Annotated in this window: 65 protein-coding genes and 1 pseudogene (1 of these 66 running past the window's edge); 4 read left to right on the forward strand and 62 right to left on the reverse strand. The window is 66.0% G+C overall.

The window, feature by feature from the left end:
• Nucleotides 1–85: 85 nt before the first annotated feature.
• The 4 genes from IV501_RS11935 to groES form a co-directional block, all read right to left on the reverse strand.
• Nucleotides 86–1,366 carry an ABC transporter substrate-binding protein gene (locus IV501_RS11935; protein ID WP_200556561.1) on the reverse strand — a complete coding sequence of 427 codons (1,281 nt, stop codon included), beginning with the start codon at nt 1,364–1,366 and terminating at the stop codon, nt 86–88.
• 153 nt (nt 1,367–1,519) lie between these two features.
• Entirely contained in the window at nt 1,520–2,803 is a 1,284-nt protein-coding gene (locus tag IV501_RS11940; protein WP_200556562.1) for an ABC transporter substrate-binding protein, read from the reverse strand.
• Between the two features lie 42 nt (nt 2,804–2,845).
• Nucleotides 2,846–3,778: an EamA family transporter RarD gene (rarD, locus tag IV501_RS11945; protein WP_200556563.1), complete on the reverse strand. Its 933-nt coding sequence runs from the start codon at nt 3,776–3,778 to the stop codon at nt 2,846–2,848.
• Nucleotides 3,779–4,026: 248 nt separating this feature from the next.
• On the reverse strand, nt 4,027–4,320 hold the full coding sequence (groES, locus tag IV501_RS11950) for a co-chaperone GroES (RefSeq protein ID WP_200556948.1): 294 nt from the start codon (nt 4,318–4,320) through the stop codon (nt 4,027–4,029).
• A gap of 170 nt (nt 4,321–4,490) precedes the next feature.
• On the opposite strand from groES, the gene IV501_RS11955 reads away from it, so the two are divergent.
• Entirely contained in the window at nt 4,491–5,678 is a 1,188-nt protein-coding gene (locus IV501_RS11955; RefSeq protein WP_200556564.1) for a THUMP-like domain-containing protein, read from the forward strand.
• Between the two features lie 3 nt (nt 5,679–5,681).
• Here IV501_RS11955 and IV501_RS11960 read toward each other — a convergent pair whose 3' ends face one another.
• The 9 genes from IV501_RS11960 to glmS all read right to left on the reverse strand — a co-directional run bounded on the left by IV501_RS11960 (nt 5,682) and on the right by glmS (nt 12,727).
• On the reverse strand, nt 5,682–6,113 hold the full coding sequence (locus tag IV501_RS11960) for a DUF4190 domain-containing protein (protein ID WP_200556565.1): 432 nt from the start codon (nt 6,111–6,113) through the stop codon (nt 5,682–5,684).
• A 108-nt stretch (nt 6,114–6,221) separates the two neighbouring features.
• Entirely contained in the window at nt 6,222–6,536 is a 315-nt protein-coding gene (locus tag IV501_RS11965) for a DUF4190 domain-containing protein (protein ID WP_200556566.1), read from the reverse strand.
• A 108-nt stretch (nt 6,537–6,644) separates the two neighbouring features.
• Entirely contained in the window at nt 6,645–7,748 is a 1,104-nt protein-coding gene (gene tsaD / locus IV501_RS11970) for a tRNA (adenosine(37)-N6)-threonylcarbamoyltransferase complex transferase subunit TsaD (RefSeq protein WP_200556567.1), read from the reverse strand.
• Entirely contained in the window at nt 7,745–8,257 is a 513-nt protein-coding gene (gene rimI, locus IV501_RS11975) for a ribosomal protein S18-alanine N-acetyltransferase (RefSeq protein WP_200556568.1), read from the reverse strand. The genes tsaD and rimI overlap by 4 nt, the downstream gene beginning before the upstream one ends.
• Nucleotides 8,257–8,889, reverse strand: a complete 633-nt coding sequence (gene tsaB, locus IV501_RS11980; protein WP_200556569.1) for a tRNA (adenosine(37)-N6)-threonylcarbamoyltransferase complex dimerization subunit type 1 TsaB — start codon at nt 8,887–8,889, stop codon at nt 8,257–8,259. The genes rimI and tsaB overlap by 1 nt, the downstream gene beginning before the upstream one ends.
• Nucleotides 8,889–9,380, reverse strand: coding sequence for a tRNA (adenosine(37)-N6)-threonylcarbamoyltransferase complex ATPase subunit type 1 TsaE (gene tsaE, locus IV501_RS11985; RefSeq protein ID WP_307812269.1), 492 nt, complete (start codon nt 9,378–9,380; stop codon nt 8,889–8,891). The genes tsaB and tsaE overlap by 1 nt, the downstream gene beginning before the upstream one ends.
• On the reverse strand, nt 9,377–10,483 hold the full coding sequence (alr, locus tag IV501_RS11990) for an alanine racemase (RefSeq protein ID WP_200556570.1): 1,107 nt from the start codon (nt 10,481–10,483) through the stop codon (nt 9,377–9,379). Before alr ends, tsaE begins: the two co-directional genes overlap by 4 nt.
• Complete coding sequence (locus IV501_RS11995; RefSeq protein ID WP_200556571.1) at nt 10,480–10,851, reverse strand: holo-ACP synthase; 372 nt, start codon at nt 10,849–10,851, stop codon at nt 10,480–10,482. Before IV501_RS11995 ends, alr begins: the two co-directional genes overlap by 4 nt.
• A 19-nt stretch (nt 10,852–10,870) precedes the next feature.
• Entirely contained in the window at nt 10,871–12,727 is a 1,857-nt protein-coding gene (gene glmS, locus IV501_RS12000) for a glutamine--fructose-6-phosphate transaminase (isomerizing) (RefSeq protein WP_200556572.1), read from the reverse strand.
• A 78-nt stretch (nt 12,728–12,805) separates the two neighbouring features.
• Between glmS and coaA the strand changes: the two genes are divergently transcribed.
• Nucleotides 12,806–13,768, forward strand: coding sequence for a type I pantothenate kinase (gene coaA / locus IV501_RS12005; RefSeq protein WP_200556573.1), 963 nt, complete (start codon nt 12,806–12,808; stop codon nt 13,766–13,768).
• A 248-nt stretch (nt 13,769–14,016) separates the two neighbouring features.
• Here coaA and glmM read toward each other — a convergent pair whose 3' ends face one another.
• The 4 genes from glmM to truA all read right to left on the reverse strand — a co-directional run bounded on the left by glmM (nt 14,017) and on the right by truA (nt 17,425).
• Complete coding sequence (gene glmM / locus IV501_RS12010) at nt 14,017–15,378, reverse strand: phosphoglucosamine mutase (RefSeq protein WP_200556574.1); 1,362 nt, start codon at nt 15,376–15,378, stop codon at nt 14,017–14,019.
• A 17-nt stretch (nt 15,379–15,395) separates the two neighbouring features.
• Nucleotides 15,396–15,884, reverse strand: coding sequence for a 30S ribosomal protein S9 (gene rpsI / locus IV501_RS12015; protein WP_200556575.1), 489 nt, complete (start codon nt 15,882–15,884; stop codon nt 15,396–15,398).
• A 32-nt stretch (nt 15,885–15,916) separates the two neighbouring features.
• Nucleotides 15,917–16,363, reverse strand: a complete 447-nt coding sequence (gene rplM / locus IV501_RS12020; RefSeq protein WP_200556576.1) for a 50S ribosomal protein L13 — start codon at nt 16,361–16,363, stop codon at nt 15,917–15,919.
• 168 nt (nt 16,364–16,531) lie between these two features.
• Nucleotides 16,532–17,425: a tRNA pseudouridine(38-40) synthase TruA gene (gene truA, locus IV501_RS12025; protein ID WP_200556577.1), complete on the reverse strand. Its 894-nt coding sequence runs from the start codon at nt 17,423–17,425 to the stop codon at nt 16,532–16,534.
• Between the two features lie 91 nt (nt 17,426–17,516).
• On the opposite strand from truA, the gene IV501_RS12030 reads away from it, so the two are divergent.
• Nucleotides 17,517–19,409 carry an acyltransferase family protein gene (locus tag IV501_RS12030; protein WP_200556578.1) on the forward strand — a complete coding sequence of 631 codons (1,893 nt, stop codon included), beginning with the start codon at nt 17,517–17,519 and terminating at the stop codon, nt 19,407–19,409.
• Nucleotides 19,410–19,446: 37 nt separating this feature from the next.
• Entirely contained in the window at nt 19,447–20,487 is a 1,041-nt protein-coding gene (locus IV501_RS12035; protein WP_234698516.1) for an ATP-dependent DNA ligase, read from the forward strand.
• 95 nt (nt 20,488–20,582) lie between these two features.
• Here the strand turns inward: IV501_RS12035 and ligD are convergent, their stop codons facing one another.
• From ligD to IV501_RS12260, 45 genes and pseudogenes are all read right to left on the reverse strand, one after another.
• The gene (ligD, locus tag IV501_RS12040; protein WP_200556579.1) at nt 20,583–21,602 is read right to left on the reverse strand and encodes a non-homologous end-joining DNA ligase; all 1,020 of its coding nucleotides are present in this window, start codon (nt 21,600–21,602) and stop codon (nt 20,583–20,585) included.
• A 91-nt stretch (nt 21,603–21,693) separates the two neighbouring features.
• Entirely contained in the window at nt 21,694–22,275 is a 582-nt protein-coding gene (gene rplQ / locus IV501_RS12045) for a 50S ribosomal protein L17 (RefSeq protein WP_200556580.1), read from the reverse strand.
• 42 nt (nt 22,276–22,317) lie between these two features.
• On the reverse strand, nt 22,318–23,313 hold the full coding sequence (locus IV501_RS12050) for a DNA-directed RNA polymerase subunit alpha (protein WP_200556581.1): 996 nt from the start codon (nt 23,311–23,313) through the stop codon (nt 22,318–22,320).
• A 203-nt stretch (nt 23,314–23,516) separates the two neighbouring features.
• Complete coding sequence (rpsK, locus tag IV501_RS12055; protein WP_200556582.1) at nt 23,517–23,915, reverse strand: 30S ribosomal protein S11; 399 nt, start codon at nt 23,913–23,915, stop codon at nt 23,517–23,519.
• Nucleotides 23,916–23,982: 67 nt separating this feature from the next.
• Nucleotides 23,983–24,363 (reverse strand): 30S ribosomal protein S13, encoded by a 381-nt coding sequence (gene rpsM / locus IV501_RS12060; RefSeq protein WP_200556583.1) that lies wholly within the window; start codon nt 24,361–24,363, stop codon nt 23,983–23,985.
• 182 nt (nt 24,364–24,545) lie between these two features.
• Complete coding sequence (gene rpmJ / locus IV501_RS12065; RefSeq protein WP_200556584.1) at nt 24,546–24,662, reverse strand: 50S ribosomal protein L36; 117 nt, start codon at nt 24,660–24,662, stop codon at nt 24,546–24,548.
• 72 nt (nt 24,663–24,734) lie between these two features.
• Nucleotides 24,735–24,956, reverse strand: a complete 222-nt coding sequence (gene infA, locus IV501_RS12070) for a translation initiation factor IF-1 (protein ID WP_022883252.1) — start codon at nt 24,954–24,956, stop codon at nt 24,735–24,737.
• Nucleotides 24,957–25,197: 241 nt separating this feature from the next.
• Complete coding sequence (gene map / locus IV501_RS12075) at nt 25,198–26,028, reverse strand: type I methionyl aminopeptidase (protein ID WP_200556585.1); 831 nt, start codon at nt 26,026–26,028, stop codon at nt 25,198–25,200.
• An 11-nt stretch (nt 26,029–26,039) separates the two neighbouring features.
• Nucleotides 26,040–26,627, reverse strand: coding sequence for an adenylate kinase (locus tag IV501_RS12080; RefSeq protein ID WP_200556586.1), 588 nt, complete (start codon nt 26,625–26,627; stop codon nt 26,040–26,042).
• Entirely contained in the window at nt 26,624–27,946 is a 1,323-nt protein-coding gene (gene secY, locus IV501_RS12085; RefSeq protein WP_200556587.1) for a preprotein translocase subunit SecY, read from the reverse strand. Before secY ends, IV501_RS12080 begins: the two co-directional genes overlap by 4 nt.
• Nucleotides 27,947–28,060: 114 nt before the next feature.
• Nucleotides 28,061–28,723, reverse strand: a complete 663-nt coding sequence (gene rplO, locus IV501_RS16190; RefSeq protein ID WP_234698517.1) for a 50S ribosomal protein L15 — start codon at nt 28,721–28,723, stop codon at nt 28,061–28,063.
• On the reverse strand, nt 28,723–28,908 hold the full coding sequence (gene rpmD / locus IV501_RS12095) for a 50S ribosomal protein L30 (RefSeq protein ID WP_200556588.1): 186 nt from the start codon (nt 28,906–28,908) through the stop codon (nt 28,723–28,725). The genes rplO and rpmD overlap by 1 nt, the downstream gene beginning before the upstream one ends.
• Complete coding sequence (gene rpsE / locus IV501_RS12100) at nt 28,908–29,606, reverse strand: 30S ribosomal protein S5 (RefSeq protein ID WP_372430753.1); 699 nt, start codon at nt 29,604–29,606, stop codon at nt 28,908–28,910. The genes rpmD and rpsE overlap by 1 nt, the downstream gene beginning before the upstream one ends.
• The gene (gene rplR / locus IV501_RS12105; RefSeq protein WP_200556589.1) at nt 29,603–29,974 is read right to left on the reverse strand and encodes a 50S ribosomal protein L18; all 372 of its coding nucleotides are present in this window, start codon (nt 29,972–29,974) and stop codon (nt 29,603–29,605) included. The genes rpsE and rplR overlap by 4 nt, the downstream gene beginning before the upstream one ends.
• A 2-nt stretch (nt 29,975–29,976) precedes the next feature.
• Nucleotides 29,977–30,513: a 50S ribosomal protein L6 gene (gene rplF / locus IV501_RS12110; RefSeq protein ID WP_200556590.1), complete on the reverse strand. Its 537-nt coding sequence runs from the start codon at nt 30,511–30,513 to the stop codon at nt 29,977–29,979.
• A 7-nt stretch (nt 30,514–30,520) separates the two neighbouring features.
• Nucleotides 30,521–30,919, reverse strand: a complete 399-nt coding sequence (rpsH, locus tag IV501_RS12115; protein WP_200556591.1) for a 30S ribosomal protein S8 — start codon at nt 30,917–30,919, stop codon at nt 30,521–30,523.
• A gap of 93 nt (nt 30,920–31,012) precedes the next feature.
• Nucleotides 31,013–31,609, reverse strand: coding sequence for a 50S ribosomal protein L5 (gene rplE, locus IV501_RS12120; protein WP_200556592.1), 597 nt, complete (start codon nt 31,607–31,609; stop codon nt 31,013–31,015).
• 89 nt (nt 31,610–31,698) lie between these two features.
• Nucleotides 31,699–32,034: pseudogene (gene rplX / locus IV501_RS12125) on the reverse strand (50S ribosomal protein L24); the annotation flags it as partial.
• A gap of 2 nt (nt 32,035–32,036) precedes the next feature.
• Complete coding sequence (gene rplN / locus IV501_RS12130) at nt 32,037–32,405, reverse strand: 50S ribosomal protein L14 (protein WP_200556594.1); 369 nt, start codon at nt 32,403–32,405, stop codon at nt 32,037–32,039.
• Nucleotides 32,406–32,711: a 30S ribosomal protein S17 gene (rpsQ, locus tag IV501_RS12135; RefSeq protein ID WP_200556595.1), complete on the reverse strand. Its 306-nt coding sequence runs from the start codon at nt 32,709–32,711 to the stop codon at nt 32,406–32,408. It lies immediately after the preceding gene.
• A 2-nt stretch (nt 32,712–32,713) separates the two neighbouring features.
• The gene (gene rpmC, locus IV501_RS16195) at nt 32,714–33,034 is read right to left on the reverse strand and encodes a 50S ribosomal protein L29 (RefSeq protein WP_200556596.1); all 321 of its coding nucleotides are present in this window, start codon (nt 33,032–33,034) and stop codon (nt 32,714–32,716) included.
• On the reverse strand, nt 33,034–33,453 hold the full coding sequence (rplP, locus tag IV501_RS12145; RefSeq protein ID WP_200556597.1) for a 50S ribosomal protein L16: 420 nt from the start codon (nt 33,451–33,453) through the stop codon (nt 33,034–33,036). The genes rpmC and rplP overlap by 1 nt, the downstream gene beginning before the upstream one ends.
• 2 nt (nt 33,454–33,455) lie before the next feature.
• Nucleotides 33,456–34,262, reverse strand: a complete 807-nt coding sequence (rpsC, locus tag IV501_RS12150; protein ID WP_200556598.1) for a 30S ribosomal protein S3 — start codon at nt 34,260–34,262, stop codon at nt 33,456–33,458.
• Nucleotides 34,262–34,657 (reverse strand): 50S ribosomal protein L22, encoded by a 396-nt coding sequence (gene rplV, locus IV501_RS12155; RefSeq protein ID WP_200556599.1) that lies wholly within the window; start codon nt 34,655–34,657, stop codon nt 34,262–34,264. The genes rpsC and rplV overlap by 1 nt, the downstream gene beginning before the upstream one ends.
• Nucleotides 34,658–34,683: 26 nt before the next feature.
• Entirely contained in the window at nt 34,684–34,965 is a 282-nt protein-coding gene (rpsS, locus tag IV501_RS12160) for a 30S ribosomal protein S19 (RefSeq protein ID WP_200556600.1), read from the reverse strand.
• A gap of 12 nt (nt 34,966–34,977) precedes the next feature.
• Nucleotides 34,978–35,817, reverse strand: coding sequence for a 50S ribosomal protein L2 (rplB, locus tag IV501_RS12165; RefSeq protein WP_200556601.1), 840 nt, complete (start codon nt 35,815–35,817; stop codon nt 34,978–34,980).
• 19 nt (nt 35,818–35,836) lie between these two features.
• On the reverse strand, nt 35,837–36,136 hold the full coding sequence (rplW, locus tag IV501_RS12170) for a 50S ribosomal protein L23 (protein ID WP_200556602.1): 300 nt from the start codon (nt 36,134–36,136) through the stop codon (nt 35,837–35,839).
• Nucleotides 36,133–36,861 carry a 50S ribosomal protein L4 gene (gene rplD / locus IV501_RS12175; protein ID WP_200556603.1) on the reverse strand — a complete coding sequence of 243 codons (729 nt, stop codon included), beginning with the start codon at nt 36,859–36,861 and terminating at the stop codon, nt 36,133–36,135. Before rplD ends, rplW begins: the two co-directional genes overlap by 4 nt.
• Before the next feature lie 4 nt (nt 36,862–36,865).
• Nucleotides 36,866–37,516 (reverse strand): 50S ribosomal protein L3, encoded by a 651-nt coding sequence (gene rplC / locus IV501_RS12180; protein WP_200556604.1) that lies wholly within the window; start codon nt 37,514–37,516, stop codon nt 36,866–36,868.
• 8 nt (nt 37,517–37,524) lie between these two features.
• Entirely contained in the window at nt 37,525–37,833 is a 309-nt protein-coding gene (gene rpsJ / locus IV501_RS12185) for a 30S ribosomal protein S10 (RefSeq protein WP_147783478.1), read from the reverse strand.
• A gap of 374 nt (nt 37,834–38,207) precedes the next feature.
• Complete coding sequence (locus tag IV501_RS12190) at nt 38,208–38,921, reverse strand: YoaK family protein (protein ID WP_200556605.1); 714 nt, start codon at nt 38,919–38,921, stop codon at nt 38,208–38,210.
• 9 nt (nt 38,922–38,930) lie between these two features.
• Complete coding sequence (locus IV501_RS12195; RefSeq protein WP_200556606.1) at nt 38,931–39,899, reverse strand: DNA topoisomerase IB; 969 nt, start codon at nt 39,897–39,899, stop codon at nt 38,931–38,933.
• A gap of 173 nt (nt 39,900–40,072) precedes the next feature.
• A complete protein-coding gene (locus IV501_RS12200) occupies nt 40,073–40,573 on the reverse strand; it encodes a hypothetical protein (protein ID WP_200556607.1) in 501 nt (166 codons plus the stop codon).
• Between the two features lie 839 nt (nt 40,574–41,412).
• Nucleotides 41,413–42,606 (reverse strand): elongation factor Tu, encoded by a 1,194-nt coding sequence (gene tuf / locus IV501_RS12205; protein WP_200556608.1) that lies wholly within the window; start codon nt 42,604–42,606, stop codon nt 41,413–41,415.
• 142 nt (nt 42,607–42,748) lie between these two features.
• A complete protein-coding gene (gene fusA / locus IV501_RS12210; protein WP_200556609.1) occupies nt 42,749–44,866 on the reverse strand; it encodes an elongation factor G in 2,118 nt (705 codons plus the stop codon).
• An 83-nt stretch (nt 44,867–44,949) separates the two neighbouring features.
• Nucleotides 44,950–45,420, reverse strand: a complete 471-nt coding sequence (gene rpsG / locus IV501_RS12215) for a 30S ribosomal protein S7 (RefSeq protein ID WP_200556610.1) — start codon at nt 45,418–45,420, stop codon at nt 44,950–44,952.
• Nucleotides 45,420–45,794: a 30S ribosomal protein S12 gene (gene rpsL / locus IV501_RS12220; RefSeq protein WP_200556611.1), complete on the reverse strand. Its 375-nt coding sequence runs from the start codon at nt 45,792–45,794 to the stop codon at nt 45,420–45,422. The genes rpsG and rpsL overlap by 1 nt, the downstream gene beginning before the upstream one ends.
• A gap of 407 nt (nt 45,795–46,201) precedes the next feature.
• Complete coding sequence (locus tag IV501_RS12225; protein ID WP_200556612.1) at nt 46,202–46,498, reverse strand: WXG100 family type VII secretion target; 297 nt, start codon at nt 46,496–46,498, stop codon at nt 46,202–46,204.
• Between the two features lie 117 nt (nt 46,499–46,615).
• Nucleotides 46,616–47,458, reverse strand: a complete 843-nt coding sequence (locus tag IV501_RS12230) for a hypothetical protein (RefSeq protein WP_200556613.1) — start codon at nt 47,456–47,458, stop codon at nt 46,616–46,618.
• Nucleotides 47,448–48,059 (reverse strand): hypothetical protein, encoded by a 612-nt coding sequence (locus tag IV501_RS12235; RefSeq protein ID WP_200556614.1) that lies wholly within the window; start codon nt 48,057–48,059, stop codon nt 47,448–47,450. Before IV501_RS12235 ends, IV501_RS12230 begins: the two co-directional genes overlap by 11 nt.
• The gene (locus tag IV501_RS12240) at nt 48,056–48,697 is read right to left on the reverse strand and encodes a hypothetical protein (protein ID WP_200556615.1); all 642 of its coding nucleotides are present in this window, start codon (nt 48,695–48,697) and stop codon (nt 48,056–48,058) included. The genes IV501_RS12235 and IV501_RS12240 overlap by 4 nt, the downstream gene beginning before the upstream one ends.
• On the reverse strand, nt 48,694–50,037 hold the full coding sequence (locus IV501_RS12245) for a putative T7SS-secreted protein (protein WP_200556616.1): 1,344 nt from the start codon (nt 50,035–50,037) through the stop codon (nt 48,694–48,696). Before IV501_RS12245 ends, IV501_RS12240 begins: the two co-directional genes overlap by 4 nt.
• Entirely contained in the window at nt 50,034–50,387 is a 354-nt protein-coding gene (locus tag IV501_RS12250) for a hypothetical protein (protein ID WP_200556617.1), read from the reverse strand. The genes IV501_RS12245 and IV501_RS12250 overlap by 4 nt, the downstream gene beginning before the upstream one ends.
• Before the next feature lie 129 nt (nt 50,388–50,516).
• Nucleotides 50,517–55,007: a type VII secretion EssC family protein gene (locus IV501_RS12255; protein ID WP_234698518.1), complete on the reverse strand. Its 4,491-nt coding sequence runs from the start codon at nt 55,005–55,007 to the stop codon at nt 50,517–50,519.
• Nucleotides 55,008–55,093: 86 nt separating this feature from the next.
• Nucleotides 55,094–55,250, reverse strand: the 3' portion of a protein-coding gene (locus tag IV501_RS12260) for a DUF6121 family protein (protein ID WP_200556619.1). 362 nt of this gene lie beyond the right edge of the window; the window shows 157 of its 519 coding nt (coding positions 363–519); its start codon lies off the right edge, out of view; the stop codon is at nt 55,094–55,096.

The following is a 55,250-nucleotide window of genomic DNA, read 5'->3' on the forward strand; positions in this document are numbered from 1 at the left end:
GTTTGGTCATCTCACCATGGTGACTGTCGGGCACGCAGAACGGCCCCGGTCCGAAGACCGGGGCCGTTCGTGTGGAGCGGCTGCCTTACTTGCTCAGGTCGCCGAACTCCTTGGTCTCGTACTCGGTCTTGTTGCCGGCCGCGTACTTGTAGATAGAGATGTACGCCTGCGACGGGTCACCGTTCTTGTCGAACGTGATCGGGCCGGAGATGCCGTCGTAGTTGGCCTTCTTGCCAGCGTTGATCAGATCCGCGCACTCGGAGAAGGTCGTGCACTTCGTGCCGTCCTTCGAGACCGAGATGAGGTTCTTCTGCAGGTCGGGACCGGTAGTTCCCTTGGCCTGCAGCGCGGAGAGTGCAAGAAGCACGGTCGCGTCGTAGGACTCGGGAGCGTAGCTGAAGACGGTGAGGGCCTTGTTGCCCTCCTTCTTCACCAGCGCCTGAAGCTTCGACTGGAAGGAGTCGGACGCGTTCACACCAGGGTTGGTGAACTGCGCACCGGCGATGTCGACGTCGGTGTAGTCCTCGGTGATAACGCCATAATTGCCGTCCGTGCCGTAGAACTTCTTGAAGTCGAAGTTGTTCTTCTTCAGCTCCGGAACGATCGCCTTGATCTGGTCGAACGAGATGACGATGAGCGCGTCGGGGTTCGGCGCGAGCACCTGCGTGACCTCGGACGAGAAGCTGGTCGCCGCGGGGTCATACGACACATTCGCCGCGACGGTCGCGCCGCCGTCTTCGAGCGCCTTCTTGACGTTATCGTCGAGGCCCTGGCCGTAAGAGTCGTTCTGGTACAGGATCGACACGTTGGTCGCGCCATCCTTCAGCACCTTTTGACCGAGCACGCGGCCCTGCAACACGTCAGACGGCGCAGTACGGAAGTAGTAACCGTCATCCGCGTAGGTCGAGAACGTCGGCGAGGTGTTGGCCGGCGAGATCTGAACGACCTGCGCCTTGGTCACCTGGTCGATGAAGGAGAGCGAGACGCTGGAGGATGCCGCACCGACGATGGCCGAGACCTTGTCGGCCAGCAACGCGGTCGCCGAGGTGGTCGCGATGTTGGTCGAAGTGTCACCGGAGTCCTTGTCCTCCACCGTGACCTTGATGCCCTTCTTGGCCGCGTTGATCTCCTGCGCTGCCAGGTGCACGCCGGCGAACTCGGGCGGGCCGAGGACCGCGAGAGAGCCGGTCTGCGGAAGGATGGTTCCGATCTTGAGGGACAGGTCCTTGCTGTTGGACGAGTCGCCGGATCCGGACGCGCAGCCGCTCAGGACGAGCGCGGTGGCGCCGAGGACGGCCAGGCCAGCCAGCGCGCCCTTGACGGACTTCGAGCGCGAGGCCGAGGTGGCCGTAGCGAATGCTCTCATTGTGCTCCTTGATTGTGGAATGTGTTCACAACACAGCGGTACCCACGGGCCACGCCATGGTCACAAGCTACGGCCCGTACGGTGCGGGCACAATACGACCGTGTTACAGCCCTGTAACACGCGCTAATCGTTACTTTCCGTTACCCGAGCAACTCATTCCGTAGCTGTGCCGACCCGGGAGAAACGATTTTCGCCGTCGTAGCGGTACAGGCCGTAGTGAGCGGGATGCGGGTCGCCCGACCGGTCGAACGCGATCGCGCCCGTGAGTCCGTCGTAGTCGACGTCGCCATGGTTGCGCAGCACGGTGAGGCACTCCGCATAGCTCGTGCACTTGATGCCGCGGGAAGAGACACCGGGCAACGCCGTCGCGACCGCGACGCCGGAGTCGTTCCCGGCGCTCTCCGCAGCCAGCGCCGCGAGCACGGTCGCGTCGTAAGCCTCCGCCGCGTAGAGGGTGTTCTCCACGGTGGGGTCCACCGCCCTGAGCGCTGCGAGGAAACCCGCTCCGGCATCGACTCCCTCGAGCACACCGTTCACGTTCAGCAGCGTGCCGTTCGGCAGCGCCTGCGAATAGTCCGCCAGGTTCGCGCTGGTGAGCCAGAGCTTCTCGTGCCCGAGCCCCGCCGCGGTGAGAGCGGCGATGACTGACCTGTTCTGGTCCATCGCACCGAACGTACTCACCAGCACCACGGCATCCGGAGCGGTCTTCGCCACGGCCGCCGCGATGGGGGCGAAGTCGGTGGTCGTCGCCGTGTACGCCTCGGACGACACCAGCCCGCCGCCGTGCGCGAGCAGGCCTGTCGCCAGGGACGAACGGATGTCGCGGCTCGTCGCGTCGTCGGCGTACACGATCGCGACCCTCGCCGCCGCACCCCCGCTCGCTGCGGCCCTGGTTGCTGCCGTAGCGGCGAACACCGAGGCGAGCACCGCTCCCTGGTCTGCCGCACTCGGAACGGTACGGAAGAAATATCCGCCCTGCAGCGCAGAGAGCCGCACGGAGGTCGCGGCCGGGCTGATCAGGGGAATTCGTGCGGCGAGCGCCGTCGGGTACAGCCGCTCGGCGAGAGCCGACGACGAGGGTCCGACGATCACGTCCACTCCCTTGGCCTGCAGCGCCGCGAGCGAGGTCTCGGCGGTGGTGCTGCTCACGTCGCCCGAGTCGGCGGGCACGATCTCCGCCGGCCTGCCGAGCACTCCACCCGCGGCGTTGATGGCAGCGACGGCGGCCTTCACGCCGTCGGCCTGGGCGGGACCCAGGTAGGAGGCGGTGCCGGTGAGGGGGAACAGGGTGCCGACGCGGAGAACGCCGTCCCCCGCCGGCACGGAGGCTGGGGAGGTCGGCATGGGCGCGGTGTGGGAAGACGCTGGTGACGCTGTGGTGCAGGCGGCGAGCAGCAGCACGAGCGGCACGGCAAGCAGGGCGAAGCGGACGGGCATCGAGATCCTTGGTGGGTGAGGTGATCCGACCCTAGCCGCGGTTCAGACCACGGTCGCCGCGGCACGGCGCGCCGAGCGGCCCGCCCGCACGAGGTCGAAGGTCAGAAGCGCCAGTGCGAACCAGACCAGCGCGAAGCCGACCCAGCGCACCGCGGTGATCGGCTCGTGCAGCAGGACGGCACCGAGCGCGAACTGCAGCAGCGGAGTGAGGTATTGAACGAAGCCGATCGTGACGAGCGGCAGGCGCCGTGACGCGGCGGCGAACAGCAGCAGCGGAATGGCGGTGGCGACACCCACCCCGATGAGCAGCAGAACGTTGGCCGTGCCCGCCATGCCGAAGGTGAGCCCCGCGGTGGCTCCCACGATCACGAGCTGCACGATGGCGACCGGGGTGAGCCAGGCGGTCTCGAGGATGAGGCCGCTGAGGGCGTCGACCCGCGGACCCACGCGCTTCTTGATCAGGCCGTAGAACCCGAACGAGAAGGCGAGGCTGAGCGCGATCCACGGGAATGCACCGTAGTTGATGGCGATGACCAGCACCGCGACGGCGCTGATGCCGACCGCAGTCCACTGCAGCGACCGCAGACGCTCGCGCAGAAAGATGACTCCCAGCAAGACGGTGACGATCGGGTTGATGAAGTATCCGAGCGAGGTCTCGATCACGTGGCCGGTCACCGTGCCGAAGACGAAGACCTGCCAGTTGATGTAGATGAACACCGCGGCGAGCGCCATGGTGCCGAGCAGACGCGGCTGACGGACGATGGCGATCATTGCGGGCCAGGAGCGGGTGATCGTTACCAGCAGAGCACAGAACAGCAGACTGAACAGGATGCGCCAACCGACGATCTCGAAGGCGCCGGTCGGGGCGAGCAGCAGAAAGTAGACGGGGAGAAAACCCCAGAGCAGGTACGCGCCAATCGCGAAGATGATGCCGGAGCGTACGGGCCGAGGTGGGGCGGGGGGCGCAGACGTCACCCGTCGAATCTAGTGGTGCCGGAGAACGAGGCGGGCGCGGTGGGCAGGTGCTGGCGCTGTGCGTGCGCTGCTCGCATCCGGTGGGCCATCAACAGGATGCGCGGGCCGACACGCCCGAATCCATCCTGTTGAGCGACGAAATGGCGAACACATCCTGTTGACCGACGAGGGGGTGGGGGCCCACCGCCACCGCTTAACGACACAGGCCCACCGGAGAACCGGTGGGCCTGTGTGCGTGATGCGGGGTGTTAGCCGACGATCGCGAGCACGTCGCGAGCCGACAGCACGAGGAAGTCGTCGCCGCCGTACTTGACCTCGGTTCCGCCGTACTTCGAGTAGATGATCTTGTCGCCAACGGCGATGTCGAGCGGAACGCGGTTGCCGTTGTCGTCGATACGACCGGGTCCTACCGCGACGACCTCGCCCTCCTGGGGCTTCTCCTTCGCGGTGTCGGGGATGACCAGACCGGAAGCGGTGGTCTGCTCGGCCTCGACCTGCCGGATGACAATGCGATCTTCGAGCGGCTTGATGCTAACCGACACGGTTGACCTCTTCTTTCTGAACTTCACGGTGTTCATGTACACAGTCTTGGGTTGGCACACTCACTACGAGAGTGCCAGAACCACTGTACGACGTGCGCTAGCACTCGTGCAAGGCGAGTGCCAATTGCGCCGAGTGTCACTCGCTCCGCAGCGCTTGCTACGGTTGCCCGATGGATTCCTCCGAGCTCGTCGAGCTGCTCTCGTCCGAGGGCCTTAACCTGCTCGATTCGCTCGCGCCATGGAAGTCGACGGATGACGTGCTCGCCGCCGTCAGCACACTCCGCAAGGCGGGCCACTCCCCCGCGCTCGTCGCCGCGGCATTGAGCCAGTCGAAGCTCCGCGCCAAGGCCGTCGGCAAGTTCGGCCCCTTCGCCTCGCGCATGCTGTTCACCGAGGCGGGTCTCGAGCAGGCGACGCGGCTGCAGGTCGCCGCGCTGCATGCTGGTCGATTCCAGTCGGCCGGGCTCACGAGCATCGCCGACCTCGGCAGCGGCATCGGCGGGGACGCGATGGCGATCGCCGCGCTCGACCTCGCGGTCACCGCGGTCGAACTCGACGAGGTGACGGCCGCCATCGCCGCATACAACCTGGCCCCGTTCGACAATGCGACGGTGCTGAACGCCGACGTGACCGCCGTCGACACGAGCGACTTCGACGGGCTGTATCTCGACCCCGCCCGACGCACTGCCGGGCACAGCAACACCTCGCGCATCACCGACCCCGCCGATTATTCGCCGACACTCGACTTCGCGTTCGCGCTGGCCGGCTCGAAGCCCACCGGCATCAAGCTCGGCCCCGGCATCGACCGCGACCTCATCCCGGTCGAGGCAGAGGCGCAGTGGGTCTCGGTGGATCGGGATGTTGTGGAGCTCGGGCTATGGTTCGGGGCGGTCGCGCGCCCCGGCATCCGTCGCTCAGCTCTCGTCATCGGCGCGCACGGTACCGCCGAACTCAGCGCGGACGCCGACAGCGAGGATGCCGAGACGGGCACCATCGGCGAGTATCTGTACGAGCCGGACGGCGCCGTCATCCGTGCCCGCCTGATCGGCGACCTGGCACGCCGGGTGGACGCGCGGATGCTCAGCACCGGGATCGCCTACCTCACGTCCGACACGCTGGTTACCACCCCGTTCGCCAGCGCCTTCCGGGTGTCGGACGTGCTGCCCTACGACGAGCGGACGCTGCGCAAGGAACTCGCCCGGCGCGGCATCGGCTCGCTCGAGATCAAGAAGCGAGGGGTGGATGTCGACCCCGCCGCCCTGCGCCGCAAGCTGCAGCTGAAGGGCAAGGCCTCGGCCACGCTGTTCGTCACCCGCGTAGCAGGCAGGCACACCGCGCTCCTCGCCGAGCGGGTGTGACCCCTAGAAGTCGCCGTACCGGTCGGAGCTGATTCCCGCCGCGATCGCCGCGACGAAGAAGATCACGAAGAAGGCGATGACGATGAGCGCAAACAAAATGCCGACATAGCCGGTGATGATCCCGGTGAGCCACAGGCCCTTGGCATAGGGCTGACGCTTGACCGCGAGGTGACCGGTGACCACCGCGGCGATGCTCGCGAGGAGTCCGAGCCCCAGGAAGGACAGCACGAGACCGCCGATGCCGGTGATCATCGACGCCAGAGAAAGCCCCTGTGGCGGGCCCGGTGTGTATACGGGTGCAGCGGCATAGGGCGCCGGCTGCGGGGTGGTGCCGTAGGCGGGAGGGGCGATGGGCGGTACCGGTGCTGACTGCTCCGGGGTCGGGACCGGGATCGGGGGGATCTCGTTCTCAGGCGTGTCGTTCTCGGCTGCCACTGTTTCCTCCGCGCTGGGCTGTATTTCCGCTCAACGCTACCCGAGGGCAAACAGACGATGGGCCCGCGTTCGATACGAACGTGGGCCCATCGAATGCCGCGAGAGCTTTTAGTAGTTGCCGCTATCGAACGACCCCGACGATGCACCCGCGATAATTCCCACGATGATGATGATCACCCAGATGATGCCGAAGAAGATGCCGACGTAGCCGAGGATCAGCCCGGCGATGGCAAACCCACGGCCAGCCTCGCCAGTGCGCTTGATCTGCGCGAGCGCGATGTGGCTCACCACCACAGCGCCGAGAGAGACGACGAACCCGAGGACGAACCCGACGATCGCCAGAGTGTTCGTCTTCGCGACCGGCGCGGGCGTGCCGGGTGAGTAGGCAGGCGGCGTAGCGGGAGGGGGAGGCGTGGTGCTCATGGGTCGGTTCTCCTTCTGGGTATGAGCCGAAGAGAGCTCGGCGGTCCCCATGGTGTACCACCCAGGTAATCGTGTCAATGGATGCCGACGCGAGTCGTCATCAGCACTTTAAGCCTGGATGTCGGTCACCGACAGTGTGGAGTCCGCCCCGAAGGCGAGGCCGGAGGGCTCGTGCCCGGCCATGATCAGCTGCGCTCCGAGCGCCGCGATCATCGCACCGTTGTCGGTGCACAGCGACAGCGGCGGGATTCTCAGCTCGATTCCCGCGGCTGCGCAGCGCTCCTCGGCGAGCTGGCGGATGCGCGCATTTGCCACGACTCCGCCGCCCAGCAGCAGGCGCGGCACATCGTGATCACGACAGGCCGCGATCGCCTTGGTGAGCAGCACGTCGGCGACAGCCTCGCGGAAACTGGCTGCGACATCCGCGATGGGGATCGGCACGCCGGCATCCGTGCACTGCTCGGTGTAGCGAGCAACGGCGGTCTTGAGTCCGGAGAAGGAGAAGTCGTAGCGGTGCTTCGCGGCATCCTTCTGCTGGGTGAGACCGCGCGGGAAGCGGATGGCTTTGGGGTCGCCGCCGACAGCAGCGCGGTCAATCTCCGGGCCGCCGGGGTATGGCAGGCCGAGCAGGCGAGCAACTTTGTCGAAGGCTTCGCCGGCGGCGTCGTCGATGGTCTCGCCGAGCAGCTCGACATCGGAGACCAGGTCGCGCACCAGCAGCAATGAGGTGTGACCGCCGGAGACCAGTAGCGCGATGGTCGGGTACTCGAGCGGCCCGTCGGTGGGAGAGGCCGCCAGTGGCCCGTCCAGCACGTCGGCGCCGACGTGGCCGACGAGATGGTTGACCGCGTAGAGCGGGGTGTCGAGGGCGACCGACAGCGCCTTCGCCGCACCAACTCCGACCATCAGCGCGCCGGCGAGTCCTGGGCCGCTGGTGACAGCGATGGCGTCGAGATCCTGCAGGGTGACCCCCGCCTCCGCGAGCGCCGCGGTGATGGCCGGGGTCATCGCCTCGAGGTGAGCGCGCGCGGCGATCTCGGGTACCACGCCGCCGAAGCGAGCGTGCTCCTCCATCGACGACGCGATCACGTTGGCGAGCAGGGTGCTTCCGCGCACGATGCCGACACCGGTCTCGTCGCAACTCGTCTCGATGCCGAGCACGAGAGGTTCGCTGATGCTTATTTCCGCGCCGTTCACTTCCGCGCCGTTCATTGTTGCGCCGCCGTTCGTTCGTGGCCTACCGCCGGGCTCAGCCGCGGCTTCTCGATCGCGAGACGCATCACGTTCGCGTCGACCCCATCCGGTTGGTAGTAGGCGACGCGCACGGCGATCTCCTCGAAGCCCAGGGTCTCGTACAGGTGTTGCGCATTCGGATTGTCCGCACGCACCTCGAGAAACAGCTCGCGGGCGCCGCGCTTGGTTGCCTCGGTGATGAGCGCCTGCATGAGCGCACGTCCCAGCCCGCCCCGGCGAGCGGATGCCGCGACAGCGATGGTCTGGATGTCACCCTCCTGCGCCCCCTCCGGCGCGAACAGGCCGGCGTATCCCTCGATAACCGCCGGGTCGTCCACCCGTTCGGCGACCAGGTAGTAGCAGTGCCGGCTGCGCAGGTCACCGAGCATCGCGGTCGGCGTCCAGGCATCGCTGGTGAAGGTGCTGGTCTCGAGGTGCATGATCGGATCGAGGTCGGCCTCGGTGGCGCGGCGGAGCTTCCAGGTCATCAGCTCACCCGCTTGGGCGCGCCCGGCACGACGGCATCCGGCGCGCGGAGGTAGAGCGGCTCGCGTCCGGCGAACGGGCGGCCGTGAAAATACAGCCCTTCGGCGAGAAGACCGAGGGATGCCGCAGAGACCTCCTCCGCGTCCAGCCGCTGAAAGCTCGCGAAGTCGAGAACCGACTCGGGCACGTCGATCGGACGGGACAGCGCCGGCCCCTGCACCCGCGCCGGGAGCCCGAACTCGTCGACGCCGGAGTATGCGGTCCAGTACACCTCGCGCCGGCGGGCATCCGTCACCACCAGCAGCGGACCATCGTTGCCCGCGGCGTAATGGCCGAACGCGATTGCGTCGTGGCTGACGACGCGCACCACCGGCTTGGCTGCGCCGAGCGCGAAGGCCTGGGCGGCAGCGATGCCGACCCGCAGGCCGGTGAAAGGCCCTGGACCCATTCCGGCAACGACACCGGACAGGGCGGTTACCGGCACCCCGGACTGGTCGAGACACAGCTGGATGAGTTCGCCAACCACCTCGGCGTGGCGTCGCGTGTCGGCCTCGCCCACCTCGGCGATGACCCCACGGTCCCGGTCGACGACGGAAACGCTCGTGCCGGCTGAGGTATCGATGGCGAGAAGCATCAGGACAGTTTAAAGCCGGGAAGCGCGAACTCGGCCCAGCGTTCCCCGTGCGGAGTGATCTCCACGGTGCGCGGCTCCACGCCCTCGTCCGTGCTGGCCTCGGCGTTCCGCGAGCCACGGGGCCGCGTGATCTGCAGTCCTAGCCAGTCCTCGGTGATGCCGTCGAGCATCCCGGCCGCCCACTCCACCACCACGATGGAGCCGGCGAAGTCGATGTCGAGATCGTCGAGCTCGGCCGGGCTGCCGAGCCGGTAGGCGTCGACGTGAACGAGCGGGGGCCCGTCCGGGCGGGGATGGGTGCGCGCCAGCACGAAGGTCGGGCTGGTCACGGCACCGCGCACCTGGAGTTCTTCGCCGAGGCCCCGGGTGAAGGTAGTCTTACCCGCACCGAGCTCGCCGTCGAGCGCGACCAGGTCGCCGGCGCGCAGCTGCCGCGCGATGGCGGCGCCGAGCTCATTCATCTCTTCAGGGCTGGACACGGTGACGATCACGGCAGGTAGGTCCGCTCGATGCGTCCGTCGAGGCGGGTGACGATCTCGTAGTTGATGGTGTCCGCGGCCGTGGCCCAGTCGCTCGCGCTCGGTACTCCCGCGGCAGGATCCCCGATCAGCACGGCCCGATCCCCCACGCGCACGTCGGCGTCACCGACGTCGACGACGACCTGATCCATGGCGATCCGCCCGGCGACGGGATAGGTCACTCCCCCGATCGAGACCGGGCCGCGGCCGGATGCCTGGCGCGGGATGCCGTCGGCGTATCCGAGTGGCACGAGCGCCAGGGTGGTGGCGTGCGGAGTGACGTAGTCGTGACCGTAGGAGATGCCGCTGCCGGCCGGCATCCGTTTGACGCTCGCGACCCGCGCACTGAGTTCGAGGGCAGGTCGAAGATCCAGTTCGGCGGAGGGGACGTCGTCGAACGGCGACAGCCCGTAGACGCCGATGCCCCAGCGCACCAGGTCGTAGCGCGCCTCGGGCAGGCTCAGGCCGCCGGCGGTGGCGGCAAGGTGCAGCAGCTCTGGGTCGAGGCCGGCGGCACGGGCGACCTCGACGGCGGTGTCGAAGGCGTCCACCTGGGCGAGGTCGGCGGCGCGACCCGCATTGGCCAGGTGGCTCCAGATGCCGCGGACGTGGAGCCGACCCGCGCGCTGGTGCTCGACCGCCAGCGCGACCATGGCAGGCCAGTCATCCGGTCCCGCGCCGTTGCGACCGAGGCCCGTGTCGACCTTGAGCTGCACGACGGCCGGGCCGCCAATCGCCGCAACGCGCTCGAGCTGCTCGGCATAGCTCACCCCGATGTCGATGCCCGCGTCGATCGCCGACCGGAAATCGGCCTGCGGGTCGTGCAACCAGCTGAGGATCGGAACGCGGATGTTCGCTGCACGCAGCTCCAGCGCCTCCTCGATCGACACGACGCCGAGCCAGTCGATGCCATGCTCCACGGCGGTGCGGGCCACCGGCACGGCACCGTGGCCATAGCCGCGCGACTTGACGACCGCCATCGATAGTCGGCTCGGCGCGGTGCTGCGCAGCACGTCGAGATTGTGGGCGATGGCACCGAGATCGATGCGGGCCTCGCGGAACGGGCGCTCGGTCATCCGTTTCCCTCCGCGACGACGTAGGCCATGGCCACCCCGGCATCGTGACTCATCGACAGATGGATGCGGGTGATGCCTTTTGCCGCCACGATGTCGGCGAGCGCGCCGTACACCTCGAACGACGGGTTGCGCAGGCCGTCGGAGACCACCGCCATGTCGTGCCAGCGCACTCCGGTGGAGTCGCCGAGCGCCTTGATCAGTGCCTCCTTGGCCGCGAACCTCGCCGCCATCGAGCGCAATGGGCGTCGGTCGTCACCGTCGAGCTGCTCGGAGTCGGCGAAGAGCCGCTTCAGCAGCGCCGGGGTGCGATCGGCCGCGCGCTCGAACCTCGCGAGGTCGACCACGTCGATACCGATCCCGACGATCATCTGAAGCTAGCCGATGGGCTCATTCAACCGTGACCGACTTGGCCAGGTTGCGCGGCTGGTCGACGTCGAGGCCCTTGGCCGCGGCGAGCTCCATGGCGAAGATCTGCAGCGGGGCGACCGCGAGCACCGGCTCGAACAGCGTCGAGGCGAGCGGGATGCGGATGACCGTGTCGGCGAAGGGCAGCACCGAGACGTCGCCCTCCTCGGCGATCGCGAGGATACGGGCGCCGCGCGCGCGGATCTCCTGGATGTTGGAGATCACCTTGGGGTGCAGCGAGTTCTCTCCGCGCGGGCTCGGCACCACGACGAAGACGGGCTGGCCGGGCTCGATCAGGGCGATCGGGCCGTGCTTCAGCTCGCCGGCGGCGAAGCCCTCCGCGTGGATGTACGCCAGCTCCTTGAGCTTGAGCGCGCCCTCCAGGGCGATCGGGTAGCCGGCGTGACGGCCGAGGAAGATGACGGAGCGGGTGTCGACCATCCAGCCGGCGAGCTGGCTGATCGAATCCTTCTGCTCGATGACGGTCTCGAGCTGGGCGGGGAGAGCGGCGAGCTCGGCCGTGAGCCCGGCGACGGCCGCGGCATCCAGCTCACCGCGCACGCTGGCGAGGTGCAGACCGAACAGGTAGATGGCGGCGATCTGGGCCACGAAGGCCTTCGTCGAGGCGACGGCGACCTCGGGGCCGGCGTGCGTGTAGAGCACGGCATCCGACTCGCGCGGGATGGTCGAGCCCTGGGTGTTGCAGATCGAGAGGGTGCGGGCGCCGAGCTCCTTGGCGTACTTGACCGCCATGAGCGTGTCCATGGTCTCGCCGGACTGGCTGATCGAGACGACCAGGGTGCGGTTGTCGATCACCGGGTCGCGATAGCGGAACTCGTGCGAGAGCTCCACCGTCACGGGGATGTGCGCCCACTTCTCGATCGCATACTGGCCGAGCATCGCGGCGTACGCGGCGGTACCGCAGCCGAGGAACACCACGCGGGTGATGTCGGTGAGGATGTCCGGGCCGAGCGCATCGAGCTCGGGCAGCTTCACGGCGCCGTCGCTGATGCGACCGATCAGGGTGTTGGCGATCGCGGCGGGCTGCTCGCTGATCTCCTTCGCCATGAAGCTCGACCAGCCGCCCTTCTCGGCAGCGGAGGCATCCCAGGCGACCTCGAACTCGCGGGTCTCGACCGGCACGCCGTCGAAGTCGGTCACGGTGACGGAATCCTTGCGGATGGTCACGACCTGGTCCTGGCCGATCTCCATCGCGCGGTGGGTGTACTCGACGAACGCCGCGACGTCGGAGCCGAGGAAGTTCTCGCCGTCGCCCAGGCCGATCACCAGCGGGGAGTTGCGGCGTGCGCCGACGACAACGCCGGGCTCGTCCTCGTGCAGCACGAGCAGCGTGAAGGCGCCGTGGAGGCGGCCGACGACGTTGCGGAGGGCGAGCGACAGGTCGTGGGTCTGCTGGTACTGGTACCCGACGAGCAGTGCGGCGACCTCGCTGTCGGTCTCGCTCGCGAACACCGTCTCGGGGTGCTCTGCCAGCAGTTCGGCCTTCAGCTCGGAGAAGTTTTCGATGATGCCGTTGTGGATGAGCGCGAGCTTGCCGTCGTCGCCGAGGTGCGGGTGCGCGTTCTCATCGTTCGGACCACCGTGCGTGGCCCAGCGGGTGTGGCCGATGCCGGTCGACCCGTTCTGGAGGTTCGACTCGTCGAGGTCGTCGATGAGCACCTGGAGCTTGCCGGCGCGCTTGCGGGTGTGCAGGTCGCCGTGGGGGTCGATCACGGCGAGGCCGGCGGAGTCGTATCCCCGGTATTCCAGTCGACGAAGCCCTCCCAGCAGTACCTCGACGCTCTGGTCTGCTCCGACATATCCCACGATTCCACACATGGTCGTCGATTTTACGGTACGGATGCTGTGGGAGCGGCGAGCCGCGGCATCCGTTCGCGCCGGGTACCCTGGTGCCCTATGTCTGAGCACGGTTCCGGCCACACAGCAAACGGCGGCAGCGCTACTCCTTTCGTCGAGATCGACCGCGCCGACTGGGCCGCTCTCGCACCGACCACGGAGCTGCCGCTAACCGCCACCGAGCTGGTCGAACTGCGCGGCCTCGGAGACCGCCTCGACATGCGCGAGGTGAGCGAGGTCTATCTGCCGCTGAGCAAATTGCTGAGTCTGTATGCGGTCGGCGCGCGTCGCCTGCACCGCGACACGAGCAGGTTCTTGCGGCGGGACGACATCCAGACCACCCCGTTCGTGATCGGGGTCGCCGGCTCCGTCGCCGTCGGCAAATCCACGGTGGCACGCCTGCTGCGCGAGTTGCTGTCGCGCTGGGATGACACCCCCCGCGTCGAGCTGGTGACCACCGACGGGTTTCTGCACACCAACGCCGAGCTCGAGCGCCGCGGGATCATGGATCGCAAGGGCTTTCCCGAGTCGTACGACCGCCGCGCGCTGCTGCGCTTCGTCACCAAGGTGAAGAGTGGTGCCGCCGAGGTGCGTGCTCCGTTCTATTCACATCTGAGCTACGACATCGTGCGGGATGCCGAGATCGTTGTGCGCCGCCCGGACATCCTGATCGTCGAGGGCCTCAACGTGCTGCAACCACCGAGCGACGGCCACGGGCTCGCGGTCAGTGACCTGTTCGACTTCACCATCTACGTGGATGCCCGCACCGCCGACATCGCGACCTGGTACGAGGAGCGCTTTCTCGCACTGCGCGAGGGCGCGTTCGCCAACCCGAAGTCGTATTTCCACCGCTTCGCCGGGCTTGAGCTCGACGAGGCGAAGCGACTGGCTCGCGGCTTCTGGTCGCAGATCAACGAGCCCAACCTGATCGAGAACGTGCTGCCGACGCGCTCGCGCGCCGACCTGGTGCTGCGCAAGGGCACCGACCACGCGGTCAGCAGCGTTCTGCTCCGCAAGCTCTAGCATCGCCTCGACGGCGGGCGGGAGACATCCTGCGTGTCGGGGCGCGCATCATCCGCCCCCCTCCACTTCCGAAATGCAGGCCGAAATCGCCGCCACGCCGCATCGATAAGCCGCTCGGCGGCGTGGCGGCGCGTTTCGCCTTCATTTCGGAAAGTGAGCGGGACCGGGATGGCGGCCGTGCGGGTTTCGATACGCGTGCTCGTTCCTCGCGCGCTACTCAACCAACAGATCAGACGGTGAGGCGCAGATCAGACGGTGAGGCGCTCGCGCACTACCTCGGCGAGGTCCGCCGCAATCTCGTCGGCGATCGCCTGGTGCTCGGCCTCGACCATCACGCGCACGAGCGGCTCGGTTCCCGACGGCCGCAGCAGTACGCGTCCGGTCTCACCCAGGCGCTCCTCGGCAGCGATGACGGCGGTCGCGATGACCTGATCCGTCTTCAGCGCGTGGTGATCGACCCCGCGCACGTTGATCATGATCTGCGGGTAGACGGTCATCACCGATGCCAACTCGGCCAGCGACTTGCCGGTGCGTGCCATCTCCGCCACCAGCTGGAGGCCGGTGAGGATGCCGTCGCCGGTCGTCGCGTTCTCGGTCATGATCACGTGACCGGACTGCTCGCCGCCGAGGCTCAGGCCGCGGTCGTTGAGGGTCTCGAGCACATAGCGGTCGCCGACCGCGGTCTGCAGCAGGGTGATGCCGTGTTCCGCCATCGCGATTTTGAGCCCGAGGTTGCTCATCACCGTGGCGACGAGGGTGTCATCCTTGAGCTCGCCGCGTTCTTTCATCGCCAGCGCGAGGATCGCCATGATCTGATCGCCGTCGACGATGTTGCCGGCCGCATCGACCGCGAGGCAGCGGTCAGCATCGCCGTCGTGCGCGATGCCGACGTCGGCACCGTGAGCGAGGACTGCCCGCGCGAGGTTGTCGAGGTGGGTGGACCCGACTCCGTCATTGATGTTGTAGCCGTCAGGGTCTGCACCGATCAGGGTGACCTTCGCCCCGGCGTCCGTGAACACCTCGGGAGAAATGCCCGCGGCCGCGCCGTTGGCGCAGTCGAGCACGACATGGATGCCGTCGAGCCGGTTCTTGAGCGTCGACAACAGGTGCACGACGTAGCGGTCTTCCGCGTCGGCGAAGCGGCGGATGCGTCCGACCTCGACGCCGGTGGGGGCGAGCTTGCGCTCGCCGAGCGCTGCTTCGATGCGGTCTTCGACCTCATCCGGAAGCTTGGTTCCGCCCACGGCGAAGAATTTGATGCCGTTGTCTGGCGCCGGGTTGTGCGACGCGGAGATCATCACGCCGAAGTCGGCGTCGAAATCGGCGACGAGGAAGGCGAGGGCGGGAGTCGGGATCACTCCGGCGTCGTAGATGTCGACCCCGGAGCTGGCGAGTCCGGCGGCGACGGCCGCGGAGATGAACTCCCCGGAGACGCGAGGGTCACGGGCGACGACGGCGATGGGGCGACGGCCGGAGGCGCGACGGCCATCGGCCATCCGCCCCTTGCCAAGAACGACGGCCGCGGCCTGAGCCAGCCCGAGGGCCAGCTCGACCGTCAGGCCGTCGTTCGCAAGGCCCCGAACTCCGTCGGTGCCGAAAAGGCGGGGCATGGCAGCTACAGCGCTGGTTAGCGCTTCGAGAACTGAGGCGCCTTACGGGCCTTCTTGAGTCCAGCCTTCTTACGCTCTTTGACGCGAGCGTCGCGGCTGAGGAAGCCGGCCTTCTTGAGCGAAGCGCGGTTGTTCTCTTCGTCGATGAGGTTCAGCGAGCGGGCGATGCCGAGACGCAGCGCGCCGGCCTGGCCGGAGGGGCCACCACCGGTGATGCGCGCGACGACGTCGTAGCTGCCGAGCAGGTCGAGGACCTTGAACGGGTCGTTGATCAGCTGCTGGTGCAGCTTGTTCGGGAAGTAGTCGGCGAGCTCACGGCCGTTGACCGTGAAGTTGCCGGAGCCGGGAACGATGCGTACGCGGGCAATGGCCTGCTTGCGACGGCCGACGGCTGCGCCGGGAACGTTGAGAACGGCGCGAGGAACCTTGACGGCGGCCTCGGGTGCACTCTCGGTGGTGTAGCTCTCGACAACGCTCTCGTCGAGGGAATCTGCGATCTTCGCCATGATGTGAAGTCCTTATGTATCTCTGGTCGGCGCTACTGCGCGACCTGGCCGAAAGTGTAGGTCTTGGGCTGCTGGGCAGCGTGGGGGTGCTCGGCGCCCGCGTAGACCTTCAGCTTCGTGAGCTGTGCGCGTCCGATCGAGTTCTTGGGGAGCATGCCACGGATGGCCTTCTCGACGGCGCGCGTCGGGTGCTTCTCCAGCATCTCGGAGTAGGTGGTCGCCGTCAGGCCGCCCGGGTAACCCGAGTGGCGGTAGGCCTTCTTCTGCGCGAGCTTGGAGCCGGTGAGGGCCACCTTCTCGGCGTTGATGATGATGACGAAGTCGCCCATGTCCATGTGGGGGGCGAAGGTGGCCTTGTGCTTTCCGCGCAGCAGAACAGCTGCGTGGGTGGCGAGTCGGCCGAGGACGACGTCAGTCGCGTCGATGATCAGCCATTCGCGCTGAACATCGTCGGGCTTGGGAGAAAAGGTGCGCGTCACAGTAGTGCTGCTTTCTTCAGTCGAAATGAGGCGTTCGTGAATCCCACTCCGATGGGCATTTCGATCACGATGTGAGGGGAATGCTGCCGGTGGAGGGCTCAACTTCGGGTGCAGCGCAAAGCGGCGCTGGCACCAAGGGTCTACAGTAGTCGATTCCGGGCCCGAGGGTCAAACGGATGCGCGCCTGGCACGAGTCTGCTCCGCACGCAGGGCGAGCCCGGCATCCTCGGGGTACCCGACCTGCATCAGGGTGAGGCCGCGGGCCGGCGCCACCCGGAAGTCGCTGGTGCGCTCCAGCCGGTCCCGCAGCACGACGAGTTGCGACGGGTCGAGCTTGCCCTCCCCCACCGAGATGCTCGCGCCGACGAGAGCGCGCACCATGCTGTGGCAGAAGGCATCGGCCTTGACACTCGCGAGCAAGACTCCGTCGGGCAGACGACTCCAGCGGAAGTCCTGCAGGGTGCGGATGGTCGTCGCTCCCTCGCGCGGCTTGCAGAACGTGCCGAAGTCGTGGAGACCGACGAGAGTGGATGCCGCGGCATCCATCGCGTCCACCCCGAGCGTTGCCGGGTACCAGACCGTGCGATTACGGGCGAGCGGATCGCGCAGGCCGAGATTGTCGGCGACGCGGTACTCGTACCGACGCCAGATCGCGGAGAACCGGGCGTCGAAGCCGCTCGGCGCGACGGATGCGCGGGAGACGTAGACATCCGTCTCCAGTCCGGCGATGCCGTTGAGGCGACGACGCAGCGTGCTGGCTGCATCCGTGGCGGGCGGCAGCTTGCCGCGGCGACGCTGCAACACGGCGATCTGACGGTCGGTGAGGTCGACGTGAGCCACCTGGCCGAGCGCGTGCACGCCGGCATCCGTTCTCCCGGCGACGGTGAGCGCGGGAGGCGGACCGACTCGGCCGAAGACGGTCTTCAGTGCTTCTTCGAGGTCGCCCTGCACGGTGCGGAGGTCGGGCTGACGGGTCCAGCCGCTGAACGCGGTGCCGTCGTACGCGATGTCGAGGCGAAAACGGGTGGTCGGTTCGTCGACCGCATCTTCCCCCGTGCTCATTCCATCGATTCTAGGCTGGCCGGTTTCACCCGGCCCGTTTCACCGTGCGCTTTTGACCTTGCCGCCACGACGGGGGAAGCTTGATCACTCCATGTCTTCCCCCTCCCCCCGCTCCGCGCACCTCCCCGGCCTCGACGGACTCCGGGCGATCGCCGTGCTCGCGGTGCTCGTCTATCACCTGAGCCCCGGCGCGCTCACCGGCGGATTTCTCGGCGTCGACATCTTCTTCGTGATCAGCGGATTCCTCATCACCGGGCTGGTGCTTCGAGAGCGCGAGACCACGGGTCGCCTGCGCCTCCGGGCGTTCTGGTTGCGTCGCGCCCGGCGCTTGCTCCCCGCCCTCGGCGCGCTGCTGCTGGTCTGCTCCGCGGTGGCCTGGCTGATCGGCGGGGACGTGCTGCTGCATCTCGGTCGGCAGCTGCTCGGGGCGGTGACCTTCAGCAGCAACTGGGTGGCGGTGGCGAACGACCAGAGCTACTTCGACGAGACCGCGCCCGAGCTGTTCCGCAATCTCTGGTCGCTCGCGGTGGAGGAACAGTTCTACCTGGTCTGGCCGCTGCTCGTGCTGCCGCTCGCCCTCATCCGTTCCCGCCGGGTGCGCGTGGCGATCGTGGCGATCATCGCCGCCGGTTCCGCCGTAGCCATGGCCGTACTGTTCCCTCCGGCTGGGGACGCGACGCGCGTCTATTACGGCACCGACACGCACAGCTTCGGGCTGGCGATCGGCGCGGTCCTCGCCATCCTCACCTCCCGCTGGACCGTCTCTCGACTGGTCGCCGCCCGCTGGTTCCGGGTGCTCGCCCCCATCCTCGGGGCGCTGTCGCTCGCCGCGCTGGTCGTCGTCGCGTCGGTTTTCACGACGGATGCCCCGCTCGTCTACCGCGGCGGATTGGTCGCCGTCGCGCTGCTGACCGCCATCGTCATCTGGGGGTCGATCACGCCAGGGTCACCGCTCGGACGGGCACTCGACCTGGCCCCGCTGCGCTGGGTCGGCACCCGCTCTTACGGAATCTACCTGTGGCACTGGCCCGTCTTCGTGTTGCTGGTCGCCGCCTTCCCGTCGTGGGAACGCACCGGCGGCAGCGGCTGGCTGCTCGGCGGAGTGGCTGCCGCGATCACCGTCACGGCGGCGGCCCTCTCGTACCGATTCCTCGAGCAGCCGATACGTCGTGACGGGTTCCGCGCGGTCGCCGGGCGCTGGTTCGGCGGTTGGCGTGGCATCCGAGGTGTCGGCACCGCGGCCACCGTGCTGGTCGTCGGCGCGCTCGTTGCAACGACGACCGTCGCCGTGCTGGCAGAACCGGATCAGGGGGACGCGCAGGCGCTCATCGAGCGCGGCAAGGCGGCGATCGCCTCGGCCACCGCCGCCCCAACGCCGACGCCAACGCCCTCTGCCGCGCCGGGAACCCCCACCCCCGGGCCGACGGAGTTGCCCCCACCTCCCGCTGGCGCGGACATTACGGCGATCGGCGACTCCGTCATGCTGGCCTCCGCGCCCGAATTGCAGGCCGCCTTTCCCGGAATCGCGATCGACGCGGTCGTCTCGCGTCAGGCATCCGCCGCTCCCGCGATCGTGCAGGGCATGGTGGATGCCGGAATCCTTCGCAGCACCCTGATCCTCGGCCTCGGCACCAACGGCCCGGTCGACGAGTCGGTGCTCGAGCGCATCCACCACATCGTCGGTGGCGGGCATCGCATCGTCGTGGTCGACGTGCAGGCTCCGCGCGGCTGGGTGCCCGGGGTTAACACCGAGCTCGGCCACTTCGCCGACGAGCATCGCAACGTGGAGCTCGCCCACTGGCAGGAGGCGATCGCGGGCCAGCTGAATCTGCTGGCGCGGGACCAGATCCATCCCGGCTCCCGCGGTGGCCAGGTCTACGTGGACTGCGTGAAGGCCGCACTGCAGCGGCTCGACGACCTGCCTCCGCTGCAGGGCGCGCAAGAGTTCTGGCTTCCCCAGGTGCCCCCGCTGCTGAGGCGCTGACCTATCGCCGATCGCGCGGGCGGAGCATGATCGGGGCATGGACATCGATCCGATCGAGCCGATGCTCGCCAAAGCACTGACCATCGTGCCCGAGCCAGACAGCGTCGCCGGCGGCCTCGGCTACGAGCCGAAGTGGGACGGCTTTCGCGCCATCGTGTACTGGGATGGCGAAAGTGTGGAGATCGGCAGTCGCGGGGCGAAGAGCCTGACCCGCTACTTTCCCGAACTCGTGGCCGAGTGTGCGCGGCAGTTGCCACAGCCCTGCGTGCTCGACGGGGAGATCGTCGTGCGAAGCGCAATCGGAGGCGGCGAACACCTCGACTGGGAGGCGCTGTCGCAGCGCATCCATCCGGCCGCGAGCCGCGTCGCGTCGCTGTCTGTCGAGACGCCAGCCTCTTTCGTCGCGTTCGACCTCCTCGGCCTTGGCTCGGAGTCCCTCCTCGATGCGCCGTTCGCCGACCGTCGCGCCGCACTCGAGACGCTGTTCGCCGACCTGAGCGCGCCGCTGCACCTCACCCGTCAGACGCGGGATGTCGCGCTCGCCCGCCGCTGGCTGGTCGAGTTCGAGGGAGCGGGACTCGACGGCGTCGTGAGCAAGCCGCTCGCCGCGGGCTATGCCCCGGGTAAGCGGCTGATGCTCAAGACCAAACACGTGCGAACAGCGGATGTCGTGCTCACCGGCTACCGCGTGCACAAGAGCGGGAGCGGGGTCGGGTCGCTACTGCTCAGCCTCTACGACGCGCGAGGAGAACTACGCGGAGTGGGCGGAGCGTCGGCCTTCACCGACGTGCGACGGCGCGAACTCATCGACGAGCTCGCGCCACTGGTGGCCGACGACCCGCACGGCGAGGGCGAGCGCAGCCGCTTCTCGGGCAGTCGCGACATGTCCTTCGTTCGCCTCCGCCCAGAACGGGTGCTCGAGGTGAAGTACGACCAGATGGAGGGCGAACGCTTTCGGCATACCGTGCAGTTTCTGCGCTGGCGTCCGGATCGGGATGCTCGGTCCTGTACGTTCGAGCAACTCGAGGTTCCGGCGGGCTACGACCTCGCCGAGGTGCTCTCAACGCCGGTCGAGTAGGGCCCGACTAACGAGGACGCGTATCGAGACCCACCACGCGAAGGTTTCGATGCGCGAGCGCCCCAGAGGGCGCACTCAATCAACGGAGCGGGCGGTTACTGCTTCTTCGCTCGGCTCGGCTGCACCCGCGGGGGCTCACCCGGCATCTTCGGATAGTCGGGCGGGAAGGGCAGCTCGCCTAGGCCGTTCGACACGTCACGCTCCCACCACTCGAGCAGGGTGGTCATGCTGCCGCGGTGCTCTGCCATACCGTGCCAGGGGTCGCCGACGGTGGCGAGGCGCTGAGGAACAGTGAGGATCGTGAAGTCGGTCGGGGCGACATCCGCAAGCTCGCCCCAGCTCACCGGCGTTGAGACGGTCGCGGTCGCAAGCGCGCGCGGGCTATACGCCCCCGCCATGGTGCGATCGCGCGCCGCCTGGTTGAAATCGACGAAGATTCGCTCGCCGCGTTGCTCCTTCCACCAGGCGGTGGTAACCCGCTCCGGCATCCGTCGTTCCAACTCGCGCGCGGCGGCGATCACCCCGTGGCGCACGTCGAGAAACTCGTGCTCGGCGGCAATCGGGGCGAAAACATGGATGCCGCGGTTGCCCGAGGTCTTCACGAACGCGGTGAGCCCTGCTTCGGTCAGCACCTCGCGCAGGGCGAAAGCGGCGGTGACGGCATCGTCGAAGTCGGTGCCCGGCTGCGGGTCGAGGTCGATCCGCACCTGGTCGGGGTTGTCGGTGTTGCTTGTAAGCGACGGCCAGGGGTGGAACACGACGGTGTTCATCTGCGCCATCCAGACCGCGGCCGCCGGCTCGTCGATCACGAGCTGCGGATGCGTGCGACCGCTCGGAAAGGTCACGTCGACGGTGCGGATGAAATCCGGCACACCCCGCGGCGGATTCTTGGAAAAGAACTGCTCACCGTCGATGGTGTCGGAGAACCGTTGAAGAGACACGGGACGATCGCCTATCGCCTCGACGAAAGCGGAGCCGACCGCGACGAGGTACTTCACGAGGTCGAGTTTGGTGATGCCGACCTCGGGCCAGATCACCCGGGACGGACTAGAGACGCGCATCTCGCGCAGGCCGTCGGGACCGGGGACTTCGAGCGTCGTCGCTTCACTGGCCATGCGACGAAATGTACGCCGAATACGAACCGGCCGGTGAAACACGAATGGCCCCGTCTGTCGACGGGGCCATTCGAGAGTTACAGCGGAACGACTACTTGACGTCCTCGGGAGCGTCCTGCGCGGGTCCACCCTCGGCGACGACCTCGGCGGTCTCCTCCGAAACGGCGTCCTTCTGCTCCTGGGTCTCCTCAGAGACAGCCTCGTCGGCGGTCTCCTCGGCCGGGGTCTCGTCCACAACGTCCTCGGCGGGAGTCTCGTCGACCGGGGCAGCCTTCGGCGCCTTGGTCGAGGTCTTCGCCTTGGGCTTCGCGTTCACGGGCTCGAGCACGAGCTCGATCTGCACCATGGACGCGTTGTCGCCCTTGCGGAAGCCGAGCTTGGTGATGCGGGTGTAGCCGCCGTCACGGTGCTCGACGAGCGGCGCGATCTCGGTGAAGAGCTCGTGGATGACGCTCTTGTCGCCGATGATCGCGAGCGCACGACGACGGTTGTGCAGGTCGCCCTTCTTCGCGAAGGTGATGAGCCGCTCGGCGACCGGACGCAGGCGCTTGGCCTTGGTCTCGGTCGTCTTGATGCTCTTGTGGGTGAAGAGGGCGGCCGCGAGGTTCGCGAGCATGAGACGCTCGTGCGCGGGTCCTCCACCGAGGCGGGGTCCCTTGGTAGGTGTAGGCATGTCTAGTTCTCCAGTATCAAAACGTATCTAGGCCGGAAAGGACTAGACGGTGGTCTCGTCGTCTTCGTAGCCGCTGTAGAAGTGGGCGCCGTCGAATCCGGGGACCGAATCCTTCAGCGAGAGGCCCATCTCCACGAGCTTGTCGCGCACCTCGTCGACCGACTTCTGGCCGAAGTTGCGGATGTTCATGAGCTGCGTCTCCGACAATGCGACGAGTTCGCTCACAGTGTTGATTCCCTCGCGCTTGAGGCAGTTGTAGCTGCGCACAGACAGGTCGAGGTCTTCGATCGGCATGCTGAGTTCGCTCGAGAGAACGGCGTCGACCGGAGCCGGGCCGATCTCGATGCCCTCTGCCGCGGTGTTCAGCTCGCGGGCGAGGCCGAACAGCTCGGTCAGGGTGCGGCCGGCCGAGGCGATCGCGTCACGCGGGGTGATCGCGTTCTTGGTCTCGACATCCACGACCAGGCGGTCGAAGTCGGTGCGCTCACCGGCACGAGTTGCCTCGACACGGTAGGTGACCTTCAGCACGGGCGAGTAGATCGAGTCGACCGGAATCTGGCCGGCCTCGCTGAACTCGCTGCGGTTCTGGGTAGCCGAGACGTAGCCGCGGCCACGCTCGATGGTGAGCTCGAGCTCGAACTTCGCCTTGTCGTTGAGGGTCGCGATGACGAGTTCCGGGTTGTGGATCTCGACACCGGCCGGAGCCGAGATGTCAGCTGCGGTGACCTCGCCGGCGCCCTGCTTACGCAGGTAGGCGGTGATCGGCTCGTCGTGCTCGCTGGAGACGACGAGACCCTTGATGTTCAGGATGATCTCGGTGACGTCTTCCTTGACCCCCGCGATGGTGCTGAACTCGTGCAGCACACCGTCGAGACGGATGCTCGTGACAGCAGCGCCGGGGATGGAGGAGAGGAGGGTGCGGCGAAGAGAGTTGCCGAGGGTGTAACCGAAACCGGGTTCGAGCGGCTCGATGACGAACCGCGAACGGAACTCGGAGATGTTCTCTTCGGTCAGAGTGGGGCGCTGTGCGATGAGCACTGTTGTTTCCTTTCGGCGAAGTGTCCGCTATTTGACACTTGTGCGTTCGACCGGTGGCTGGCCGGTCGGTTTTTGAGTTGTATTCGTGATGAAAACTGTGCGCTCACGAGCCAGACCGATGGTCTACCCGACGACCGAGCGTGCCGAGCCCGCATCCGGATCACTCCGGGGAGGGCTCGACACACTCGATGAGGCGAAAGGTGTTAGACGCGGCGACGCTTGGGCGGGCGGCAACCGTTGTGCGCCTGCGGGGTGACATCGCTGATCGAGCCGACCTCGAGGCCAGCGGCCTGGAGCGAACGGATCGCGGTCTCGCGGCCGGAGCCCGGTCCCTTGACGAAGACGTCGACCTTCTTCATGCCGTGCTCCTGCGCCTGGCGCGCAGCGGACTCGGCGGCGAGCTGAGCGGCGAACGGGGTCGACTTGCGCGAACCCTTGAAGCCGACTCCGCCGGACGATGCCCAGCTGATAACCGCACCGGTCGGGTCGGTGATCGACACGATGGTGTTGTTGAAGGTGCTCTTGATGTGGGCCTGGCCCACAGCGATGTTCTTCTTCTCTTTGCGACGCGGCTTGCGTGCCGCAGCCTTGGGTGCTGCCATGTTTTTCTCTCCTGAGATCTAAATCGTGAGCTGGCCGAAGCGGCCGGAACTCAGCGCGATGCGCTGGTTACTTACGGCCGGCCTTCTTCTTGCCGGCGACGGTGCGCTTCGGTCCCTTGCGGGTGCGCGCGTTGGTCTTGGTGCGCTGTCCGTGAACGGGCAGACCACGACGGTGGCGGATGCCCTGGTAGCTTCCGATTTCGACCTTGCGACGGATGTCGGCTGCGACCTCACGGCGAAGGTCACCCTCCACCTTGAAGTTTCCTTCGACGTAGTCGCGGAGTGCGATGAGCTGGTCATCGGTCAGATCCTTGACGCGGATCTCACCGCTGATGTTGGTGTCGGCGAGCGTCTTGAGTGCACGCGTGCGTCCGACGCCGTAGATGTAAGTCAATGCGACCTCGACGCGCTTATCGCGCGGGATGTCGACTCCTGCTAGACGAGCCATAGTGGCTTCTCCCTGTAGTGAGTGGAGGTCTTCAGCAGCATCTGTGCAGTGGCCTCCAACCACTGGTGTCCCCGAGACTTGCCCGGTTCTGATGCTGTTGTTCTTACTGATTCAGTACTGTGCGTATTCAGTTGTATTCGCGAGAACCGGACCCGCTGTCGCGGATCCGGTTCACGAAGTTCTTAGCCCTGGCGCTGCTTGTGGCGCGGGTTGCTCTTGCAGATGACCATGACGTTGCCGTGACGACGGATCACGCGGCAGTGCTCACAGATCGGCTTGACGCTGGGGTTGACCTTCATTGTTTTCTCTCTTTTCGCTGTCTTCGTACCGGGTCGATGTGCTCAGGCCCGGCCGTTACTTTCCAGCGATCGTTACTTGTACCGATAGACGATCCGGCCGCGGGTCAGATCGTAGGGGCTCAGCTCCACGATCACGCGGTCCTCAGGGAGGATGCGGATGTAGTGCTGACGCATCTTGCCCGAAATGTGGGCAAGCACTTTGTGGCCGTTGGTCAACTCAACGCGGAACATTGCGTTGGGCAGAGCTTCGACTACTGCGCCTTCGATCTCGATGACACCGTCTTTTTTGGCCATAGCCTCTTCGTCGCTAAAAGTTTGATTGCTGGTCGTGCGGATGGATTGTGGCGTCTGGCCCCGGCGAAAAACCAACTGAAGCTGCGGTATGCACGCCTATAACGGCAGCAGACACCAAGGGTCAATCTTAGACATTAACCGGGCGTTTCGCCAACTCGACGCCGGGCCCGGTGGTACGCTCCCGGCGAACTCTCGGTCGACTGACCGGCGACCGGCCTCTCCAGGAAGGCTGGATCGTCGGCTACGGGATCGGGACGGGCACGACGCCGAGCGGTGCGAGCCCCGCGGCGCCGCCGTCTTCCGCCGTCAGCACCCAGATGCCACCGGCGTGTACCGCGATGCTGTGTTCCCAGTGCGCCGCCGCGGTGCCGTCCTCGGTGGCGACCGTCCAGCCGTCGGGATGCGTCACGGTGTCGATGGTGCCGAGGGTGACCATCGGCTCGATTGCGACGACGAGTCCGGGCTTCACCTGCGGGCCACGATCGCGCACCCGGTAGTTGAATACCGGCGGCTCCTCATGCATCGACCGGCCGATACCGTGCCCCACGTAGTCCTCGAGGATGCCGTACTCGCCCTGCGATTCGATGTAGTCCTCGATGAACCCACCGACATGGTTGAGGTGGCTGACTCGAGACAGCGCGGCGATGCCGTGCCAGAGCGACTGCTCCGTGACATCCGCCAGCTTCTGCCGCTCGGCGACCAGCTCGGGTCGCGTGGGATCGGGCACGACTACGGTGATCGCGGCGTCGCCGTTCCAGTCACCGACCTTGGCTCCGCTGTCGATCGAGACGATGTCGCCGGGCTGCAGCACGCGACCGCCCGGGATACCGTGCACAACCTCGTCATTCACCGAGGCGCAGACCGTGTGGACGTAGCCCTCTTCGAGTTGGAAGTTCGGGATGCCGCCGAGCCCTCGAATGGTCGCCTCGGCGATCGCGTCGAGCTCGAGAGTCGTCACACCGGCACGGATGGCGGCCCGCACGGCAGCGAGCGAGGCCGCGGTCGCGAGACCCGGCGCCACCATCGCGCGCAGTTCGGCCGGCGACTTGTAGATGTTCTTGCGAAAAGCCACGATGCGACGAACTAGGCGGCGGTGCGGAGGCCGCGCGCGCTGAGCGCCTCGGCGATTCGCGCAGCGACAGCTTCGACCTCGCCGAGGCCGTCGACCTCGATGAGCAGGCCCTTCTCGCGGTACACCGGGATCAGCGGGGTGGTCTCGCGGGCGAAGACATCCTGACGGTGCCGGATCGCCTCTTCGGTGTCGTCGGCACGACCCTGCTCCTGGGCGCGGTTGCGCAGGCGAGCGACCACGGCATCCGTGTCGGCATTGAGCAGAATCACTGCGTCGAGGGACTGACCCTTCGACGCGAGCAGCTCATCGAGGAACGCGATCTGCTCCAGCGTGCGCGGGTACCCATCGAGCAGGAAGCCCTCGCGCGCATCCTCCTCGAGCAGGCGGTTCTTCACCAGTTCGTTCGTCAGCGAGTCGGGCACGTAGTCCCCCGCGTCGACGATCGCCTTGACCTCGACACCGAGCGGTGTCTGGTCTTTGATGTTCTGGCGGAAGATGTCGCCGGTCGCGATGGCGGGGATTCCGTAGCTGGTCGAGATCAGAGCTGACTGGGTTCCCTTACCGGCCCCGGGCGGGCCGACGATGAGAAGCCGGGTCACCGGAGGAGACCCTCGTAGTGACGCTGCTGCAGCTGCGAGTCGATCTGCTTCACGGTCTCGAGACCGACACCGACAATGATCAGGATGCTCGCGCCGCCGAACGGGAAGTTCTGGTTTGCACCGAACAGGCCGAGGGCGATGAGCGGGATCAAGGCGATGATGCCGAGGTAGAGCGAGCCGGGCAGGGTCACGCGGGTCAGCACGTAGTCCAAGTACTCGGCCGTCGGCCGACCGGCACGGATGCCGGGAATGAAGCCGCCGTACTTCTTCATGTTGTCGGCGACTTCCTCCGGGTTGAAGGTGATCGCGACGTAGAAGTACGTGAAGCCGACGATGAGCAGGAAGTACAGCAGCATGTACAGCGGATTGTCGCCCGTGCGCAGGTTGTCGGAGATCCAGCTGACCCAGGCCGCAGGCGCCTTGCCGTTCGCGGGCTGGTTGAACTGCGCGACCAGGGCCGGCAGGTACAGCAGCGACGAGGCGAAGATGACGGGCACGACGCCGGCCATGTTGACCTTGATCGGGATGTAGGTGTTGTTGCCGCCATAGGTGCGGCGTCCGACCATCCGCTTGGCATATTGCACGGGGATTCGTCGCTGCGATTGTTCGACGAACACCACGAGACCCATGATCACGATGCCCATCAGGATCACACCGAGGAAGGTCTCGAAGCCCTTGGCCTGCTGGATCGACAAGAGCGAGCCCGGGAAGCGAGCGGCGATGGACGTGAAGATGAGGAGCGACATGCCGTTGCCAATGCCGCGCTCGGTGATGAGCTCACCCATCCACATGATGAGGCCGGTGCCGGCGGTCATCGTGATGACCATGAGCAGGATGGCGTACCAGGACGAGTCGGTGATCAGCGCGGAACAGGCGGGGGTTCCCGTGTTCGGGAACAGCGCGCCGCTGCGGGCGACCGTGATCAGGGTCGTCGACTGCAGAACGCCGAGGCCGATCGTGAGGTAGCGGGTGTACTGGGTGAGGCGGGCCTGGCCGGACTGGCCTTCCTTGTACAGAGTCTCGAAGTGCGGAATGACCACGCGGAGAAGCTGCACGATGATCGACGCCGTGATGTACGGCATGATGCCGAGCGCGAAGATCGAGAGCTGGAGAAGCGCGCCACCGCTGAACAGGTTGACGAGCTCGTAGAGCCCCGTCGTGTTCGAGTTGGCGGCAAGACAGGTCTGCACGTTGGCGAAGTTCACGAACGGCGACGGAATGAACGATCCGAGCCGGAAGATCGCGATCATTGCGAGCGTGAAGAGGATCTTCTTCCGAAGATCGGGGGTGCGGAAGATCCGCGCTACGGCTCTGAACACGAGGCCTCCTGGTTGCACATGACCCTGATTAGGTCATGTTGGCGATGCAGGTGGCCCTTTCGGGCCACCTAGACGACTCTACGGAAGTCCCGGGCGCGATGCGCCCGGGGGACTTCACTTGATAGAACCGCCTGCTGCAACGATCTTCTGCTCAGCGGAGCCAGAGACCTTGTCAACTGCAACGCTCAGCTTAACCGCAATGTCGCCGTCGCCAAGAACCTTGACCTTCTCGTTCTTGCGCACAGCACCCTTGGCGACGAGGTCACTGATCGTGACGTCTCCACCGGTGGGGTACAGCTCGGCCAGCTTCTCCAGGTTGACGACCTGGTACTCGACGCGGAACGGGTTCTTGAACCCGCGCAGCTTCGGGGTACGCATGATGCTGTTCAGGTTTCCACCCTCGAGCCCGAGGCGCACGCCGTAGCGAGCCTTCGTTCCCTTGGTACCGCGGCCGGCGGTCTTACCCTTGGAGCCCTCACCACGACCAACACGGGTGCGGTCCTTCTTGGCACCGGCAGCCGGACGGAGGTGGTGCATCTTCAGCACCTGCGGGCGAGCCTCGGCGACGGGCTCTGCAGCCTTCTTCGCCGGAGCAGCCTTCGGAGCCTTCGCTGCGACGGTGGCGTCGGACGACGCGGCGGCGGCCTTGGGGGCCTTCGTCGCGGCAGCCTTCTCAGCCTTGGGCGCAGCAGCCTTGGCCGTGGTGGCCTTGGCGGCAGGCGCCTTCGCGGTGCTGGCCTTCTTGGGCGCAGCAGCCGGAGTGGTTTCTTCAGCCATTAGTCAATCTCCTCGACCTTGACAAGGTGAGCGACCGTGCGGACGTAGCCACGGTTCTGCAGGTTGTCCTCACGGACGACGACATCACCGATGCGCTTGAGCCCGAGGCTCCGCAGGGTGTCGCGCTGGTTCTGCTTCTCACTGATTTTGGACTTGATCTGGGTCACCTTCAGGCGAGCAGCCATCAGACACCTGCCTTAGCGTCAGCCTGGGCACGCAGGAGACGCGCGGGCGCGACATCCTCGAGCGAGAGGCCACGACGTGCCGCGACGGCACTGGGCTCCTCGAGCTGCTTGAGAGCAGCAACCGTTGCGTGCACGATGTTGATCGTGTTGGACGAGCCGAGCGACTTGCTCAGAACGTCGTGGATGCCAGCGCACTCGAGAACGGCACGCACCGGGCCACCGGCGATAACACCGGTACCAGCGGAGGCGGGACGCAGGAGCACGACGCCGGCAGCGGCCTCACCCTGCACGGGGTGCGGGATGGTGACGCCGACGCGAGGAACGCGGAAGAAGTTCTTCTTCGCCTCTTCGACACCCTTGGAGATAGCGGTCGGGACCTCGCGGGCCTTGCCGTATCCGACGCCGACCAGACCGTTGCCGTCTCCGACGACCACGAGGGCGGTGAAGCTGAAGCGACGACCACCCTTGACGACCTTGGAAACGCGGTTGATGGTGACGACGCGCTCAAGGAACTGGCTCTTCTCAGAGTCACGGCTTCCACGCTGCTGGTTGGGGTTGCGCTCACGGCCGCCTCGACGCGCCTCGCGGGGCTCGTTCGCAGCGGGCTCGGTTGCGGCCGCGGTCTCGACGACCGCGACGGTCGGCTCTGCCTCGGTGGCCACAGGGGTCTCCTTGTTCGTGTTAGTTGTGTCGCTCACAGGTCCAGTCCACCCTCTCTGGCTCCATCGGCGATGGCAGCGACGCGACCCGCGTACTTGCTACCACCACGGTCGAAGACGACTGCCTCGATGCCCGCCTTCTTGGCGCGCTCCGCGACGAGTTCTCCGACCTTGCGCGCCTTGGCGGTCTTGTCACCGTCGAAGGTCCGCAGGTCCGCTTCGAGAGTCGATGCCGACGCAAGGGTGAAACCCTTGCTGTCGTCGACGACCTGCACGAAGACGTGGCGAGCCGAACGGGTGACAACGAGACGCGGACGCTGCTCGGTGCCGACGACCTTCTTGCGAAGACGTGCGTGGCGACGACCCTTGGCCGCCGACTTGCTCTTGCCTCTAGTTCCGAGACCCATGATTATTTACCACTCTTTCCGGCCTTGCGGCGGACTACCTCGCCGGCGTAGCGAACACCCTTGCCCTTGTAGGGCTCTGGCTTGCGCAGCTTGCGAATGTTTGCGGCGACTTCGCCGACGGCCTGCTTGTCGATGCCGTGCACCGTCAGCTTGGTGTTGCCCTCGACGGCGAAGCTGATGCCTGCCGGCGGGTCGACCGTGATGGAGTGCGAGTACCCGAGCGCGAACTCGAGCGAAGCGCCCTTGGCCGCGACGCGGTAACCGGTACCGACGATCTCGAGGCCCTTGGAGTAGCCCGTCGTCACACCGATGATCTGGTTGGCGATGAGCGTGCGGGTCAGGCCGTGCAGCGAACGCGACTCGCGCTCGTCGTCCGGGCGGGTGACCAGAACCTGGCCATCCTCGAGCTTGACCTCGATGGGGCTGGCGACGGTGAGCGCCAGCTCACCCTTCGGGCCCTTGACGGAGACGGCGGAACCGTCGATCTTCACCTCGACCCCAGCAGGGATCTCGATGGGGAGTCTTCCGATACGTGACATGTCTGGGTTACCACACGTAGGCGAGGACTTCCCCACCCACGCCCTTCTTCGAAGCCTGGCGGTCCGTGAGGAGGCCGGACGAGGTCGACAGGATGGCGACGCCGAGGCCACCGAGAACGTGAGGGATCTCGGTCGACTTCGCGTACACGCGGAGGCCGGGCTTCGAGACGCGCTTGATTCCAGCGATGGAACGCTCCCGGTTGGGGCCGTACTTGAGGTCGAGGGTCAGCGTCTTGCCGACGCGAGCGTCCTCGACTTTCCAGTCACCGATGTAACCCTCGGACTTGAGGATCTCGGCGATATGGGACTTGAGCTTGCTGCTCGGCATTGACACGGTGTCGTGGTACGCCGAGTTCGCGTTGCGCAGTCTGGTCAGCAGGTCTGCGACCGGATCTGTCATCGTCATGTTGGTGGTGCCTTCCTCACCCGGTTTCGGCATCCGGTACGCCGGATGCCGACCTCGGTGATCGGTGGTGCTAAATGAAGCGTGGTCAGCTGACTACGCGGGGGTGTTCTCTGCGTTCTTGAACGGGAAGCCGAGCGCCTTGAGCAGCGCGCGACCCTCGTCGTCGTTCTTCGCCGTGGTGACGACAGTGATGTCGAAACCGCGAACGCGGTCGATCTTGTCCTGATCGATCTCGTGGAACATCGACTGCTCCGTGAGACCGAAGGTGTAGTTGCCGTTGCCGTCGAACTGCTTGTCCGACAGACCGCGGAAGTCACGGATGCGCGGGAGCGCAAGCGAGAGCAGACGGTCGAGGAACTCCCAGGCACGGTCACCGCGAAGGGTGACGTGGGCGCCGATCGGCTGGCCCTCACGCAGCTTGAACTGCGCGATGGACTTGCGAGCGGCGGTGACCTGCGGCTTCTGGCCGGTGATCGCGATGAGGTCCTTGACGGCGCCATCGATGATCTTGCCGTCGCGAGCTGCCTCGCCGACACCGGTGTTGACCACGATCTTCACCAGTCCGGGCACCTGGTGCACGTTGGTGAAGCCGAAGTCCTTCGTCAGCTGCGCTGAGATCTCGTTCTGGTACTTCTGCTTGAGACGCGGCTGGATTTTGCCAGCCGGCGCTGCGGTTGCAGTGTCGGTCATTACTCGGCGTCCTTCTCGGCGTCGGCCTTGTCAGCCTTGGCCTTGGTTGTGGAGGCCTTCGCGGCCTTCTTGGGGGCTGCGGCACGACGCGACGGCTTGAAGTAGCGCGTACGCGTGGTCTTGCCTGCGGCGTCGGTCGAAACCGTGAAGCCGACACGAGCCGGCTGCTTGGTCTCGGGGTCGACGAGCTGCACGTTGGACACGTGGATCGGGGCCTCGAGGGTCTCGATGCCACCGGTCTTGGTGCCACGGTCGGTCTGACCCACGCGGACGTGCTTGGTGATGAAGTTCACACCCTCCACGACGACGCGGTTCTTCTCGACGAGGACCTCGATGACACGACCCTGCTTGCCACGGTCTCCGCCGCGAGCCTGCGAGGGGCCGCTGATCACCTGGACGATGTCGCCCTTTTTGATGTTCGCCATGACTAAATGACCTCCGGTGCCAGCGAGATGATCTTCATGAACTTCTTGTCGCGGAGTTCGCGACCGACCGGTCCGAAGATACGAGTGCCGCGAGGGTCGCCGTCGGCCTTGAGGATAACGGCGGCGTTCTCGTCGAACTTGATGTACGAGCCGTCGGGACGACGGGTCTCCTTCTTGGTGCGAACGATGACAGCCTTGACGACGTCACCCTTCTTGACGTTGCCGCCAGGGATCGCATCCTTGACCGTGGCGACGATGACGTCACCAAGGCCGGCGTACCGACGGCCGGAGCCGCCGAGCACGCGAATCGTGAGCAGCTCCTTGGCGCCGGTGTTGTCGGCGACCTTGAGCCGGGATTCCTGCTGAAGCATTTACTTGGCCTTCTCTAGGATCTCGACCAGGCGCCAGCGCTTGGAAGCACTGAGCGGACGGGTCTCGCTGATGATCACGAGGTCGCCGATGCCGGCCGTGTTGCCCTCGTCGTGAGCCTTCACCTTGGAGGTGCGGCGGATGACCTTGCCGTACAGCGGGTGCTTTACGCGGTCTTCGACCTCGACGACGATGGTCTTCTCCATCTTGTCGCTGGTGACGTAACCACGACGGGTCTTGCGGTAGCCGCGGTCGGATGCGGTGTGCGTCGCCGTCTCGGTGGGGGTAGCAGCGTCTGCCTTAGCCATGATCAGGCCTCCTTCGTGGTGTCATCGGAAGACTCGGCTGCCGGAGCATCCGCCGTCTTCTTCGTGGTCTTCTTGGCCTTCGGGGCCTCGACCGCGACAGGAGTCGCACGGATGCCCAGCTCGCGCTCACGGATCACCGTGTAGATGCGAGCGATGTCACGCTTGACAGCGCGCAGGCGACCGTGGTTCTCCAGCTGGCCGGTGGCCGTCTGGAAGCGCAGGTTGAACAGCTCTTCCTTGGCCTTCTTGAGTTCGTCGACGAGTCTCTCGTCTTCAAAAGTATCGAGCTCGACGGGTGCGAGCTCCTTGGAACCGATCGCCATTATGCGTCGCCCTCCTCGCGCTTGATGATGCGTGCCTTCAGCGGCAGCTTGTGGATGGCGCGGGTGAGCGCCTCGCGAGCGATGTCATCGCTCACGCCGGCGAGCTCAAAGAGCACGCGACCCGGCTTGACGTTGGCGACCCACCACTCGGGTGAGCCCTTACCGGAACCCATGCGGGTTTCGGCCGGCTTCTTGGTGAGCGGGCGGTCGGGGTAGATGTTGATCCACACCTTTCCACCACGCTTGATGTGACGGGTCATCGCGATACGAGCAGCCTCGATCTGGCGGTTGGTCACGTAGGCGGGAGTAATGGCCTGGATGCCGTACTCGCCGAACGAAACCGTGGTACCACCGGTCGCCTGGCCGCTACGGCCGGGGTGGTGCTGCTTGCGGTGCTTAACTCTGCGGGGAATCAACATGATTAGCCTTCAGCTCCTACTGCTGCCGGAGCAGCGTCTGCCTTGGGAGCTGCCGCGGCTGCCGGGGCAGCTCCACGACGGGGTCCGCTGTCGCGGCCGTCGCGACGGTCGTCACGACGCTCGGGACGGGTGGACTTGGCGTTAGCCTGCTCGCGAGCGAGCTCCTTGTTGGTGATGTCGCCCTTGTAGATCCAGACCTTCACACCGATGCGGCCGAAGGTGGTCTTCGCCTCGTAGAACCCGTAGTCAATGTTCGCGCGCAGGGTGTGCAGCGGCACACGGCCTTCGCGATAGAACTCCGAGCGGCTCATCTCGGCGCCGCCGAGGCGGCCGGAGACCTGGATGCGGACACCCTTGACGGTGGGGGTGCGCTGGGCACCCTGCAGGCCCTTGCGCATCGCACGGCGGAACGCGACGCGAGCGCTGAGCTGCTCCGCGATTCCCTGTGCGACGAGCTGAGCCTCAGCCTCGGGGTTCTTGACCTCGAGGATGTTGAGCTGGATCTGCTTGCCCGAGAGCTTCTCGAGGTCGGTGCGGATGCGCTCGGCCTCGGCGCCACGACGACCGATCACGATGCCCGGACGGGCGGTGTGGATGTCGACGCGAACGCGGTCACGGGTGCGCTCGATCTCGATGCGCGCAACTCCTGCGCGGTCGAGCGAGGTCTTCAGCAGGTTGCGGATCTTGACATCCTCAGCAACGTAGTCGCTGTAACGCTGCCCAGCCTTGGTGCTGTCAGAGAACCAACGCGACACGTGGTCGGTGGTGATTCCAAGACGGAAACCGTAGGGGTTTACCTTCTGGCCCATTACTTCTTCCCTGCCTTCTTCGAGGCGACGGCAACATCCGCTTCATCCGGCGTGGCCAGGACGATCGTGATGTGGCTCGTGCGCTTCAGGATCTGGAACGCGCGGCCCTGTGCACGGGGCTGGAAACGCTTGAGCGTTGCGCCCTCATCCACGTAAGCCGACGAGACGAACAGGTCCTGCTCGTCGAGGTAGCTGTTGCTGGCATCCGCCTTGACCCGAGCGTTGGCGATAGCCGACTCGACGAGCTTGTAGACGGGGGTGCTCGCACCCTGGGGGGCGAACTTCAGGATGGCGAGTGCCTCCTGTGCCTGCTTGCCGCGGATCATGTTGACGACGCGACGAGCCTTCGTGGGGGTTACGCGAATGTGCTTCACGCGAGCGATGGATTCAACCATTTCTCTTTTACCTTCCCGTCACCGCGTTAGCGGCGACGACCCTTCTTGTCGTCCTTCTCGTGTCCACGGAAGGTGCGGGTGGGGGCAAACTCTCCGAGCTTGTGCCCAACCATCGTCTCGGTGATGAACACCGGGATGTGCTTGCGACCGTCGTGCACCGCGATGGTGTGTCCCAGGAAAGACGGGATGATCATCGAACGGCGCGACCAGGTCTTGATAACGCTCTTGCTGTTGGCTTCGTTCGCCTTCGACACCTTGCGAAACAGGTGGTCGTCAACGAAGGGGCCCTTTTTGAGACTGCGTGGCATCCTCTACAACTCCTACTTGCGCTTCTTGCCGGCATTGCGGCGGCGAACGATGAGCTGGTCGCTCTCTTTGTTGATGTGGCGGGTGCGGCCTTCTTTCTGGCCCCACGGGCTGACCGGGTGGCGTCCACCGGAGGTCTTGCCCTCTCCACCACCGTGAGGGTGGTCGACCGGGTTCATGGCGACACCACGCACGGTCGGGCGAACGCCCTTCCAGCGCATACGGCCGGCCTTTCCCCAGTTGATGTTCGACTGCTCGGCGTTGCCGACCTCGCCGATCGTGGCGCGGCAGCGTGCGTCGACGTTGCGGATTTCACCCGACGGCAGACGGAGCTGCGCGTAGGGGCCGTCCTTGGCGACGAGACGAACCGAAGCACCGGCGGAGCGAGCCATCTTGGCTCCCTGGCCCGGCTTGAGCTCGATCGCGTGGATAACGGTACCGACCGGGATGTTGCGCAGCGGCAGGTTGTTGCCCGGCTTGATGTCCGCGCCGGGACCCGACTCGACGATGTCGCCCTGGTTCAGCTTGTTCGGCGCGATGATGTAGCGCTTGGTGCCGTCGAGGAAGTGCAGGAGTGCGATGCGAGCCGTGCGGTTCGGGTCGTACTCGATCTCGGCGACCTTGGCGTTGACGCCATCCTTGTCGTTGCGCTTGAAGTCGATCACGCGGTACTGGCGCTTGTGGCCACCACCGATGTGACGCGTCGTGATGCGACCTGCGTTGTTACGACCACCGGTCTTCGGCAGCGGACGGAGCAGGGACTTCTCCGGGGTCGAACGCGTGATCTCGGCGAAGTCTGCAACCGAGGAACCGCGACGACCAGGAGTCGTGGGCTTGTACTTACGAATAGCCATTGTTATCTCTCCCTGTTCCCTAGCCGACAGCCGTGAAGATGTCGATGGAACCGGACTTGAGGGTGACGATCGCGCGCTTGGTGTCCTTGCGGTGACCAATACCGAACTTGGTGCGCTGCGTCTTGCCCTTTTTGTTGAGGGTGTTGATGGACGCGACCTCGACGCTGAAGATCTTTTCGATCGCCAGCTTGATTTCGGTCTTGTTCGAGCGCGGGTCGACGAGGAAGGTGTACTTGCCCTGGTCGATCAGGCTGTAGCTCTTCTCGGAGACGACGGGCGCGAGGATGACGTCGCGCGGGTCCTTCTGGGTGACGGTCATGCTGAAGCCTTCTCCTTCTCGGCTGCTGCGCGCTCGGGGCTGACACGCTTCTTGCTCGGTGCGGCAGCGGCATCCGTGTCAACGGTTGCGGCCGACTGCGGGCCGGCGACGAACGCGTCGAACGCGCCCTTGGTGAAGACGATGTCGTCGCTCACGAGCACGTCGTAGGCGTTGAGCTGGTCCCACGGGAGGACGTGAACGGACTGGATGTTGCGGACGCTCTTCTGGCTGAGCTCGTCGTTACGCTCCAGAACCACGAGAACGTGCTTGCTGGTCGCGATCGAGTCGAGCAGAGCGACGATCGTCTTGGTCGAGGGGACCTCGCCGACCGACAGGGAGTCGACGACGTGGATGCGTCCGCCGCGAGCCCGGTCGGAGAGCGCTCCGCGCAGGGCGGCCGCGATCATCTTCTTGGGGGTGCGCTGGGCGTAGTCACGGGGGTGGGGTCCGTGGACGATGCCACCACCGGTCATCTGAGGAGCACGGATCGAGCCCTGACGAGCGCGACCGGTTCCCTTCTGCTTGAACGGCTTGCGACCGGCACCGGAGACCTCGCCACGACGCAGCGTGTTGTGCGTGCCCTGACGAGCCGCGGCGCGCTGGGCGACGACGACCTGGTGGATCAGCGGGATGTTGGTCTGCACGTCGAAGGTCTCGGCGGGAAGGTCGACGGTGCCGACGGTCTTTCCCTTGGAGTCAATGACGTTGAGCGTGTTGTCTGCCATGCGACTACGCCCCCTTCACTGCGTTGCGGACGAAGACGATGCGACCGCGGGCGCCGGGAACGGCACCCTTGACGAGAATGATGTTCTTCTCGAGGTCGACCGAGTGGACGGTGAGGTTCATCGCGGTGACGCGGTCGCCACCCATACGACCGGCCATGCGCATGCCCTTGAAGACACGGCTGGGGGTCGAGGAAGCACCGATCGAGCCGGGCTTGCGGTGGTTGCGATGCGAACCGTGGCTGGACGAGACGCCCTTGAAGTTGTGACGCTTCATGACACCGGCGAAGCCCTTGCCCTTGGAAGTGCCGACGACGTCGACCTTCTGGCCGGCCTCGAAGATGTCGACCGCGATCTCCTGGCCGAGTGCGTACTCGGCGGCATCGGCGGTGCGGACCTCGGTGAGGTGGCGGCGAGGCGTGACGCCCGCCTTGTCGAAGTGACCGGTGGCCGGCTTGTTGACCTTGCGCGGGTCGATCTGGCCGTACGCGATCTGAACCGCGCTGTAGCCGTCGACCTCGGGGGTGCGCAGCTGGGTCACGACGTTCGGCGTGATCTCAACGACGGTCACGGGGATGAGCTTGTTGTTCGCATCCCAGACCTGGGTCATGCCGAGCTTCTTGCCCAGCAGTCCCTTGCTTGTCTTAGTTGTAGCCATCAGAACCCCTACAGCTTGATCTCGATGTTGACGTCGGCAGGCAGGTCGAGACGCATGAGCGAGTCGACGGCCTTCGGCGTCGGGTCGATGATGTCGATGAGGCGCTTGTGGGTGCGCTTCTCGAAGTGCTCGCGGCTGTCCTTGTACTTGTGAGGGGAACGGATCACGACGATCACGTTCTTCTCCGTGGGCAGCGGCACGGGGCCGACGACAGTCGCGCCCGCACGGGTCACGGTGTCGACGATCTTGCGCGCCGAGCTGTCGATGACCTCGTGGTCATACGACTTAAGTCGGATGCGGATCTTCTGTCCCGCCATGTGTGACTCATCTCTCTCTAGAACATCGTGGCCGCGCGTCCGCGCGACTATTGGATGTTTGGGTTAGCTCGGCACTGACGTGCCGCGCACCACTGTTTTCGTTTCAATTACAACTGCGTTCGACCGACCCCCGCGCTCGGGCGTGTCGAGATGGCTCGGCACATACAAGCGGACACACGTGTCTCCACGTTTGCCCTGGGTTTCGATTAAGTCGTGTTCTGCTACCCGCGGCCTAGGCTGGGCCATCCCTTGCTGACGCTGGGATTACCGCTCGCCTATGCACTGCCTGGCAGTGATCCGGAAGCAAAGTCCGGTTTGTTGAACTAGAAGAGTCTGCCACACGAATCGCCACTCTGCAACCCGGGCGTGTCGCGCTACGGCGTGTCGCTCGAAGGGCTCGGAGCGTGCAGTTTACGGTGCGCTGTGACCAGGGTCACGACTCCCCCGCAGAAGATGATCGCGGCCCCGACGAGACCCATCGGACCGCTCACATGCGCCACCAGCGCGGCACCGATCGCGGCCCCGACTCCCATCGCCAGCACCGCGGCGAGACGGGGGAACCAGTTCTTTCCCGCGCCACCCGCGAGCCGGCTGTCTCGGGCCAGATTGGCAAGGGTGTTCGTGACAACGATGGTCGTGACATCCGTGTTCCCCACCGGCTTGACGGCCGAGACCTGGGCGCCCATCACGACCGCCAACAGCGCGGTGACCGTGAGCAGCGCGGGGAAGGCGAGCGTGTGGACGATAGTCCAGAAGATGGCCAGGCCGACCATGACCACCGCTCCCCCAATCAGGAGGGCGCGGCTCGACCAGGGCAGGCCTTTCTTGGCGTTGCGCCCCACGATGCGCCCGCCGAGAATCGATCCGACGACGAAACCGAGCAGAGCGACGACGTTGTTGAGCAGCGGGGTCGTACCTGCACCTACCAGGCCGAAACCGATGAACAAGACGTTGCCGGTCATGTTGCCGGTGAAGACCTTGTCGAGGGCGAGGTAGCTGACCGCATCGACGCACCCGGTCGACGCGGTGAGCAGCAGCAACCCGGCGATGAAGTGGTGATCGACGGGGAGGAGGGGACGGCGCGCCATCCCACCACGCTAGTGGAACAGGAGGGCGCGCAGCTCCGACTCCGCGGAGGCCAGTCGGGAGGGATCGATCGTCTTGCCGTGCGTGTAGTGGTCGATCACCCGGGGATCGACGTAACTGCGGCGGGCGATCGCGGGGGTGTTACTGAGAACGGATGCCGCATCCCGAACGGCCTGGGAGATCGCCCGATCGCGGGCAGACTTCGACTGCTCCGGCCCGTGTTTCGCGAGGCTCTTCGCCGCGGTGAGGGTGCCGTGCAGGGTACGGAAGTCCTTCGCGGTGAACTCGCCGCCCGTGCGCTCTTTGACGTACTCGTTGATCTCGGGCGGGCTGAGCGGGTGCCAGGTGCTCCCCTGCTTGAACGCGAGCAGGCGGGCGGAGGGGCCACGACGCTTCAGCGAGCGGATTACCGGGGCGAGGTCGACATCCGTTATCTCGGACTGCCACTCCTTGCCGCTCTTCGCCGGGAAGTCGAGGGAGATGGTGTCGCCGCGCACCGTGGCGTACGCGCAGAGCAGGCTGGAGAGGCCGTAACTACCGTGTTCGGCGGCGTACCGCTCGGAGCCGACACGCAGCGAACCGGTGTCGAGAAGGCGGAAGGCGGCGGCAAGGGCACGCTCGCGGGTCGGGCCGTCGCTGCGCAGGTCGATCGTGACGAAGCGGCGGGCGGTCGGCAGCGACTCGGCGAGGCTGAGCACGCGGTCGAACTTGATCCGGTCTTTCTGCTCGCGCCAGGTCGGGTGGTAGATGTATTGGCGCCGGCCGGCAGCGTCGACGCCGGTGGCCTGGATGTGGCCGTTCGCGTACGGGGCGATCCAGACATCCGTCCAGGCCGGCGGGATGCCGAGGTGCTCGATCCGCTCGCGCAGCTCCGGGTCGGAAATCGGATGCCCGTGCTGGTCTTGGTACGAGAAGCCCGTCCCCGCCTTGACGCGGTGCAATCCCGCTCCGGATGAGTCGCTGCGACGGAGGCGTGGCATGCGTCTATCGTACGAACCGCGGTGACGGCGCGCGCGGGGGTTGCGCGGCGCGGGTATGGCGGCTCCGCGCCGCCCCCGCGCCGCGGGCCGCCGCTCCGCGCCGCCACCGCATTGTGCCTGTTTGTGCGAGTTGTGCCTGCTCGAGCGGGCACAACCCGCACAAAAGGGCACATTCAGCGTCGCCTCACTCGAACGGGCAACCCTTGCGCCCGGAGTTTCTCCGCCAAGGCGAGGGGATTGTTGGCAACATCCCACCCCCAGCGCGTGAACTTCCGAGGCAAGTCCCGGAGCCGGTCTTCACGGTATTTCTCATCGACGACCACCTCTTCGACGGTGCGACCGCTGCGGAGACTCTCATCGAGATACTTGTTACGACCGTCTGCCTCCGCAACAACGCCGTATTCGGGCCAGGCGAAATCCGTGTACCCGATGAACCCGTCGCGGTCGTGGTGCGGGAGCTGGAGCACCGGCGGAGGACACTCGATCGCCCGCATGGTCAGTCGGCTGACGGACTCGAGCGGCGACTCAGCACCCGACTCGGCGAACTCAATTGCCTGTCGTGCCCGGACATAACCCGAAAACGGCTGCCTCTGAGTCAGTGCCTCCAGCAATTCAGCTTTGACGATCCGAGCGCTTCCTGTGGGCCGATCGAACCGTAACGCGGCGTCGGTCATGACGAGAGCACGAAGCGTCTGACGGGTAGCGCAGATATCGAGAAGGGTGCGGGCGAGCGACGTGATCAACAATTCCCCGCTGCGAACGACCTCATGCTCGTCGAGCGCGGTTGTGTGTCGTACGACGAGGTTCTTGCTTCGGGTCGTGCTGCCCGGCTGCTGTGTGACGTGCACTTGGCCTGGCCAGGGCCCGACCATAGGCAATCCGTGCAGGGCGGCTGCGCTCCAGTGGGAAAGCACGATCGGTTGCGACCGGGTGGCAGCCACGGCCTCGATCAGCGCTAGGTACCGCGCATCCACATCTGCTGTCGCCCAATTCTGAGGGTCGGCGTACGCGCCGCGGGCGATTCGCACCTCCGTAGAACGAGCGGCCCGACGCGCATGGTCGAATCGCGAATCGGGGCCGATTCCCAGATCGCGCACGAGGGTGAAATCGATAGTCGCGGTCATCCAGCTAGCGTGCCGCGTCAGCTACCGCCTAATCGCGGCCGGCCCCACCGTGGGGAAACTATCGACCTCCGGCCCGATGGGGAGGAAGGGCCGCCCTCCACTGGAGGAAGGGCCGCGCCGCAATTGCGGGGAAGGGGCACGCCGCGGTTGTGCCCGTTCGTGCGGGTTGTGTCTGCTCGAACTGGCACAATCCGCACATGAAGGCACAACGCGAGGCCAGGCGCGGGGCGCGGCGGTCGCGGGGCGCGGAGCGCGGGGCGCGGCGGGCGCGGCGGGCGCGGCGGGCGCGGCGGGCGCGGCGGGCGCGGCGGGCGCGGCGGGCGCGGCGCAGGTTAACGACGAAGGGCCGCACCCCGTGGGGTACGGCCCTTCGTGTTGCTATGCAGGTGCTACTTGAGAACCTTGGTCACCGTGCCGGCGCCGACGGTGCGGCCACCCTCACGGATTGCGAAGCTCAGTCCCTCTTCCAGCGCGATCGGCTGGATGAGTGCGACGGTCATCTCGGTGGTGTCGCCGGGCATGACCATCTCGGTGCCCTCGGGCAGCGTGATGACGCCGGTGACGTCCGTGGTGCGGAAGTAGAACTGCGGGCGGTAGTTCGCGTAGAACGGGTTGTGACGCCCACCCTCATCCTTGGACAGGATGTACGCGGTGCCCTCGAAGTCGGTGTGCGGCGTAACCGAACCCGGCTTGACGACGACCTGGCCGCGCTCGACATCCTCGCGCTTGGTGCCGCGGAGCAGCAGACCACAGTTCTCGCCGGCCCAGGCCTCGTCGAGCTGCTTGTGGAACATCTCGATACCAGTGACCGTGGTCTTCTGGGTCGGGCGGATGCCGACGATCTCGACGTCAGAGTTGATCTGCAGCGTTCCACGCTCGGCGCGGCCCGTGACGACGGTTCCACGACCGGTGATCGTGAAGACGTCCTCGATCGGCATCAGGAACGGCTTGTCCTTGTCGCGGATCGGGTCCGGCACGTTGTCGTCAACGGCCTGCATGAGCTCGACGACCGACTCGACCCACTTCTCGTCGCCCTCGAGCGCCTTGAGAGCGGAGACGCGCACGACGGGAGCGTTGTCGCCGTCGAAGTCCTGGCTGGAGAGCAGCTCGCGAACCTCGAGCTCAACGAGCTCAAGGATCTCTTCGTCGTCAACAGCGTCGGACTTGTTCAGCGCGACGAGCAGGTACGGCACGCCGACCTGCTTGGCGAGCAGAACGTGCTCACGGGTCTGAGCCATCGGGCCGTCAGTGGCGGCGACGACCAGGATCGCGCCGTCCATCTGCGCAGCACCGGTGATCATGTTCTTGATGTAGTCAGCGTGACCAGGAGCATCGACGTGAGCGTAGTGACGCTTGGGCGTCTCGTACTCGACGTGGGAGATGTTGATCGTGATACCACGCTGGCGCTCCTCGGGAGCGGAGTCGATGGAAGCGAAGTCGCGCTGCACGTTGGTCGCCGACGGGTACTTGTCAGCAAGAACCTTCGAGATCGCCGCGGTGAGCGTGGTCTTGCCGTGGTCGACGTGACCGATGGTTCCGATGTTGACGTGCGGCTTCGACCGCTCGAACTTGGCCTTGGCCACAGTGGTCCTCCTCAGGACGTTCGTTTAGTACATCCGGTCGGGGTGAACCAACCGGATGCTCTGGGTTTGGAGTGTGTAGATATGTTACTTCGTTCAGCGGGGCGTAATGACGACGTTCGCCGACAGCACGCCCCGCTGCGGGCTATTCGCCCTTGTTCTTCTGAATGATCTCGTCGGCGACCGCGCGCGGCACCTCAGAGTAGCTGTCGAAGGTCATCGAGTACACGGCACGACCGGAGGTCTTGGACCGCAGATCACCCACGTAACCGAACATCTCCGACAACGGTACCTTCGCCGTGACCACCTTGACGCCAGTCGCGTCCTCCATGGACTGAATCTGTCCACGACGCGAGTTCAGGTCGCCGATGACGTCGCCCATGTACTCCTCGGGCGTACGGACCTCGACGGCCATGAGCGGCTCGAGGAGCACGGGAGAGGCCTTGCGAGCCGCTTCCTTGAACGCCATCGAGCCGGCGATCTTGAACGCCATCTCCGAAGAGTCGACGTCGTGCGACGCGCCATCGATCAGGATCGCGCGAACACCGACCATCGGGTATCCGGCGAGCACACCGACCTGCAGTGCGTCCTGGATGCCGTGGTCGACAGACGGGATGTACTCACGCGGGATGCGACCACCGGTGACCTTGTTGACGAATTCGTAGGTCAGGTCGGCCGTAACCTCGAGAGGCTCGAGCGCGATCTGGATCTTGGCGAACTGGCCAGAACCACCGGTCTGCTTCTTGTGGGTGTAGTCGTAACGCTCGACGGTCTTGCGGATCGTCTCGCGGTACGCGACCTGCGGCTTACCGACGTTGGCCTCGACACCGAACTCGCGCTTCATGCGGTCGACCAGGATGTCCAGGTGGAGCTCGCCCATTCCGGCGATGATCGTCTGGCCGGTGTCCTGGTCCTGCTCGACGCGGAAGGTCGGGTCTTCTTCAGCGAGCTTCTGGATCGCGGTGCCCAGCTTCTCCTGGTCGGCCTTGGTCTTCGGCTCGATGGCGACCTGGATGACGGGCTCCGGGAACGTCATCGACTCGAGCACGATCTGGTTGCTCGGGTCGGAGAGCGTGTCTCCGGTAGTCGTGTCCTTCAGGCCGATGACGGCGTAGATGTGACCGGCGGTGACGGAGTCGACCGGGTTCTCCTTGTTGGAGTGCATCTGGAAGATCTTGCCGATGCGCTCCTTCTTGCCCTTGGTCGAGTTCATGACCTGGCCGCCGGACTCGAGCTGGCCCGAGTACACGCGGATGTAGGTGAGACGACCGAAGAACGGGTGAACCGCAACCTTGAACGCGAGGGCCGCAAAGGGGTCCTTCGGGTCGGGGTGGCGCTCGACGACCTTCTCCTCGTCACGGATGTCGTGGCCCTCTGTAGCGGGCACGTCAAGCGGGCTGGGGAGGTAGTCGACCACGGCATCCAGCATCGGCTGAACGCCACGGTTCTTGAACGCAGAACCACAGAGCACGGGGTAGATCTCGGAGTTGACCGTGAGCTTGCGGATCGCAGCCTTGATCTCGGCGACTGTGAAGTCGGTGTCGCCCTCCATGTAGCGCTCGAGCAGTGCGTCGTTGGTCTCGGCGACGGTCTCGATGAGGCGAGCACGGTACTCGTTCGCCTTCTCCACAAGGTCGGCCGGGATCTCTTCGATCTCGTACTTGGCACCCATCGCGACGTCACCCTTGGAGTCGCCGCGCCAGGTCAGCGCACGCATCTCGACCAGGTCGACAACACCCTCGAAGGAGCTCTCGTAACCGATCGGGAGCTGGAGGACCAGCGGCTTCGCGCCGAGGCGCTTGATGATGGTGTCAACGGTGAAGTAGAAGTCGGCGCCCAGCTTGTCCATCTTGTTGACGAAGCAGATGCGGGGAACTTCGTACTTGTCGGCCTGGCGCCAGACGGTCTCGGACTGGGGCTCAACGCCCTCCTTGCCGTCGAACACCGCGACGGCACCGTCGAGCACGCGGAGCGAACGCTCCACCTCGACCGTGAAGTCGACGTGACCGGGGGTGTCGATGATGTTGATCTGGTTCTTGTTCCAGAAGCACGTCGTGGCAGCAGACGTGATGGTGATACCGCGCTCCTGCTCCTGCGCCATCCAGTCCATCGTGGCTGCACCATCGTGCACCTCACCGATCTTGTGGGTGATGCCGGTGTAGAACAGGATGCGCTCGGTGGTGGTGGTCTTGCCAGCATCGATGTGAGCCATGATGCCGATGTTGCGGACCTTGTTCAGGTCGGTGAGCACGTCTTGTGCCACGGATGTCCTCCGAAATTATGTGGTGATCGCGAGTCGAGCCTGCGCCGCGATGGCGACAGGCTCGACCCGCGGGAAAAGAGTTGTTACCAGCGGTAGTGCGCGAAGGCCTTGTTAGCGTCGGCCATCTTGTGAGTGTCCTCGCGGCGCTTCACAGCGGCACCGAGGCCGTTGCTGGCGTCGAGGATCTCGTTGGTGAGACGCTCGGTCATGGTCTTCTCGCGACGCGCCTTGGCGTAGGTGGTGAGCCAACGCAGTGCGAGGGTGTTGGCGCGGTGAGGCTTGACCTCGACCGGCACCTGGTAGGTCGAGCCACCGACGCGGCGGCTCTTGACCTCGATGGTGGGGCGCACGTTGTCGAGGGCCTTCTTCAAGGTGACGACGGCATCCGCACCGTTCTTGTTCGCGACACCGAGCAGTGCGTCGTAGACGATCTTCTCGGCAAGGCCCTTCTTGCCATCAAGAAGGATCTTGTTGACGAGCTGGCTGACGATGGGGGCTCCGTAGACCGGGTCCGCGACTACGGGACGCTTCGGTGCTGGTCCTTTACGAGGCATTACTTCTTGTCCTTCTTCGCGCCGTAGCGGCTACGAGCCTGCTTGCGGTTCTTAACGGCCTGGGTGTCGAGCGCGCCACGGACGATCTTGTAGCGAACACCGGGGAGGTCCTTAACACGACCACCGCGAACGAGCACCATCGAGTGCTCCTGCAGGTTGTGGCCTTCGCCGGGAATGTAGGCGGTGACCTCGGTGCCGTTGGAGAGCTTCACACGGGCGACCTTGCGAAGAGCCGAGTTCGGCTTCTTCGGGGTGGTGGTGTACACGCGGGTGCAAACGCCGCGCTGCTGCGGGTTGGACTGCAGGGCAGGCGCCTTGGTCTTGACGACCTTCGGGCTGCGACCCTTGCGGACCAGCTGCTGAATGGTGGGCACTACATACTCCTTGTATTTACTGCACGGTGACAGTGGTTCTTTTCGCAGTTCATCCGGCACTCACGCATCCGGATCTTCTGCACCACACGCGACCCCATGTCGGAGCCTGAGTGGTATGCCGTGGGGGCTGCCCCTCGCTGCAGTCGGAACTGCCCACGAGCGAAAACAAACCCAGCGTCGTATGTGGTCGGCCCGCGCTGACTTTCTTGGATGACATCCATTACGGATGTTTCCGAGCACGAGTCAAGCGCACGACAAAGCGCACACCTGCTCAATGGTACGGGGCCGTGCGTCAGCGGTCAAATGACTGCGGATGCTGTGGGCGAACAGTCAGTGAACGGATGGCACACACGACGACAGCGGCGGCTCCCTCTCGGGAACCGCCGCTGTCGAGTGGTGCGAGAGGACTAGCCGCCTATGCCCTTGGCGAGCTCGGAGTCCACGTTCTCCAGAGCCGACGCCGCCTTAGTCAGGAACTGTGACATCCCGTCGAGTCCGTTGACGGCATCCGTCGTGCCCTTGGTGAACTGCTCGTACGAGGTGTGGAAGGCGCCCGATGCGGCATCGGTGACGAAACCGCCCTGAACCAGGCCGTTCACCAGCGACTGCAGTTCGTGCAGCTTCGATGTGATGTCGTCTTTGCCGGTGGTGAGGCGGTTGGCCGCGTCGGTCATCTCGCTGTAGGTGACATTCATGTTCGCCATGACGTACAACTCCTTTTAGATTTCGGTGGGGCCGACCCCCACAGGCCAACCAACTTCTTACAACCTAACGACGGGTCAGCGCGGTGGGAATGGGGAGCGGTACCCATGGGCGCGACGTCAGATGACGGACTCGGCCACGCCGTCGTCGTAGCCGCTGCGGGGAGCACCGGCAGACAGGATCGCGCTCAGGATGACGAGCGCCCCCGCGATCGCGGCCAACCACGGTACCGCGGCGAGTGCGACCGGCGCGCTGGCGATGCCATGGACCGCGGCCAAGGGAATCACGCCGGCCGCACCGCCGCCGAGAAAGCCCAGCCACAGTCCTGCATGCCACTGAACGGAGACGATGCGCCAGAATCGCTGCTCGCCCGCGCCGACCGGCCGGGGACGATAACGGGCGAAGGCGAGGCGACGCACCACCGAGGCGAAGAAGACTCCGAATACGCCGGCCGCGATGAATCCGTAGACCATCGCGAGTAGCCACAGGTCATCGGAGGGGGAGGAACCCGGCGCCAAGACAATGGGAACGACAACTGCCCCTGCCCAGGCGACGAGGGGCACGGCGGCCCACGCGAGCACGATACCGAGCGGCAACCTCCGCACCCGGATCGTCGTCATGCCTGCCGTCGTCAGCTGCACCTCGCGGAATGACCAGCGCGCGCGACGGAACATCTCGCCGAGGAAGACGACGATCCCGGACAGCATGAAGATCACCGCCGGTGCCGCTGCGCGCGGGAAACGCGGAGTCACGGTAGGGAAGAGATCATCGATTACCCCGCCATTGAAGGCGTACCCGACCATCCACCAGAGCAGCGCGACACCCGCCGCGAGGCCGGCCGCCCCGACGATCAGGAACGGAAGACCAGGGGGCATCTTCTGTTCTTCTGCGGGACGCGTGCGAAGCAGATACTCCGCGCGCTGTCGAGCCTGTTCCCGCGCCCGGCGCTCGTTATTCGCCATCAACGACGGCATTTCGCTCGACGAACCACCGAATGGAGTCGACTATCGCATCGAACAGCGTGGCGATGATCTCGGGGTCGCACTCTATCGGCACGTCGGCGACGACGTGGAGGAGGCGCTCGCCGCTCGGCACGACGAGGTAGTACTCCAGCTTGATGACGGGGATGTCGTCGGTGCCCTGTCGCATCGTGGTGTCGACGAACGTGCGCACCGCCACCCCAGACTCGAGGTCGAGCACATCGCCGCTCGGCAGCTGCAGGGCGAGCCGTTGCGCGAGCGTCAGGTCTCCGACTGCCGCCGCGTCCAGCCACGGCCGGTAGTCGATGACCATCGATGCCGGGAACGGGATGCCGGGAAGGATCTCCAGCGACAGCGCGAGCTGTACCGCATCGGCCTCCCTAGCGTCCTTCGCCACTGCGCGCAGTCGTTCCCTCGCATCTCGGCGGAGCCTGGCCAACCGGTCATCGCGACCGACCTGCTTCTTGAGCAGCTCGCTAATCGCGTGCTCGGTCGCGCGTTCATCGTCGAGAGGGATGTTCGCCCACGTACCCGGGAGCACGATCGACATCTGCGCCGGATAGACGGCAACCGCTCGCGTCATATCACCGACTCCTCTGTCGTCACCCGCAGGGTCTCAACGATGGCCTGCGTATCACCGATCATGTCCTCGAAGGTGGCGAGATCCGCCACCGTGAAGATGAATCGCACCATGTCACTCGAGTCCGGCGGGAAGACAGCGAATATCGTCCGCTGCTGAAGCCGTCCCTCTGCGTCGCCGAAGTCCCTGATGTCGAACCGGTGGAATGCACCGACGATCGTGCCAGCGTCGCTCTCGGAGCGCCAGGTCTCCGCGATGTGCGTGCGTGTTCCCGGGGCAGGGTGGGCGAGCCCGTCCGTGACCATCTGCTCGTAGCTGTCGACGGAATCGTCGTCGTCCATCGGGAACTGCTGGACTTCGACGATCGCACCGATCGTCAGCTCGAGTTCTGAACGGATCGACACGAGCGCGCGGAGCCAGGGGTTCTGGCGGGCGAGCAGCCGACGCCGCAGTTCGGTGAGTTCGTCGACGATATCGCCGACTGCTCCGGCCGCGGCATCCTGTTCGACGACCTCGGCGACCACCGAGCGTGCCCAATGGGCGCTGTTGAGTTCGCGGTCGGCTTCGAGCGGGATGACGGAGAAGTCGGTCGGGACATCGAAATCGAAATCGACGATCTCAAGTGATCTCGCGATGCTCATAGGCCGAGCGTACTTCTGATGGCCTTCTCCTGGTTGTTCACACCGATCTGGATCACGCTCTCGGGCTTGAGGGTGATGTGATCATCGCCGCCGAAGAACAGATCGTCGCCGGCGTTGTAGAGCTTCTCGCCGGTACTCGCGACCTTGCGGACATCCATCGCGACCATCGCGACCTTCGCGCCCGACAACGGCGCGGTCGAGAGCACCTTCGCGCCGTTTTCGATCGACTGCAGGCTCAGCGGGTTCTTGATGAACTTCGCGAAGTTCGTGGCGGCGCCGTCGGTGAATTTACCGAACAGATTGCCGGTCGTACCGAGCTTCAGATCGAAGGGGTTCTTGATGTCGTTCATCATCGTCTTGAACCCCGGGCCGTCTGAGAACAGGCTCTTCAGCTTTCCACTGCGGAGTGCTGCCTTGGATTCGCCGAAGATCAGCTTGAATCCCTTGCGGTTCAGGAAATCAGACCCCTTGGTCATCACCTTGGTCGCAGCCTGGAATTTCACCAGCTTGCCCAGGTAGGCCGCGATCTTGCCACCGAACGCCGCGAGGACGACACCGACCGCGGCGAAGATGACATCGGTGAGGCTCCCCTCGCCGTTGGCGAACTTTACGATCGCCTCGACCAGGGCGATCACGGCACCCAGGATGGCGAGCGCCACCAGCACCGCTCCGAGGATGGGCACCCAGGCGAGGAAGATCGACAGGAACCCGGCGATATCGCAGATCACCTTGATGACGTCGAGGACCTTCGATCCCCAGTCATCCCACCAGCCGTCTTCGAGCCCGTTGTTCTTCTTTCCCTCCACGACCTCGACGATGGCGGCCACCGCGACGTCAGCCGCGTCGTTCTTGATCTGGAGCGCGGCATGCCACTCCTGCTGCGCGGCCCGGAGGTCCGCCTGTGCGGTGGTGGCAGCATCCGCGGCCTTGTCTGCCGCCTTCTGCGCGTCAGACTTTTCGGTGTCGGATGCGGTGGCGACGCCGTCCTCGGCATTCGTCGCCGCGTGATGGGCCTGCGATGCCTCGGTCTGCTTCTGGTTGATGTGCGTGATCGCCGTGTCAGCGGCATCCTTCGCAGTGCGCAGCTTGTGCGCATAGGTGATCAGCGCCGACGCGGTGTTCTTGTATCGGTCGCGGGCCTTGTCGATGTCATCGGCGACATCACCGGACTTGTCCTTGAGCGCCTCGGTGGCCTTGCTCTTCATGTCATCGACCTGGTGGATCTTCTTCAGAGTCGTGACCGAGCGGGTGATCGCGTCCGCGATCGAGGCGTAGTGGTTCGCCTTGGCGAGCAGCAGCTCTGGGTCGCCTTTCAGCGGAAGGTACTCGGTGTCGCTCATATGACGTTCCCATGGTTGGCTGCGGTCTTCGCAGGAACGGGCGGATAGTCGGCCGGCCCGGAATTCGCCGCGTCCTCGAGCGCCTTGGCGAGCCCCTGATCGGTCTGCGAGAACCCGTCGTACACGGCGCCCACCTGCTGCTGAAGCGCCGCGACGTTCTCGGTCATTTTGGCCCGCTTGTCGTTCCACTTGTGTGCGAAATCCTCGACGTGCGAGTGGAGCTCGTCGTGTCCGGTGGCGTCGGCAACGTCGTTGCTGAAGTCGTCGGCGTTCGTGAATTCCCTAACTACCGCATCCAGGTCGCTCTTCAACTGTTCGAGAAGCGCGAGGTCGAGTATCACGTCGGTCACGATCGTCCCCTTTATTACCGATTCATTCCTGCGGTCCAGATTCCCCGACCGCTACACACAACCTATAGACGGGGTAGCGGGGGCGGAATGGGCACTACTCCCCATGCGGTCCCCCTCAGCATCCGGATGTCAGCCCTGCGGCAGCGGCAGCTGCACGCGAGCGAATTTGCCCTTCGCGATGTACATACCACGGCCGGGCGGAAACTCCGCGCGATTCAGACGCGGCAACGCCGTCTTGAGCAGGATGTCGCCCTCCACCGATTCGGGCTGCAACAGGAAACCGCGGCGGGCGTTCTTGAACTCTCCCATGAGCGGCCACGACGAACCCCATGCCGACATCTCGGCCTCCGCGATCACCAGGTGGCTGCTGCGCTTCGCCGCCCGCGCCAGCTCGACGATCGCGCTGTCGGCCGGGGTCTGCAAGAAGTCGCCGATCGACTCGATGATCACGACGATCCGTCCCTCGGTGTCGTCGTCGGCGACCGCGGCGGCGAGGTCTTTCGCCAGCGCCGCCACGGCATCCGTCGACGTCGCGCTGTCGACCCAGGGCATGGCGGTGGCCAGCGGTGAGCGGGAGTTTCCGAGGTAGTAGAGCCGGGCATCCGGGTCGAAGCGGGCGACCGACTGCGCGAGGCTGAGCAGAGCGCTCGACCGGCCGCTTGCGGGCGGGCCGGCGAGCAGCATTGTGCCTTCCGGTTCGAAGCCCAACGGCCCGAGATCCACGTCGCCGATGCCGAGCACCGGGGCGCCGGTGACCGTGAGCGGCAGCTCGGTGATCGCGTACTCCTTGGGCAGCGACCCGATCGGGGACGCCGACTTCACGCCAGCGCGCACCATCGCCTCGGCGAGCGCACGGGTCGCCGCGGCCTGCTCGGAGACGGACGAGCTGCCGCCGAGGATGGCGATCTGGGTCTCGAACCCATCGACGATGGCACGACCGGCGGGCGACTTCGCGCCGAGGATGTCGGACGGCACGTCGAGCATGCCGTAGCCGTCGTCGGCGAGCCGCAGCACCACTTTGCGCTGGATGCTCGACGCGATCGATGCGGGCACCGCACCGGCGCGGTCGGCCGTGAGCGCGATGTGCATTCCCAGCTGGCGACCGTCGCTCAGGATGTCTTTGAACACGTCGTACCAGATCGACCGGCCGGCCGGGATCTCAAAGTCGTTGCGGAAGTTCGGGAAGCCGTCGATGAGCAACAGGATGCGCGGCTCCTGCGGCCGGTTGGCCAGCCGCCGATACTCGACGATGCTCGACGCGTCTGCCTCGGCGAAGCGCGGACCGCGGGTCTCCAGCTCGTCCTTCAACAGACGGAACAGACGGATGATGCGCTCCGAGTCGTCACCGGCGATGATCGAGCCCACGTGCGGCAGCGACTCGAGCATGCGCAGGCTGCCGGATCCGAAGTCGAGCCCGTAGACCACGACCGGCCCACCGCGCGGTGTGATCGCCGAGGCGCAGGCCAGGGTGCGGAGAACGGCACTCTTGCCGGAGCCACCCGTGCCGAAGATGGACAGGTGGCCGTCGACATCCGGTTGGAAGTATGCGGGAAGCTGCTGCTGTCGCTCGGGCACGTCGGAGACGCCGAGCAGCAGCTCGGAGTCGGTACGCTGCGGCAGGCGCCCGAGGTCGTACAGGCCAGCCAGTTCGTCGAGCCAGGGACGCCGAGGGGCGGGGATGCTCGCCGCAGCCGAGGCGGACACGATCGACGTCACGAGACGCTGCTGGTCGGTCGGGCCGAGCTCGGCCTTGTCGTCCACCTTCTCGGCCGCGCGGGCATCCTCCCAGCGGATCTCGCCGCCGAACCGCAGCTCGGCGACCTCGATGTCGGCACGCTCGGGCTCGCGGCTGGTCCAGCCACCGGCGTAGCCAGACTGGAACTGCGCCAGCCTGCCCGGGCCGGTCTTGGCGACTCCGCGACCGGGGATGGCCGGGTCGAAGTGGGCGGCGTCCTTGACGCCGACGACGTCTTGGCTGTCTGATTCATCGGCCATGCGCAGCGCGATACGCAGGTTGGTGTTGGCGCGCAGGTTGTCTTTGATCACGCCCGCGGGCCGCTGGGTCGCCATGATCAGGTGGATTCCGAGCGAACGGCCGCGCTGCGCGATGTCGACGACACCGTCGACGAATTCCGGGACCTCGCCGACCAGCGCGGCGAACTCGTCGATCACCAGCACCAGGGCGGGCGGGCTGTCCGGGTCACCACGCTTCTCGAGCTCGAGCAGGTCCTTGGCCTTCTTGCGGTTGAGCAGGTGCTCACGAAAGTGCAGCTCGGCCCGCAGCGAGGTGAGCGCGCGACGCACCAGGTGCGGGCTGAGGTCGGTGACGAGGCCCACGGTGTGCGGCAGGGAGACGCAGTCGGCGAAGGCCGATCCGCCCTTGTAGTCGACGAACAGGAAGGTCACGCGATCGGGGCTGTACTCGGCGGCCATGCCGAGTACCCAGGCCTGCAGGAACTCGCTCTTGCCGGCGCCGGTGGTTCCGCCGACCAACGCGTGCGGGCCCTGGGTGCGCAGGTCGAGGTGCATCGGGTCGACGCCGGCTGAGCCGATGATGGCGCGGAGTTTGCCGGCTCGCCGCGGCACCAGCGGGCCGCCGGAACGATCGTGCATCGACGCGTTCTGGCGCCACCGGTCGATCACCGCGTCGCTCGATTCGACAAGGTCGTGGCCGAGCAGCGTCACCATCGAGACGGATCGCGGCAGGTCGCTCGAGTCGGCGACCAGGGCGCCGGCGTCGATCACCGGTGCCATCCGGCGCGCGTAATCGAGGGCGGCCGCGGAGTCGACCTGCTCGGTCTGCACGTCGGTGATGGTCTCGCCGAGGCGAACCAGTCCTACCGTGGCGAGCGGTGCATGCGTCTGGCCGGGCGTCGATACCGCAACGGCGAGGTAAGTGCGACAGACGGCCGGCAGCGCGGGCACGTCGGGCGAGACCCAGATCGGGTAGACCCCGGCGTCGGCCGCCTGCTCCGCGAGCTGCACCAGGCGGGCTCGGTCGACCGCCACATCGTCGGAGATGAGTACGACGATCGCGGGGACAGGGGACGGCGTGCCGTCCGTGGTGCTGGCGGTGCCGACATCCGCTCCCCGTTCCAGGGCGGCGCTCTGCTGCTCCATCGCACCGCGGCGCTGAATGGTGCGACCGCGCTCGGCCAGCCGTTCGGCGACGACACCCTCGATGGCGGACAGCAGCTGCGAGCCGCTCGCGGCGCTGTCGGCGAGGTGGCTTCCCTCGATCGGGCTGTGCGGCGACGAGGTGTGGGGCATCCACTTGAGCCATTCGAGCTCGCGCGACCAGCGCGGGCCGACCAGGGCTGCGACGACCAGTTCGGCTGGGGAGTGCAGGGATGTCACCTGCACCAGCACCGAGTTCACCGAACCCACCGCGGCCTCGGGTGCCCCAGCGATGCCCAAGGCACCCGAGTCGAACAGGTTGTCGATGATTGGCACGCCCGCGATGGTCGTGTTCTGCTCGACCACCGCGTCGAGGCGTTGCTGGAACTCGGGAAGGATCTCGCCCCGCGGCTGGGTGGTGATGACGTTGCGGCTGGCCATCGTGCCGATGCCGATGCGCACGTTGAGGAATGACCAGTGCTCGGGCCGACGGGTCCAGAGCAGCGGACCGCGGCGGATGGCCTGCTCCAGCGACTCGGCGGTGGACGGGGATTCCGCCGTGCGCTGGTGCACCTCGACGGCCCTCTCCTCATCAAGCTGCGAGGTGAGCGCGGAGAGGTGGCCGTCGAACTTGGCGACCGCCTTCTTCAGACGTCGCTTCTCGCGCGTCTTGCCGGTCATGAAATTGCCGATGAGCATGATCGGCGACATCGCGACGAACAGCAGCGAGGTGATCTGGTGGGAAAGGATGAACATCGCCCCGCCCATCATCACCGGCGCGATCATGGCGAGGAGGGGGAACGGCTGGTCGGGCTTCTCGGCCGGAACTTCGGGGCCGGCGAACTGCTGGCCGGCGTAGCGCTTCTCCACCTTCGGCGAGCGGTTGAAGAAGATCGGGCCGGCCGTCGGGGCCGCGCCGACGATCACCCCGGTCGTGGCGAGCGTGATCCGCACCTCGGAGTCTCCGATGAGAAGTGTCTCCGCGTGCTCGACGCGCAGTCGCGACACGATCCCACCGTCGACGACGACGCCGTTCGCGCTGCCGAGGTCGACGACGTCGACCACGGACGAGACCTCGAACCGCACGTGGTGCTTGGACACCAGCGGATCGTTCAGCAGGATGTCGCAGTCCAGCTCACGACCGAGCACAGCCGTTCCGGCGCGGAGCGGGAACTCGCGGCCGGCATCCGGTCCGCTGATGATGGATAGGGTGGCGAGCACGGGCGAGTTCGCCGCACCCGCGGGCAGATAGTGCCTGCCGGCGTCGGCGATGCTGACCACGGCGCCGCTGCCGATCCAGGCCTCGCCGAGCGGGGCATCCGGTGGCAACAGCAGGGGCTCGGGCTGGCCGGGGAGGGTGGCGCGCAGGGTGAGGGTGCCCGGTTCGGCCGCACCCGATCCGCGCGGGTCGAGACGGCTGATGGTCGTGGCGACGTCGGAGATGCTCGCGGCGGCATCAGCGGTGACGACGATGTCATCCGCGGCTCCGGACGGCCTGGTCAAGGTCAGCTTGAGACGCACGTGCTTCCTCCCCCGCGCAGCCTGCCGGCCGCAGCATCAGTATATGGACGACCAGTTTTTGGGAGCGCCTAATCGAGGCTGCGGCGGTCGTCGTCGTCCTGTTGCTCCCACGGCCAGCGCGGCGGACGCCCATCGAGCCGGCGCGTTCGCGCGGACACCAGCAGGAGGTAGGCGACGGCGACGACCGCGGCGATGATCGGCAGCGCGATCGAGAACGGCCGCAGC

It is taken from the genome of Lacisediminihabitans changchengi (genome assembly GCF_016634425.1).
In the GTDB taxonomy this organism is placed as follows: Bacteria; Actinomycetota; Actinomycetes; order Actinomycetales; family Microbacteriaceae; genus Lacisediminihabitans; species Lacisediminihabitans changchengi.

Bases quoted from the DNA above. Each gene is read 5' to 3' on its own strand.
- IV501_RS11935 (WP_200556561.1), bottom strand. From the start codon at position 1,366: ATGAGAGCATTCGCTACGGCCACCTCGGCCTCGCGCTCGAAGTCCGTC.
- IV501_RS11940 (WP_200556562.1), bottom strand. From the start codon at position 2,803: ATGCCCGTCCGCTTCGCCCTGCTTGCCGTGCCGCTCGTGCTGCTGCTC.
- IV501_RS11955 (WP_200556564.1), top strand. From the start codon at position 4,491: ATGGATTCCTCCGAGCTCGTCGAGCTGCTCTCGTCCGAGGGCCTTAAC.
- IV501_RS11965 (WP_200556566.1), bottom strand. From the start codon at position 6,536: ATGAGCACCACGCCTCCCCCTCCCGCTACGCCGCCTGCCTACTCACCC.
- tsaD (WP_200556567.1), bottom strand. From the start codon at position 7,748: ATGAACGGCGCGGAAGTGAACGGCGCGGAAATAAGCATCAGCGAACCT.
- rimI (WP_200556568.1), bottom strand. From the start codon at position 8,257: ATGACCTGGAAGCTCCGCCGCGCCACCGAGGCCGACCTCGATCCGATC.
- tsaB (WP_200556569.1), bottom strand. From the start codon at position 8,889: ATGCTTCTCGCCATCGATACCTCAGCCGGCACGAGCGTTTCCGTCGTC.
- alr (WP_200556570.1), bottom strand. From the start codon at position 10,483: ATGACCGAGCGCCCGTTCCGCGAGGCCCGCATCGATCTCGGTGCCATC.
- IV501_RS11995 (WP_200556571.1), bottom strand. From the start codon at position 10,851: ATGATCGTCGGGATCGGTATCGACGTGGTCGACCTCGCGAGGTTCGAG.
- glmS (WP_200556572.1), bottom strand. From the start codon at position 12,727: ATGTGTGGAATCGTGGGATATGTCGGAGCAGACCAGAGCGTCGAGGTA.
- coaA (WP_200556573.1), top strand. From the start codon at position 12,806: ATGTCTGAGCACGGTTCCGGCCACACAGCAAACGGCGGCAGCGCTACT.
- glmM (WP_200556574.1), bottom strand. From the start codon at position 15,378: ATGCCCCGCCTTTTCGGCACCGACGGAGTTCGGGGCCTTGCGAACGAC.
- rpsI (WP_200556575.1), bottom strand. From the start codon at position 15,884: ATGGCGAAGATCGCAGATTCCCTCGACGAGAGCGTTGTCGAGAGCTAC.
- truA (WP_200556577.1), bottom strand. From the start codon at position 17,425: ATGAGCACGGGGGAAGATGCGGTCGACGAACCGACCACCCGTTTTCGC.
- IV501_RS12030 (WP_200556578.1), top strand. From the start codon at position 17,517: ATGTCTTCCCCCTCCCCCCGCTCCGCGCACCTCCCCGGCCTCGACGGA.
- IV501_RS12035 (WP_234698516.1), top strand. From the start codon at position 19,447: ATGGACATCGATCCGATCGAGCCGATGCTCGCCAAAGCACTGACCATC.
- ligD (WP_200556579.1), bottom strand. From the start codon at position 21,602: ATGGCCAGTGAAGCGACGACGCTCGAAGTCCCCGGTCCCGACGGCCTG.
- rplQ (WP_200556580.1), bottom strand. From the start codon at position 22,275: ATGCCTACACCTACCAAGGGACCCCGCCTCGGTGGAGGACCCGCGCAC.
- rpsK (WP_200556582.1), bottom strand. From the start codon at position 23,915: ATGGCAGCACCCAAGGCTGCGGCACGCAAGCCGCGTCGCAAAGAGAAG.
- rpsM (WP_200556583.1), bottom strand. From the start codon at position 24,363: ATGGCTCGTCTAGCAGGAGTCGACATCCCGCGCGATAAGCGCGTCGAG.
- rpmJ (WP_200556584.1), bottom strand. From the start codon at position 24,662: ATGAAGGTCAACCCCAGCGTCAAGCCGATCTGTGAGCACTGCCGCGTG.
- infA (WP_022883252.1), bottom strand. From the start codon at position 24,956: ATGGCCAAAAAAGACGGTGTCATCGAGATCGAAGGCGCAGTAGTCGAA.
- rplO (WP_234698517.1), bottom strand. From the start codon at position 28,723: ATGGCTGAAGAAACCACTCCGGCTGCTGCGCCCAAGAAGGCCAGCACC.
- rpmD (WP_200556588.1), bottom strand. From the start codon at position 28,908: ATGGCTGCTCGCCTGAAGGTGACCCAGATCAAGTCCAAAATCAGTGAG.
- rplR (WP_200556589.1), bottom strand. From the start codon at position 29,974: ATGGGTCTCGGAACTAGAGGCAAGAGCAAGTCGGCGGCCAAGGGTCGT.
- rplF (WP_200556590.1), bottom strand. From the start codon at position 30,513: ATGTCACGTATCGGAAGACTCCCCATCGAGATCCCTGCTGGGGTCGAG.
- rpsH (WP_200556591.1), bottom strand. From the start codon at position 30,919: ATGACGATGACAGATCCGGTCGCAGACCTGCTGACCAGACTGCGCAAC.
- rplE (WP_200556592.1), bottom strand. From the start codon at position 31,609: ATGACCGACACTGCAACCGCAGCGCCGGCTGGCAAAATCCAGCCGCGT.
- rplN (WP_200556594.1), bottom strand. From the start codon at position 32,405: ATGCTTCAGCAGGAATCCCGGCTCAAGGTCGCCGACAACACCGGCGCC.
- rpsQ (WP_200556595.1), bottom strand. From the start codon at position 32,711: ATGGCTAAGGCAGACGCTGCTACCCCCACCGAGACGGCGACGCACACC.
- rpmC (WP_200556596.1), bottom strand. From the start codon at position 33,034: ATGGCGATCGGTTCCAAGGAGCTCGCACCCGTCGAGCTCGATACTTTT.
- rplP (WP_200556597.1), bottom strand. From the start codon at position 33,453: ATGTTGATTCCCCGCAGAGTTAAGCACCGCAAGCAGCACCACCCCGGC.
- rpsC (WP_200556598.1), bottom strand. From the start codon at position 34,262: ATGGGCCAGAAGGTAAACCCCTACGGTTTCCGTCTTGGAATCACCACC.
- rplV (WP_200556599.1), bottom strand. From the start codon at position 34,657: ATGGTTGAATCCATCGCTCGCGTGAAGCACATTCGCGTAACCCCCACG.
- rpsS (WP_200556600.1), bottom strand. From the start codon at position 34,965: ATGCCACGCAGTCTCAAAAAGGGCCCCTTCGTTGACGACCACCTGTTT.
- rplB (WP_200556601.1), bottom strand. From the start codon at position 35,817: ATGGCTATTCGTAAGTACAAGCCCACGACTCCTGGTCGTCGCGGTTCC.
- rplW (WP_200556602.1), bottom strand. From the start codon at position 36,136: ATGACCGTCACCCAGAAGGACCCGCGCGACGTCATCCTCGCGCCCGTC.
- rplD (WP_200556603.1), bottom strand. From the start codon at position 36,861: ATGGCAGACAACACGCTCAACGTCATTGACTCCAAGGGAAAGACCGTC.
- rplC (WP_200556604.1), bottom strand. From the start codon at position 37,516: ATGGCTACAACTAAGACAAGCAAGGGACTGCTGGGCAAGAAGCTCGGC.
- rpsJ (WP_147783478.1), bottom strand. From the start codon at position 37,833: ATGGCGGGACAGAAGATCCGCATCCGACTTAAGTCGTATGACCACGAG.
- IV501_RS12190 (WP_200556605.1), bottom strand. From the start codon at position 38,921: ATGGCGCGCCGTCCCCTCCTCCCCGTCGATCACCACTTCATCGCCGGG.
- IV501_RS12195 (WP_200556606.1), bottom strand. From the start codon at position 39,899: ATGCCACGCCTCCGTCGCAGCGACTCATCCGGAGCGGGATTGCACCGC.
- IV501_RS12200 (WP_200556607.1), bottom strand. From the start codon at position 40,573: ATGACCGACGCCGCGTTACGGTTCGATCGGCCCACAGGAAGCGCTCGG.
- rpsG (WP_200556610.1), bottom strand. From the start codon at position 45,420: ATGCCTCGTAAAGGACCAGCACCGAAGCGTCCCGTAGTCGCGGACCCG.
- IV501_RS12225 (WP_200556612.1), bottom strand. From the start codon at position 46,498: ATGGCGAACATGAATGTCACCTACAGCGAGATGACCGACGCGGCCAAC.
- IV501_RS12230 (WP_200556613.1), bottom strand. From the start codon at position 47,458: ATGGCGAATAACGAGCGCCGGGCGCGGGAACAGGCTCGACAGCGCGCG.
- IV501_RS12235 (WP_200556614.1), bottom strand. From the start codon at position 48,059: ATGACGCGAGCGGTTGCCGTCTATCCGGCGCAGATGTCGATCGTGCTC.
- IV501_RS12240 (WP_200556615.1), bottom strand. From the start codon at position 48,697: ATGAGCATCGCGAGATCACTTGAGATCGTCGATTTCGATTTCGATGTC.
- IV501_RS12245 (WP_200556616.1), bottom strand. From the start codon at position 50,037: ATGAGCGACACCGAGTACCTTCCGCTGAAAGGCGACCCAGAGCTGCTG.